A 54,851-nucleotide genomic window follows, 5' to 3' on the forward strand; every position below is an offset into this window, starting at 1 on the left:
GAGGCGCGGTTTTTTCGTCTACTACTGACTGGCCGATTTTCAACTCTTTATAAGGGAGTGCGTCGATGCTGAGTCAGTGGGTCCTGGCCGCTATCCATCTATTCGCGTTTGCCTTGGCTTTCTGGGCGGCGCTGACGCGCGGCACAGCTTTCCGAAAGCTCGCGGCGGGTACGGGAGAGGTCAAGCGCGTTCTGCTCGCGGATAACCTTTGGGGGCTTTCAGCTTTGACGCTGCTTATCACCGGAGCGATGCGTGCATTTGGTGGTTACGAGAAAGGCTCTGACTATTACCTGCATCAGCCGCTGTTTCATCTGAAGATGACGCTGTTCTTGCTGATCCTGCTGATGGAGCTTGCACCGATGATCACGCTGATCAAATGGCGCATCGCATCCTCGCGCGGTGTGGCGCTTGATAGCGGACGTGCGAAGTTGTACGCGCGAATCAGTCATGTTGAAGCGCTGCTGCTGATCCTGATGATGGTCGCGGCGACAGGCATGGCGCGTGGCGTGATATTCGCTTAGAAGGCGAAATTCTCCGTGCTCTATCGGAAACGTCCGACAGCCAGCTCCAGGAGTGAAAGGTAATATCGGCGCAAGAAAGGGGGGAGGGGCAAGTGAAAGGAGTCAGCATGCTTCAGGCGCCGTGCCCAGCGGGGTGAAATGCGGATGGCTAAACGGCGCGTGAATCTTTAGCCAGTCTTGCGCGACGGCAATAGGACTGGCTACGTAATGCAAAGTGGCTCAGGGCGTTTGCGGCTTGTCCGGAGCGGTCAGGCCGGCCTGGATGCGTTGGTAAATTTCTTCACGGTGCACTGCCACGTTTTTCGGAGCGTTGATACCGATGCGGACTTGTTGGCCGCTGACTCCGAGGATGGTGATCGTGATGTCATCACCAATGTTTATGCTTTCACCGACTTTGCGGGTGAGTATCAGCATGGTCTTCTCCTTGATTGCTTTGTAGGGCACCTGATTCAGACAGTGCAGAGGTCGGTGGTATCTATAGATTAGTGCGAAGTCTCACGGTTTGGGTGCCTCTTTCTGACGCGCAGAAGCGGCATTAATTCCCAGGGCGTAACTATACAGAGGCTGCAATCATCATTCTCGTTGTTTTGTGCCCATTTTGCGGGGCTCGCGAAGTATTTTTGAATGATAAGATCGCCGCTTTACGAATTCCGAGGGAAGCGTTGTGCGCAAATTGGTTTGGCTGGTAGCGGCACTGGCATTGGCAGGCTGCGGTGAAGGCAAGAATGTAGATGCGCCGAAGCCTGAGACGAAGGTCGCGGCAGCGCCGGCGGCCGCCGCGCCACAGTGGGATCTGGAAGTGCGTGGCGAGACTCCTCAGGCCGTCAGTGACCTGAGCGGCTGGTTGATCGAGCACGCTTTCGTTCCGACGGTCGTCAAGGACGGCAGCGGTAAAACACGAATTCTGATCGGTCCGTTCAATTCCCAGGCTGACGCCGAGGCGCGCAAGGTGCAGGTGGATGCGGCGTTGGTAAAAGCCAAAAAACAAAATATCGAGTCGGTGGTGATCGAGCATCCGCTAACGCCATAAGCGAAGCGCCTTCAAAACACGCTGAACAGACATTAAAAAGGCCTCGAGCATAACGCTTGAGGCCTTTTTATTTCCGCTGCAATCAGCCGCAGGCTTGCAGGTTTACCGAGCCGACAAACTCGTTGCCGCGCCCCATCACGCATGCCACGCTCTGGTTGCGCTGACGTTCCCAGTCCTGCACTGGATAGGTCTTGTCCCACGCTTCGTACAACTGCCGATCCTGCTTGGACAGACGCAGTCCGTATTGTTTGCTCATATAAAAATACGTGCGGGCGATCATGCCGCGAATCGAAGGGCGGGGCATGACCTTCTTCGCCTTGAAGTCGACCTGCGTCAGGCAGGAGCCATATTGGCCGGACTGCACCGGCAACCAGCCGTAGCTGAAGTTGCTGCGGTCACCGTTGACCTCTCCAATGCTCGGCACCAGATTGTGCAAATCAGCTTCGGCCTTTTGATAAACCGGATCGTAACGCGTGCAATTCTTGCGTCCGCCTTGCTGCCAGCACTGTCGCTGATGGCCGATCTGCCAGGCCGGCACGATGTGCTCCCATTCGATTCTCGATGCACGCTTGGCGTTCTTGCGCGGCACATAGCCGCAAGCCTTCAGGTCGACCTTGTTGCCGGTGTACTTGCAGCCGCAGTAAAACTCGGTGGATTGCGGCGCATAAAGTTTCCACGCGGCTTTCTTGGCTTCGGAAAATGTACGTGGGGCGCCAGCCTGGGCGCCCATGGCGAAAAACAACAACAGCAAAGCAACACAGCGGACACTCATTGCGTCAATCTTCCTTCGGCACAACCCAAAAAATCTGCACGCCACCGTCATCGCGATAAGCGAGGGTAACGTTGTCGTTCTCGTCGATTTCCTCGAGCAAGCGCTCCCAGTCGTCCATCGGCTCATCCGGCAGACGGAAAATCAGTGCGGCTTTGGCTTTTTGTGCGGTGGGGGAATTGATGATTTTCTGAACGCGCATACCCATGCGTTCGTAAGCGTCAGGAGCAGCAGGAGAGGTGGCCACGAGGTTATCCTTATTAAGCTGTACGTGCATACAGTATTTAACTGTAGGCGATTTCGCAACTGCTTAAAATTCAAGAAAATCCTCTGACAGCGGGTTTCCGGTTTTGGTGTAGGGCTTGTCGAGATTTTTGTGGGAAAAGTATTGGAAGGGTGTAAGCGGGGCATCACCTGCCAAGCTGGCAGGTGATGCGCAATTGCCCGATCGAGAAGTGATCAGGCGAAGGACGATCAGTATTCCCAGAACATCCGTTGCAGCTCTTTACTGTCGTTGGTCTTGGTCAGCGCGACCATCGCCAGGATGCGGGCTTTTTGCGGATTCAGATCGTGAGCGACAACCCAGTCGTATTTGTCGTCAGGCTGTTCGGCGTTACGCAGGACAAAGCCGCCGGCGTTGACGTGGGACGAGCGAATGATCTGCACGCCATCCTTGCGCAGGGCTTGCAGGGATGGAACCACACGAGAGGATACCGAACCGTTGCCAGTGCCGGCGTGGATGATGGCTTTGGCGCCGGCTTGCGCCAGTGCCTTGTAGGCGGTATCGCTGACGTTGCCGTAGGAGTAGGCAATTTCTACGTCAGGCAGGCTCTTGATGTTTTTGATGTCGAATTCCGAATCCATGGTGTGACGCTTGGCCGGCAGGCGGAACCAGTAGGATTTGCCTTCGACCACCATGCCCAGCGGGCCCCAGGCACTTTTGAATGCTTCGGTCTTGATGTTGATCATTTTGCTGACGTCGCGACCGGACTGGATCTCGTCGTTCATGGTCACCAGCACGCCTTTGCCGCGCGCTTCTTTGCTGCTCGCCACGGCGACGGCGTTATACAGGTTGAGCATGCCGTCTGCCGACATGGCAGTGCCCGGACGCATCGAACCGACGACGATGATCGGCTTGTCGGTTTTCTCGACCAGGTTCAGGAAGTACGCGGTTTCTTCGAGGGTGTCGGTGCCGTGGGTGATAACGATGCCGTCGACGTCCTTGCTGTCAGCCAGTTCGGAAACGCGACGACCCAATTGCAGCAGGTTGTCATTGGTGATGCTTTCCGAAGCGATCTGCATGACTTGTTCGCCACGCACGTTAGCCAGTTTGCTCAGCTCGGGAATGCCGGCTATCAGTTGCTCGATACCGACTTTCGCTGCCTGGTAAGTGGCACTGTTGGCGGCACTGGCGCCAGCGCCGGCGATGGTACCGCCGGTGGCGAGAACAACGACGTTGGCCAGTTTGGTCTGGGTTTCGACTTCTTTTGCCTGAAGGGCAGTAGGCAGGAGCAGGAGGAGGGCCAATGCGCCCGGAATCAAGGTATTGAAAGCAGATTTCATTATTTTTCTCTCTAGTCGTGAGACGGTGCTGATGCAGGTTCATCTAGATGCGCCCCAAGCCGATCTGAATGCTTGAGGTGCAAGGACGGGAGCAGGATTCATACCATGCGTAATGTGCTGGCGGAAAATGTTTAACCCGATGATTTAAATCAATATTTGTCGGTGGCTGGAGCATCGTTGAGGACCCATCCATCCGGGATTCCGAACGACAGCGGGATTCTTGTTCGGCTCGCCGATAGGCAATCTCTGAAAAGCCAGGCGGGAGACAAATCCCTGCTAAAGAAATGTGCTCCCAGGCCGATGCGTCCTCAAGGAAACCAAATCTTAGGAGTTCACATGTCACTGACGGTCGGTTTTGCCAATCCCGCTGCAGTCACCATCGGCGGTAAAACTGCAGCCACGATCAACACCCTGAACGACGCGACCAATGAGGCTTCGGCGCAGGCGCTGGGTACCGAGAAGACTGAGAAGAATCAGGTCAGAACCGGTGGTGGTCCTGTGCAGGAAAACAGTGAAACCGAGGCCGACAGTAATCTCAGCATTACCGTCAAGACACTGCTCAAGCGGATGAAGGAGTTGCAAAAACAACTTCAGGAGCAGCAGCAGCAACTGGCTGCGGCTCAGGCCGCAAGCTATCCGACTCCCGAAGCGAAATCCCAGGCAGTGATGTCGATTCAGGGCCAGATCGCGCAAACCAGCGCCGCACTGGCAGAGGTGGCGGGTGCGTTGGTCAAGGAGATGTCGAAAAGCGCTCCCAGCGGCGGCTTGGTCAATACGACTGCCTGAAGCGCCAAATTGCCAATTCGGCGATTCGGCCTACAACAAAAGACGATTTCTGATTGTTGACAAATGCCGGCGGGATTCTCATAGTTCGATCTACGCAAACGTTTGCGCGGCTTAGAAGGGTATTTTCTCCCGGAGCCGTGACGTAGCTTACGTCAGCGCAAACGTTGCTCACAATAATCATAAGATCGGAGTGAACCCATGAAGCTGCCCTTCGCCGCACGTCTTCTTGCTGTCGCTATGCTGGCTACCACAGCCGCCGCACTACCTGTCTCCTCGGCGTTCGCCGAATCTGCAGAAAAGCCCAAAGTCGCCCTGGTCATGAAATCCTTGGCCAACGAATTCTTCCTGACCATGGAAGACGGCGCCAAGGCCTACCAGAAAGAACACTCCGCCGATTTCGATCTGATCTCCAACGGTATCAAAGACGAAACCGACACCGCCGGCCAGACTCGCATCGTCGAACAGATGATCCTGGCCAAGGTGAATGCACTGGTGATCGCGCCGTCTGACTCCAAGGCCATGGTGCCGGTTATCAAGAAGGCCGTAGACGCCGGTATCACGGTGATCAACATCGACAACCAGCTCGATCCCGCCGTAATCAAAAGCAAAAACATCAACGTGCCTTTCGTAGGTCCGGACAACCGCAAGGGTGCACGTCTGGTTGGCGAATATTTGGCCACGCAACTGAAGGCGGGCGACGAGGTCGGTATCATCGAAGGCGTGTCTACCACCACCAACGCGCAGGCACGTACGGCCGGCTTCAAGGACGCGATGGAGGCCGCGCAGATCAAAGTGGTCTCGCTGCAATCCGGTGATTGGGAAATCGACAAGGGCAACAAGGTTGCCGCTTCGATCCTCAGTGAATACCCGGATGTCAAAGCACTGCTGGCCGGTAACGACAGCATGGCGGTTGGCGCCGTTTCCGCAGTCCGTGCCGCTGGCAAGGCAGGGCAGGTGAAGGTTGTCGGTTATGACAACATCAATGCGATCAAGCCAATGCTCAAGGACGGTCGTGTGCTGGCGACGGCTGACCAGTTTGCAGCCAAGCAGGCCGTGTTCGGCATCGAAACCGCACTGAAGATCATCAAGGGCGAGAAAGTCGACAGCGCTGCCAGCGGCGTGATCGAAACACCGGTCGAGCTGGTCACCCAGTAAGTCATCTGGCGACACAACGGCGCTCGTCCGTCCGGGCGAGCGCATGGAGATTTCTATGTCAGTTTCCGCCCCGAACGCTGTCCTCTCGGTCAGCGGTATCGGCAAGACCTATGCGCAACCGGTGCTCACCGGCATCGATCTGACGCTGATGCGCGGTGAAGTACTGGCGCTGACCGGCGAAAATGGTGCCGGCAAAAGTACCCTGTCGAAGATCATTGGTGGTCTGGTCACACCGACCACCGGCCAGATGCAATTCCACGGCAAGGACTATCGTCCGGGCAGCCGTACCCAGGCTGAAGAGCTTGGCGTGCGCATGGTCATGCAAGAACTCAATCTGTTGCCGACGCTGTCGGTGGCGGAAAACCTCTTTCTGGATAATCTGCCGAGCAGCGCTGGCTGGATCAGCCGCAAGCAGTTGCGCAAGGCGGCGATCGAAGCCATGGCGCAAGTCGGCCTCGATGCGATCGACCCGGACACACTGGTTGGCGAGTTGGGTATCGGTCATCAACAGATGGTCGAAATCGCGCGCAACCTGATTGGCGATTGCCACGTGCTGATCCTCGATGAGCCGACCGCGATGCTCACGGCGCGCGAAGTCGAAATGCTCTTCGAGCAGATCACCCAATTGCAGGCTCGCGGCGTTTCCATCATCTATATCTCTCATCGTCTCGAAGAACTGGCGCGGGTGGCGCAGCGTATTGCTGTGCTGCGTGACGGCAATCTGGTCTGCGTCGAGCCGATGGCCAACTACAACAGCGAGCAACTGGTCACCTTGATGGTCGGTCGCGAACTGGGCGAACACATCGACATGGGGCCGCGCAAGATCGGCGCTCCGGCGTTGACGGTCAAAGGCCTGACGCGTTCGGACAAAGTCCGCGACGTCTCTTTCGAGGTGCGTGCCGGGGAGATCTTCGGCATTTCCGGATTGATCGGGGCAGGGCGCACGGAATTGCTGCGGCTGATATTCGGTGCCGATGCTGCCGACAGCGGCACCATCGCGCTCGGCTCGCCGGCCAAAGTCGTGAGTGTTCGCTCGCCAGTCGATGCCGTGCGCAACGGCATTGCGCTGATCACCGAGGATCGCAAGGGCGAAGGGCTGCTGCTCAGTCAGTCGATCAGCGCCAACATCGCCTTGGGCAACATGCCGGAAATCTCCAGTGGTGGTTTCGTCAACAACGGCGACGAAATCTCACTGGCGCAGCGTCAGATCGAAGCCATGCGTATCCGTAGTTCTAGCCCGACGCAGCTGGTCTCGGAACTGTCCGGCGGCAATCAGCAGAAGGTCGTGATCGGCCGCTGGCTGGAGCGCGACTGTTCGGTGCTGCTGTTCGACGAGCCGACTCGCGGGATTGATGTCGGCGCCAAGTTCGACATTTACGGTTTGCTCGGCGAGTTGACCCGCCAGGGCAAGGCATTGGTCGTGGTGTCCAGTGACTTGCGTGAGTTGATGCTGATCTGCGATCGAATCGGCGTGCTTTCGGCGGGACGTCTGATCGACACCTTCGAGCGCGACAGCTGGACCCAGGATGATTTGCTTGCCGCCGCTTTCGCCGGCTACCAGAAACGTGATGCGTTGCTCAATGAAGCAGCGCCTAGGGATCTCCCATGAAAACTGCATCTTCTGCCAGTAAACGTAATGGCAATTTCTTCGGCCTGGGTACTTATCTGGGCCTGGCCGGTGCCTTGCTGGCGATGATTGCGCTGTTCTCGGTCCTGAGCAGCCATTTCCTCTCGTACAACACCTTCAGCACCCTGGCCAACCAGATTCCCGACCTGATGGTGCTGGCGGTGGGCATGACCTTTGTGCTGATCATCGGCGGCATCGATTTGTCCGTCGGCTCGGTCCTCGCGCTGGCCGCATCGACGGTCAGCGTTGCGATTCTCGGCTGGGGCTGGAGCGTTTTGCCAGCGGCGCTGCTCGGCATGGCGGTGGCGGCTCTGGCCGGCACCATCACTGGCTCGATCACCGTGGCCTGGCGGATTCCGTCGTTCATCGTCTCCCTCGGCGTGCTGGAAATGGCCCGCGGTGTGGCGTATCAGATGACCGGGTCGCGCACTGCCTACATTGGCGATGCGTTCGCCTGGCTGTCGAATCCGATCGCGTTCGGCATTTCCCCGTCGTTCATCATCGCTTTGTTGGTGATCTTCATCGCGCAGGCAGTTTTGACCCGCACGGTTTTCGGCCGCTACCTGATCGGCATCGGCACCAACGAAGAAGCCGTGCGGCTGGCCGGGATCAATCCCAAGCCCTACAAGATTCTGGTGTTCAGCCTTATGGGGCTGCTGGCGGGCATTGCCGCTCTGTTTCAGATTTCGCGTCTGGAGGCGGCTGACCCGAACGCGGGTTCGGGCCTGGAACTGCAAGTGATCGCAGCGGTGGTAATCGGCGGCACCAGCCTGATGGGCGGGCGCGGTTCGGTGATCAGCACTTTCTTTGGTGTGTTGATCATTTCCGTACTCGCGGCCGGTCTCGCGCAGATTGGTGCGACGGAGCCGACCAAGCGCATCATCACCGGTGCGGTAATTGTTATCGCTGTGGTGCTCGACACCTATCGCAGTCAACGCGCCAGTCGTCGGGGCTGAACCATGGCAACGATCAAGGATGTAGCGGCGCTCGCGGGCATTTCCTACACGACCGTGTCGCACGTGGTGAACAACACCCGCCCGGTCAGTCAGGAAGTGCGGCGCAAAGTCGAGGCGGCGATCAAGAGCCTCGACTACGTGCCAAGTGCCGTGGCGCGCTCGCTGAAAGCCAAGACCACGGCGACCATCGGCCTGCTGGTGCCTAACAGCCTCAACCCGTACTTCGCTGAATTGGCGCGCGGAATCGAGGATTACTGCGAGCGCAACGGCTATTGCGTGATCCTCTGTAACTCCGACGACAACCCGGACAAGCAGCGCAGCTATTTGCGTGTGTTGCTGGAAAAGCGCATCGACGGTTTGATCGTCGCCTCCGCCGGCGGTGACAGTGGTCTGGCGCAAGGACTGGCGGGCGTGAAGACCCCGATGGTCATCGTCGACCGGGGCCTGGAAGGTGTAAATGCCGATCTGGTGCGCATCGACCACGAATACGGCGCTTATCTGGCAACCTGTCACCTGCTCGAGTTGGGGCATCGCGACATCGCTACAATCGGCGGTCCGGCCAGTACCAGCGTGGCGCAAATGCGTCAGGCCGGTTACTGCCGAGCGCTGCAAGAGGCGGGAATCGAGGTGCGCGAAGAGCGCATGCTGGAAAGCGACTTCACCAGCACCGGCGGTTACAACGCCGCTGCCCGGCTGCTTGAAAGCAATCCGCCCAGTGCGATTTTTGCCGGCAACGACATGATTGGCATCGGTGTGCTGCGTGCGGCGGCTGAACGTAATGTCCGGGTGCCGGCCGAGCTGTCGGTGATCGGCTTCGATGACATTCAGATGAGTCGTTACGTCTATCCGGCGCTGACCACGGTCGGCCAGTCGATCCTGCAACTGGGCGAGATGGCCGCCGAAGTGCTGTTGCGCAGAATTGCTGCGCCCGATTCGGGTACCGATCAACGCATCGTGACTCCGAGCATTGTCCTGCGCGAATCGACCGCGCCGCTGTCCGGCGTGTTCACCGAATATCGCTGAAACCGAATTGATGAGTAGTGATGTATGCCAGCAAATGTAGTGGTAATAGGCAGCCTGAACATGGACCTGGTCACCCGGGCGCCACGGCTGCCGCGCGGCGGTGAAACGCTGATTGGTCATTCCTTTGCCACGGTGTCTGGCGGCAAGGGCGCCAATCAGGCGGTTGCTGCTGCTCGTCTGGGCGCGCAGGTGGCGATGATCGGTTGCGTGGGAAATGACGACTACGGTGTGCGATTGCGCGATGCCTTGCTCGCCGAGCACATCGACTGCCAGGCTGTCAGCGTCGTAGAGGATTCCAGTGGCGTGGCGCTGATTGTGGTGGATGACAACAGCCAGAACGCCATTGTGATTGTCGCCGGTGCCAACGGCGCGATGATGCCTGCAGTGATCGACCGCTTTGACGCGGTTTTACAGGCCGCCGACGTGGTGATCTGTCAGCTCGAGATTCCCGATGCGACGGTCGGGCATGCGCTCAAGCGTGCACGTGAACTGGGCAAGACCGTCATCCTCAATCCGGCGCCGGCGAGCCGTCCTTTGCCGGCAGACTGGTTCGCGGCGATCGACTATCTGATTCCCAACGAGAGCGAAGCGGCCGCATTGAGCGGGCTCGCTGTCGACTCGTTGCAGTCGGCAGAAACGGCTGCCACTCAATTGATTGCCATGGGCGCCGGTAAAGTCATTGTCACGTTGGGCGCGCAGGGTTCGTTGTTCGCCAATGGCAAGGGCTTCGAACACTTCCCCGCGCCGACCGTGAAGGCGCTCGATACCACGGCCGCAGGCGACACCTTTGTCGGCGGTTTCGCCGCAGCGCTGGCCGATGGCAAATCCGAGGACGAGGCGATCCGCTACGGTCAGATCGCCGCTGCACTGTCGGTTACCCGCGCCGGTGCGCAACCGTCGATTCCAACCATGTCCGAAGTACAGGCGTTCAGACCCGCATGAAAAAGACTCCATTACTCAACGTCGCGCTGTCGCGACTGATCGCTTCGCTTGGCCACGGTGACATGGTCGTGATCGGCGACGCCGGTTTGCCCGTGCCGCCGGGTGTCGAGCTGATTGATCTGGCACTGACCCATGGCATCCCTGATTTCGTCAGCACGCTGAAAGTCGTGCTCAGCGAAATGCAGGTAGAAAGCCATGTGCTGGCCAGAGAGATCTTCGATAAGCAGCCCTCGGCGCTGGCTGATCTGGACGCGTTGAGCGAAGAGGGCGCGCTGGGTCGTAGGGATCTGCTCACTCACGAGCAGTTCAAGGTACTGAGCCGACAAGCCAGGGCGATCATTCGTACAGGAGAATGTCAGCCGTACTGCAACATCGTTCTGGTCGCCGGGGTTACATTCTGATTTCCGATTTCACCTGCACAAGGAATGCGCTATGCAACGCTACGCTGAAAAAATTCACCAACTGATCCGGAGTCTGCTGCTTTTGTCCGTGATAACTGCGACCGGCGCTCAGGCGGCGGAAAAGGTCGATCTGATCATCGATACCGATCCAGGCGCCGACGACGTGGTCGCTTTGCTCTTCGCGCTGGCGTCGCCGGATGAACTGAATATTCGCGCGCTGACTACCGTGGCCGGCAACGTGCGGCTGGACAAGACTTCGCGCAACGCGCGGCTGGCTCGCGAATGGGCAGGGCGCGAAGACGTGCCGGTTTACGCTGGCGCACCGAAGCCACTGATGCGCACGCCGATCTACGCCGAGAACATTCATGGCAAGGAAGGCTTGTCGGGCGTCACGGTTCACGAACCGAAGAAAGGCCTGGCGAAAGGAAATGCGGTCAATTATCTGATCGACACTCTTAAATCGGCCAAACCGCACAGCATCACCATCGCCATGCTCGGCCCGCAGACCAATCTGGCTCTGGCATTGATCCAGGAGCCGGAAATCGTTCAGGGCATCAAGGAAGTGGTGATCATGGGCGGGGCGCATTTCAACGGTGGCAACATCACCCCTGTGGCTGAATTCAACCTGTTCGCCGATCCGCAGGCTGCCGAGGTGGTGCTCAAGAGCGGGGTGAAACTCACCTATCTGCCGCTGGACGTGACCCACAAGATCTTGACCAGTGACGCGCGCCTGAAGCAGATCGCCGCGCTGAACAACAATGCGAGCAAGATCGTCGGCGACATTCTCAGCGAATACATCAAGGGCGATATGGAGCACTACGGCATTCCCGGCGGCCCGGTGCATGACGCCACCGTTGTGGCGTATCTGCTCAAGCCCGAGTTGTTTACCGGTCGGGCGGTCAACGTCGTGGTGGATAGCCGTGAAGGACCGACATTCGGCCAGACCATCGTTGACTGGTATGACGGCCTAAAAGCACCGAAGAATGCATTCTGGGTCGAAAATGGCGACGCCCAGGGATTCTTTGATCTGCTGACCGAGCGCCTGAAACGCCTGAAATAAGTCGTCGACCCGCAGGCAGTTTGCCTGCGGGTTTTCACTGCGGCTGTTCGGCCTGGCCGATCGGATAGCGTTCGAATACCTGATTGATAAAATGCTGCGCCGCTTCTATCCCCAACTCCTTGACCAGTAGATCGATGCCGATCAGCGCCAGTTCTTCCGTCGTGCCGGGGCTGTAAGAGCTGTGTCCTTCGGCCCATTTGGCGTTGATGGCGGCGTCGATGCTTATACTGGTCATGGGAGGCTCGAAAGGTCAGGATGTCTGTTTTTCGAGTTAACCATTTTGCGCGGCGTTTGGCACTGCGACTTAGGCATGAGCGGAGCGCTATGCGACACTGGGTCTTTTCCGGCTTACCAAGGACCCTGTTGTGCAGATCGATCTGAATAGCCCTGACGGCCTCACACTCGATGCAGTGCGCCAATTGCTCGCCTCGGCCAGTGACGACGTACACAACCAATTGCGCGTAACCAAAGACGGCATCGCCTATCTGTCAACCGTGACCGGTGGGCAGGATATCGACGGTCTGCTGTTTCGCCTGGAAACCTGGGCGAAGGGCTCCGGCTATGTGGGGAACGTCGCAGCCAGCGATGAAGTCTGGGTGATGCAGATTTTCAACGCGCTCAAGGACAACTGGCCGAATCCGCCGTATGACTACATCGACGTTTATTGAGGTCGTTAATATTCAGTCACGATTGTTTGATGAGTCGCCGCGCGCAGCTCAGGCACACTCGGCATTTTTCCGCTCGTGGGGCAGGGCATGGCTTGAGCCTTGAAACCAAACGCCGCATTGGCGGTCGCACGATCTCTGCTTAAACATTTGAAAACAAGGAGGCTTCATGCCTTTGAAGTTCGCGACACTGGGTGCACTTATGGCCGCTGCTCTGTTGGCTGGTTGCAGCACAACCTCCAGCGAGTCGGCAAAGGAACCCGTGGCTGCTGAATCGGGAAACAGCCGCTGCGAAGCATCGGCAGCGCAATTCGCCATCGGCAAGAAGGCATCCCCTGAATTGCTGGATCAGGCACGTGCCAAGGCTGGGGCGCAAAATGCGCGCTTTCTCAAGCCAAACGACATGATCACCCTGGAATACCGCTCCGATCGCCTGAACCTGAACACCGACAACAACCTGGTGGTTACCCGCGTCAATTGCGGCTGAACACTTTGTTCAAGACATAAAAAACCCCGTCACTTGGACGGGGTTTTTTTAGTGCGCCGAGAAATTACTCTGGGCGAACCTGTGCAGCTTGCATACCCTTTTGGCCTTTCTCAGCCACGAAAGAGACGGTCTGGCCTTCTTTCAGGCTTTTGAAACCGTCGGATTCGATAGCTTTGAAGTGTACGAACAGGTCGTCACCGCCACCTTGAGGAGTGATGAAGCCGAAGCCTTTTTCATCGTTGAACCATTTAACGGTGCCGGTTTGGCGATTAGACATGGTGTATCTCCAAGAAACATATATTTTCAGTAGTACTGTGCTGCTCAGGCCAACTGGGCACACCCGGGTATCATAGTCGAAATGTTCGCTTTGGGAGCCCCCCGGACGTGCTGTTTGCCAATCAGTCGTGTTTTCTTTACCACCCGTCTCTGCTGAAAGCCCCGGTTTGAAAGGCTTTCAGCGAAACGTAAAGACGATAAAAAAACCTGTAAAACCTGCATAAATCGTCTGTAAAGGCTCATTTCCAGCACTTTTTTCCGCCTTTCAGCCGATATTAATACCCGGTTTTCTTATTTTTTCGGGGCGGTATTTGCCTTGCATTTGGCGATCTGGCCAAGGGCTTTCTGTTGCAATTCAGGAGTCGCCTTGTTGTCCATCAGCGCCTGAATGTCGCTGGCCGGATAGGACTTGATGGCGTCAGCACCGCAAGCGCAGTGGGATTTCGCCGCTGCAGCACCGATTTGCTGGGTCGCAGCCTGAGTGCACTGGGCCATGTACTTTTCGCGCTCGCCTTTCGGCCAGTCGGCATGGGCGCTCAGTGGCAGCAGCAGGACGACGGGGGCGACGACGGCGAATAAGCTTTTCAGACGCATGCGAGGATGCTCCTTGTGGGTCAATGTCTTGTTATCTGAGGGCGCAAGGGCCGATCAAGTTCAGCACTCTGGCATAAAATCGGACATTTCGCCTTCTGCCAAATCAGGGCGTGAGCGACCGCTCATCTGTGCTAGCATGCCGGGCTCAAGCGTTCTCAGGCTTCGGATGACCTTCAGTCCCGAAGCGGTCGGCGTGCGAATTTTTCCGATTTGAATCCCAGTCACTCTGGTTCGGTTTTCCGGTTGGCCGCAAGGCTCCTGCCGCTGTAAGGCAGGCGTTCGTCATTGAATGGCCTGGATCGGATCTTGTACTGGCTCATCCCAACCCACGTGACCTTTGGTAGGGGTCACCACTAGGAGAGGAGGCGCCATGCCAACTATTACTCTTCCCGACGGCAGTCAACGTTCATTCGATCACCCGGTTTCCGTAGCCGAGGTCGCCGCATCCATTGGTGCAGGCCTGGCCAAAGCCACGCTCGCCGGCAAGGTCAATGGCCAACTGGTCGACGCCAGCGACATCATCAGCAGCGACGCGACCCTGCAAATCATTACGCCAAAGGATGAAGAGGGGCTGGAGATCATTCGCCACTCTTGCGCGCACCTGGTTGGCCACGCGGTCAAACAGCTGTACCCGACCGCGAAGATGGTCATCGGCCCGGTCATCGACGAAGGCTTCTATTACGACATCGCCTACGAGCGTCCTTTCACGCCGGAAGACATGGCGGCTATCGAACAGCGCATGCAGCAACTGATCGAGAAAGATTACGACGTCATCAAGAAAGTCACTCCGCGCGCTGAAGTGATCGAAGTGTTCAAGGCTCGTGGCGAAGATTACAAGCTGCGTCTGGTCGAAGACATGCCGAACGAGCAGGCCATGGGTCTGTACTATCACGAAGAATACGTCGACATGTGCCGTGGTCCGCACGTGCCGAACACGCGTTTCCTGAAATCCTTCAAGCTGACCAAGCTGTCGGGCGCCTACTGGCGTGGCGACGCCAAGAACGAGCAGTTGCAGCGCGTTTACGGCACTGCCTGGGCCGACAAGAAGCAACTGGCGGCATACATCCAGCGCATCGAAGAAGCCGAGAAGCGCGATCACCGCAAGATCGGCAAGCGCCTGGGCCTGTTCCACACTCAGGAAGAGTCGCCGGGCATGGTGTTCTGGCACCCGAATGGCTGGACTCTGTATCAGGTGCTCGAGCAGTACATGCGCAAGATCCAGCGCGACAACGGCTACCTTGAGATCAAGACTCCTCAAGTCGTCGACCGCAGCCTGTGGGAGAAATCCGGACACTGGGCCAACTACGCCGACAACATGTTCACCACTCAGTCGGAAAACCGCGACTACGCCATCAAGCCGATGAACTGCCCATGCCACGTGCAGGTGTTCAATCAGGGCCTGAAAAGCTACCGTGAGTTGCCAATGCGTCTGGCCGAGTTCGGCGCCTGCCACCGTAACGAACCGTCGGGTGCGTTGCACGGCATCATGCGCGTGCGAGCGTTCACCCAGGACGACGCGCACATTTTCTGCACCGAAGAGCAGATGCAGGCCGAGTCCGCTGCGTTCATCAAGCTGACCATGGACGTCTATCGCGATTTCGGCTTTACCGAAGTCGAGATGAAACTGTCCACTCGTCCGGAAAAACGCGTCGGCTCCGATGAGCTGTGGGATCGCGCTGAAGCAGCATTGGCTGCAGCCCTTGATTCTGCTGGCCTGCCGTACGATCTGCAGCCAGGCGAGGGTGCTTTCTACGGGCCGAAGATCGAGTTCTCGCTGAAAGATTGTCTCGGTCGCGTCTGGCAGTGTGGTACCTTGCAGCTCGATTTTAACCTGCCTGTCCGTTTGGGCGCTGAATACGTCTCTGAAGACAACAGCCGCAAACACCCGGTGATGTTGCACCGCGCGATCCTCGGTTCGTTTGAGCGTTTCGTCGGGATTCTGATCGAGCACTACGAAGGTGCCTTCCCTGCGTGGCTCGCGCCAACCCAGGCGGTGATCATGAATATCACTGATAAACAGGCAGATTTTGTTGCAGAGGTTGAAAAAACTCTCAACGAAAGCGGATTTCGTGCCAAGTCCGACTTGAGAAATGAAAAGATCGGCTTTAAAATCCGCGAGCATACTTTGCTCAAGGTTCCCTATCTTTTGGTTATCGGAGATAAGGAAGTCGAGATGCAGACTGTCGCTGTGCGTACTCGTGAAGGTGCTGACCTGGGCTCGATGCCCGTCGCCCAGTTCGCTGAGTTTCTCGCGCAAGCGGTTTCCCGGCGTGGTCGCCCAGATTCGGAGTAATTATTATTAAGCGTGAAATGAGACAAGATAAACGAGCTGCACCGAAAGCCCCGATCAACGAGAATATCTCGGCACGCGAGGTTCGGTTAATTGGCGCTGATGGCGAGCAGATTGGCATCGTCTCGATTGATGAAGCGCTTCGTATCGCTGAAGAAGCAAAGCTTGATCTGGTGGAAATCTCCGCCGATGCAGTCCCGCCTGTTTGCCGGGTGATGGACTACGGCAAGTCGATCTTCGAGAAGAAGAAGCAGATTGCCGCGGCGAAGAAAAACCAGAAGCAGATTCAGGTTAAAGAAATCAAGTTTCGTCCAGGGACGGAGGAAGGGGATTACCAGGTAAAACTGCGCAACCTGGTACGTTTCCTGAGTGACGGGGACAGGGCCAAGGTATCCTTGCGATTCCGCGGCCGTGAGATGGCCCACCAGGAGCTGGGGATGGAACTCCTCAAGCGGGTTGAACAAGACCTGCTCGAGTACGGTTCGGTCGAACAGCATCCTAAGATGGAAGGACGCCAGCTGATCATGGTCATCGCCCCGAAAAAGAAGAAGTAATCAACAGGGCACGGCAGGCCTTCTGATTATGTTTATCAACTGAATGCGGAGTATCCGAACATGCCAAAAATGAAAACCAAAAGTGGTGCTGCCAAGCGGTTTCTGAAAACTGCTAACGGCATCAAGCACAAGCACGCTTTCAAGAGCCACATCCTGACTAAAATGTCGACCAAGCGTAAGCGTCAACTGCGCGGTAGCAGCTTGCTGCATCCGTCTGACGTGGCAAAAGTCGAGCGCATGCTGCGCCTTCGTTAATTTAGTCAAGAATAGAGGAAGTAACTCATGGCTCGTGTAAAGCGTGGCGTCATTGCCCGTAAGCGTCACAAAAAAATTCTGAAACTTGCTAAAGGCTACTACGGCGCACGCTCCCGCGTATTCCGTGTTGCCAAGCAAGCGGTAATCAAGGCAGGCCAATACGCCTACCGTGACCGTCGTCAGAAAAAACGTCAGTTCCGCGCTCTGTGGATCGCTCGTATCAACGCTGGTGCTCGTGTTAACGGTCTGTCCTACAGCCGTTTCATCGCTGGCCTGAAAAAAGCGTCCATCGAGATCGACCGTAAGGTTCTGGCTGATCTGGCAGTGAACGAAAAAGCGGCGTTTGCTGCGATTGTCGAGAAAGCTAAAGCCACCTTGGCTTAAGTACCCCCGACAGTCACCCGGCCTCACCTCTGTGGGGCCAGGTGTTAAACGTCATAAATAGGGGAAGAGCCTTCAAGCTCTTCCCCTATTTTGTATCTGGAGTCTGTACATGGAAAACCTGGATGCGCTGGTCTCTCAAGCACTAGAGGCTGTGCAAAGCGCTGAAGATATCAATGCCCTGGAGCAAATCCGGGTTCAATACCTTGGCAAGAAGGGCGAATTGACTCAGGTGATGAAGACCCTGGGGAATCTGCCGGCCGAAGAGCGTCCGCAAGTCGGTGCGCTGATCAACGTTGCCAAGGAACGTGTTACAGGCGTTCTCAATGCGCGCATGGCATTGTTTGAAGAAGCCGAGCTGGCTGCCAAACTGTCTGCCGAATCCATCGACGTGACGTTGCCGGGCCGTGGCCAGACCTCCGGCGGTCTGCATCCGGTCACCCGGACTCTGGAGCGCGTTGAGCAGTTCTTCACCCGCATTGGCTACGGCATTGCCGAAGGCCCAGAGGTCGAAGACGACTACCACAACTTTGAAGCGCTCAACATCCCAGGCCATCACCCGGCCCGGTCGATGCATGACACCTTCTATTTCAATGCCAACATGTTGCTGCGCACCCACACCTCGCCGGTACAGGTCCGCACCATGGAATCGAAGCAGCCGCCGATCCGCATCGTCTGCCCAGGCCGCGTGTATCGCAGCGACTCCGATATCACCCACTCGCCGATGTTCCACCAGGTCGAAGGCCTGCTGGTCGATCGCGATATCAATTTTGCCGATCTCAAAGGCACCATCGAAGAATTCCTGCGGGTGTTCTTCGAGAAAGAACTGGCCGTGCGTTTCCGTCCTTCGTACTTCCCGTTCACCGAGCCATCCGCCGAAGTCGATATGGAATGCGTGATGTGCAGCGGCAAAGGCTGCCGCGTCTGCAAGCAGACCGGCTGGCTGGAAGTGATGGGCTGCGGCATGGTTCACCCGAACGTGCTGCGCATGTCCGGCATCGATCCGGAAGAGTTCTCCGGATTTGCCTTCGGCATGGGCGTCGAGCGTCTGGCCATGCTCCGTTACGGCGTGAACGACTTGCGTCTGTTCTTCGACAACGACTTGCGGTTCCTCGCGCAATTTCGCTAGTCGTAACGAATTCTTAGGAGAGCAGGATGAAATTCAGTGAACAATGGCTGCGTGGCTGGGTCAGCCCGCAGGTAGATCGCGACGAGCTGGTTGCCCGTCTGTCGATGGCCGGTCTTGAGGTCGATAGCGTTACGCCGGCCGCCGGCGTATTCAGTGGTGTGGTGGTGGGTGAGGTGCTGAGCACCGAGCAGCATCCGGACGCCGACAAGTTGCGCGTATGCCAGGTCAGCAATGGCGCGGAAACCTTCCAGGTCGTGTGCGGAGCGCCAAACGTGCGCCCGGGCCTGAAGATTCCGTTCGCCATGATTGGCGCAGAGCTGCCGGGCGACTTCAAGATCAAGAAGGCCAAGCTGCGTGGCGTCGAGTCCAACGGCATGCTGTGCTCGCAGGCAGAGCTGCAGGTCGGTGAGGGCAACGACGGTCTGATGGAGCTGCCGGCCGATGCGCCGGTGGGCGAAGATTTCCGTGTGTATCTGGATCTGGAAGACGCCAGCATCGAGGTTGACCTGACCCCGAACCGTGGCGACTGCCTGTCCCTGGCCGGTCTGGCCCGTGAAGTCGGCGCGCTGTACGCCGTGCCGGTAACCCGTCCTGTGGTGACTGCGGTTGCAGCGGTACACGACGAAGTCCGTTCGGTCGAGGTGCTGGCCCCAGCTGCCTGCCCACGTTACCTGGGTCGGGTCATCCGTAACGTCGACCTGTCGAAGCCAACTCCGCTGTGGATGGTTGAACGTCTGCGTCGCGCTGACGTGCGCAGCATCGACGCTGCGGTCGACATCACCAACTACGTGATGCTTGAGCTCGGCCAACCGCTGCACGCTTTCGATCTCGCCGAAATCAATGGCGGCGTTCGTGTGCGCATGGCTGAAGAGGGCGAGAAGCTGGTTCTGCTCGACGGTCAGGAAGTCAGCCTGCGTAGCGATACGCTGGTCATCGCTGATCACACTCGTGCACTGGCGATCGCTGGCGTCATGGGTGGCGAGCACAGCGGTGTTTCCGCGACCACCCGTGATGTGTTCCTCGAATCTGCGTTCTTTGATCAGATTGCGGTTGCCGGCAAGGCACGTTCTTACGGCTTGCATACCGATGCTTCGCATCGCTACGAGCGTGGCGTTGACTGGCAGCTGGCCCGTGAAGCCATGGAGCGCGCCACTGGCCTGCTGCTGGAAATCACTGGCGGCGAAGCTGGTCCGATCATCGAGACCGTCAGCGAGCAACATCTGCCATCGATTGCACCGATCACTCTGCGTGCGCAGCGCATCACCCAGATGCTTGGCATGGAAATGGATTCGGCACAGGTCGAGCGTCTGCTCAGTGCATTGGGCCTGAGCATTACCGCTGATGGCGAAGGCCAATGGCGAGTTGAAGTGCCAAGCCACCGCTTCGATATCAGCCTGGAAGTCGACCTGATCGAAGAGCTGGCTCGCCTGTACGGTTACAACCGTTTGCCGGTTCGCTACCCGCAAGCGCGTCTGGCGCCGCAAGCCAAGGCCGAAGCGCGTAGTGATCTGCCTGAGCTGCGTCGTCTGCTGGTTGCTCGTGGTTATCAGGAAGCGATCACTTACAGCTTCATCGATCCGCGTCAGTTCGAACTGTTCAATCCAGGTGTCGAGCCGCTGTTGCTGGCCAACCCTATCTCCAATGACATGGCGGCCATGCGTTCGTCGCTGTGGCCAGGACTGGTCAAGGCGTTGCAGCACAACCTCAACCGTCAGCAGGATCGCGTGCGTCTGTTCGAGAGCGGCCTGCGCTTCGTTGGTCAGCTTGAGGGCTTGAAGCAAGAGCCTATGCTGTCCGGGGTTGTTTGCGGGAGTCGCTTGCCGGAAGGCTGGGCGCAGGGTCGGGATACCGTCGACTTCTTCGACGTAAAGGCTGACGTGGAAGCGGTACTGGGTTTCGCTGGTGCCTTGGATTCGTTCACCTTTGCTCCAGGCAAACACCCGGCGCTGCATCCGGGGCAGACCGCGCGCATCGAGCGTGAAGGTCGCGAAGTAGGCTTCATTGGTGCGATCCACCCAGAATTGTCGAAAGCCTTGGGGCTGGATCGTCCGGTGTTCGTCTTCGAACTGGTTCTGGCGGAAGTGGCGCTCGGTAAAATGCCGAAATTCCACGAGTTGTCGCGCTTTCCTGAAGTGCGTCGTGACCTTGCGCTGATCGCGCACAAAGACGTCGCGGCCTCGGCTGTACTGGACGTAATCCGTGAAAATGCAGGCGAATGGCTCACAGAGCTCAGGCTGTTTGACGTGTATCAGGGTAAAGGTATTGATCCTGATAGAAAAAGCCTTGCAGTTGGCTTGACCTGGCAGCATCCATCGCGCACTCTTAATGACGATGAGGTGAATTCGACGACGCAAAATATCCTCACCTCGCTCGAACAAAGGTTGAACGCCACGTTAAGGAAGTGACGTATGGGGGCTTTGACGAAAGCTGAGATGGCGGAACGTCTGTATGAAGAGCTGGGCCTGAACAAGCGGGAAGCCAAGGAATTGGTAGAACTGTTTTTCGAGGAAATCAGGCACGCTCTTGAAGACAACGAGCAGGTCAAATTGTCCGGTTTCGGCAATTTCGACCTTCGGGACAAACGCCAGCGGCCTGGCCGCAACCCGAAAACGGGGGAAGAAATCCCGATCACGGCTCGCCGTGTGGTCACCTTTCGTCCAGGGCAGAAGTTGAAGGCCCGAGTTGAGGCTTATGCTGGAACCAAGTCATAACGACGAACTACCCGTCATCCCGGGCAAACGCTACTTCACCATTGGTGAAGTCAGCGAGCTGTGTGCCGTAAAGCCACACGTGCTGCGCTACTGGGAGCAGGAGTTTCCTCAGCTCAACCCCGTCAAACGCCGCGGGAATCGCCGGTATTATCAGCGCCAGGACGTGCTGATGATCCGGCAGATCCGCGCGCTCCTTTACGATCAGGGTTTCACCATCGGCGGCGCACGTCTGCGTCTGTCCGGCGACGAAGCCAAAGACGATACCACCCAGTACAAACAGATGATTCGTCAGATGATTGCCGAATTGGAAGATGTCCTGGTGGTGCTCAAGAAATAAAAAGCGGCGTTTGAATACTTCCAGTTTTCAAACGCTTGCGATATATTCTTGAGCGCTCTTCGAGGTGAAGAGCGAGATGCAACATCAGTCGGGGCGTAGCGCAGTCCGGTAGCGCACTAGCATGGGGTGCTAGGGGTCGAGTGTTCGAATCACTCCGTCCCGACCATATTTTTCAATGACTTAGGCCAATGTTCACAGCATTGGCCTTTTTCATGTGTTTGAGATGCGCGGGGCTGCTCGATCACGCCTGCGACTCGCACTACCAAGTGTTTGGGTTGGTCAGAATGTCCGCTCGTCGAGCAAATAGCACTCTCTGTGCGCCGATCTCCTCTCACTTATTAAGCGCAGCCCCTGCGCCACTGATGGGAGAGAATGATGATCGACGACAACAATGGCCCTGAAGCGTCATATCCGGGACCAAGTGAGCAAAACCCTGACACTGGCGAGGGCCATGATTCCGGCTTGGAGCAAGCTGATTCTGAGCCAAAGCAGGGTACCGACGAACGACCAGAGGACTGGAATCCGCCACCCGGCAATCCTGGTTCAGATCAAGATGCCCAGACCGGTCGCGATAACGGCGGCGCAAAATAGGCGCATCGAATTATTTCGTGTACGAGACCCGGCCATCGCGCCGGGTTTTTTATTGCCACCGAATCCTCTCCCAACGTAGCCGAGATTTATGTGGGGACGGTTATCTGGGTTTTAAGGGCGAAGCCGAGCGGCGCCGGCACCTGAATGATCGATCCAGGCGCCGGCAACAAGCGTGTTTACTCGACTATGCAGATCCAGCGGTGGTTGTATCGGTACGGCGCGCGAGTGAAATGAACATCTGAAACCATCTTCATGCCGCGCTCTTGAAGCGCTTCGGTCAGTTGTACGAGTGTCTCTGCCTGGATAGTCATTGCTGTCACCTCGTCAGATTTACTGCGTTCATAATTCTTGACCGAGAGATCAGGCGGCTAATTCATTTTTTCTACAGTAGTCATTAGCGCCGCATAAGCAGGAATACAGCGTTACTTCGCGCCAACTACCTCACCCCATTCAAGCCCGAACCGCCCCAGATACTTCCTCAAGCGATCGGCATCATTGGGTTGCGCCTTGGCCTGCCGGGAAACCCCGAATAACTGTCGGCCGGCATCCGACAGGCTGTCCGCCTTCTGGCACACCTCAATGACAGCCTTCAACTGCAAGCGATCGAACAAGTCCATGCTCTCGCCATCTCCTGGCAACTCAGTCGATAGCGCAGAGGGATGCGCCAAGCCCCACGCATATCGCAATCGTTCGATCTCATCATCGACCTGCGCTTCATCGATGCGCCCGCTGTCGGCCAAAGTCGCCATCCGCGTAATCGATGCGGACAGCTCGCGAAAGTTGCCCAGCCAGGCTGCTGCAGGTGAGCTGGCGAAGGCCAGGTAGCGTCGGCGTGCTTCCAGATTGAAGCGCACCCGCTCACCCTGTTCGCGAGCATGGCGTTCCAGTTCGAAGTCGATGTTCGGCTCGATGTCTTCGCGGCGCCCGGCGAGGCCTGGCAGGTCGAACGTCCATAGATTGATCCGAGCGTACAGGTCCTCGCGAAACGCGCCTTCGGCGACCCGGCTGCGCAGGTCGCGGTGGGTGCCAGCAATGATCAAAAAATCACTCTCGACTTCCTTGTCCGAGCCCAGCGGGAAGAAGCGTTTCTCTTCGATTGCTTTTAACAGCATCGCTTGTTCGTCTGCGCCGAGCTCACCGATTTCATCGAGAAACAACATGCCACCATCGGCGGCGCGCAGCAGGCCATCGCGAGCGTTTTGCGCGCCGGTGAAGGCGCCTTTGACGTGGCCGAACAAGGCCGACATCGCGCCGTCGCCACGCAAAGTGGCGCAGTTGACTTCGACAAAGCGTCCCTGCATCTGATGGCGATTGCGTTTAAGTTCGTAGATGCGCCGCGCCAGGAAGGATTTGCCGGCGCCGGTCGGGCCGATCAGCAGCATGGGGGCTTTGGAGCGCAGCGCAACGCGCTCGATCTGCTCAATGGAGCGGTTGAAGGCCGGGTTGCGCGTGGCGATGCCGGACTTGAGAAATTCCAGGCCTTCGAGACGTTTGCTGGCGAAGCGTGAAGCAATCCGATCATAGCGCGACAGATCGAGATCGATCAGCGCATGAGTGCCGCAGGCGGGTTCGTTATCGTTTTTGCGCTTGGCGGGGGAGGTCTGGATCAGCCGGGCCGGCAGGTAACGCGCCTCGGTGAGCAGGAACCAGCAGATCTGTGCGACGTGGGTGCCGGTGGTGATGTGGACGAGGTAATCCTCGTGCTCGGTGTCAAAATTGTACGCAGTGGTGAAGTCGTGCAGGGCGCCGTACACCTCCTCGAAATCCCAAGGGTTGCGCAGCGACATTGGATGCAGGCGCACTTCGGTGCTTGGAGAAATCTGCTGGATGTCCGCTCGGACGCGCTCGGCGAGGCTGACGTCGCGCGCGTCGAGGCCGTGAATCAATTCAAGCCGATGGATAGGGAGACCTGTTTGTTGGCACAGACCTACGCTTGGTCGCCAATAATTCCAGCGGCTGGCACCTTTGCCGACACGATCCAGGGTGGCTCCGATAAATCCGATGGCGACCGTGTGTTTGCTGGGCATGCTTATCTCATAAGATAAATGACGATATGCAATGATAATTTTGCTGGGCTGATTTGTCTTCCATAGATTACCGAGACTCGTCGCATCAGAGAATAAAGGGTAATAAAATCAAAAACATAGCAGAAACAACCATGGCCGCATCCAAAGCTGGCACAGCGGCTGCAATGCTGATGGAAACGAACATGGACACTAAGATATGAAAGACCAAACCTACCAGCTTCTCGAAGTCGCCAACGGCAAACCCATCAAACTCTGGACCGAAGGTGTCCCGGTTGAAAACGAAGCCCGCGCACAGTTGATGAACACGGCAAAAATGCCGTTCATCTTCAAGCATCTGGCGGTGATGCCCGATGTGCACTTGGGCAAGGGCTCGACAATTGGCAGTGTGATTCCAACGGTCGGCGCGATCATTCCCGCAGCGGTGGGCGTCGACATCGGTTGCGGCATGATCGCTGCGCGTACGTCGTTGACGGCTGCAGATCTGCCAGACAACCTGCATGGATTGCGTACTGCAATCGAACAAGCGGTGCCGCACGGCCGCAGTTCGAATCGTTCGCGGCGAGACAAAGGCGCCTGGGACGAGGTTCCGCAGCAAGCCGATCAGGCCTGGGCGGGGTTGCAGCCGCGCTTCAAATTGATCACCGACAAGTATCCGAAACTGGCCAATACCAACAACCGGGCGCACTTGGGGACGCTCGGCAGTGGCAATCACTTCGTCGAAGTGTGCCTGGATGAAGCCAACCGGGTGTGGTTCATGTTGCACAGTGGTTCGCGTGGCGTCGGCAACGCTATCGGCAACCTGTTCATCCAGATGGCCCAAGCCGATATGCGCCAGCACATTGCCAACCTGCCGGACCGTGACCTGGCCTATTTCGAAGAGGGCAGTCAGCATTTTGATGATTACGTGGAGGCGGTTGGCTGGGCGCAGGACTTCGCCAGACAGAACCGTGAACTGATGATGCGCGCAGTGATTCAGGCCACGCGGCAGATCATCCACAAGCCTTTCGAGGTCGCGCTCGAAGCGGTCAATTGCCATCACAACTACGTGCAGAAGGAACGGCATTACGGTGAAGACGTGCTGATTACCCGCAAAGGCGCCGTGTCAGCGAAGAAGGGCGAGCTGGGGATTATTCCAGGCTCGATGGGCGCCAAGAGCTTCATCGTTCGCGGTCTGGGCAATGAAGAGTCATTCAGTTCCTGCAGCCATGGCGCTGGGCGCACCATGAGCCGCACGAAGGCCAAGAATACCTTCACCGTCGCCGATCAGATTCGCGCCACGGCCCACGTGGAATGCCGCAAGGACGAAGCGGTGATTGACGAAATTCCGATGGCCTACAAGGACATCGACAAAGTCATGCACGCCCAGCGTGAGCTGGTGGAAGTGCTGCACACCCTGCGTCAGGTGGTGTGCGTCAAAGGTTAAGCAATCGGTACTGGCGCGAACGCCTTTGGGCCGCGTCGTCCGGCACGGCAGCGTTTCATCGCGGCTGAGCCTGAGCGAGAAGTACCGACACTATTGAAAACTCAGGAAGATTCACGACGGCTAAATGGTACCTCCGAGACACCGTCGGGCTGAACGCGTAAGGGATTGGCAATGAAAGACATAATTGAACTGGACGGCGCCATTGGTGGTGGCCAGGTGTTGCGCAGTGCGCTGAGCCTGTCGATGGTGACAGGCCGGGCGTTTCGTATTAAACAGATCCGCGCCAGACGCAGCCGTCCAGGACTGCTGCGTCAACATCTGACAGCCGTGATGGCGGCGGCCGAGGTTTGTGGTGCAGAGATATCTGGTGCGCATCTGGGGTCGCGAGCCCTGAGCTTCGAACCGGGCGAGATTAGCGGAGGCAACTTTCAGTTCGCTATTGGCACGGCGGGCAGTTGCACGCTGGTGCTACAGACGCTGTTGCCAGCCTTGTTGCAGGCGCCGCAGGCCAGTCGAGTGACAATCTCCGGTGGCACCCACAATCCGCTGGCACCGCCGGCGGATTTCCTCTCGCGCAGTTGGCTACCGCTGCTGCGGCGCATGGGCGGCGATGTCGAGCTGGAGTTGCTGCGTCATGGTTTCGTACCGGCTGGCGGTGGCGAGATTGCCGTGACGGTGCAGCCGTCGCGCCTGACGCGACTGGATGTGTGTGAGCGCGGCGAGGCGATTTCACGGCAGGCTCTGGCGCTGACTGCCGGACTTGCGCCTACCGTCGCTCAGCGAGAACTGAGCCAAGTGGCCAAGCGGTTGAACTGGCTTGCGGAGGCGCTGCAAGCGGTGACGCTTGATCCGGCGCGCGGCCCGGGCAATGTATTATTGCTGGAGTACGTTTTCGAACACGTCACTGAAGTGTTCAGCGCATTTGGCCAAGTGTCGTTACGCGCTGAGAAAGTAGCGGATGCCGCGATCAATCAGGCTGCTGACTGGCTGCGTAGTGGTGCTGCGGTGGCTGAGCATCTGGCCGATCAGTTGCTGTTGCCGATGGCGCTGGCCGGTGGTGGATCGTTCACCACGCCGCGCATGACTGATCATTTGCGCAGCAACATTGAAGTCATCCAGCTGTTTTTGCCCGTCCGTATCGATTGCCAGGAGGAGGGCAGTGATCGCTTGCGGATAGCAGTTTCACAAACTCATTAGTAGCGACCTGCGATCCCGAAGGCAGTCGCAAAACTTCACTGAGAGCGCCACTAGCCTTCAGCCATTAGCACATCCGACCTAATTGCCCCTGTTCCGGCTCGACCTTAAAGTCCTGTCGCTTGGCAGCTGACTGTCAAATTTTTCCGGTACAAAATCAAAAAGGTCGATCTGCAATGAACTCATCAAGGACTATTCCGGTTCTCGCTTTAATCGCAACACTGGTCCTCGCGGTCACTGGATGCCAGACCGTAAAGCCCGGGGAGAGTGATCTCAAGAATCGCGCACAGACCACCATCGGCAAACCCGTGATCAAGGTTTCCAACATCCGCAGTGACTTCAATACAACTTTCTATACCGCTCAAACCGAAAGCGGTGAGTATATGTGCGAGCTGCCGAGCGGCCCGATGGTAGCTCTGGGTTCCATGGGCATGGGACTGGGCGCTCAGTGCACCAAGCAATGACGAACCAGTCTCTTTGCCGCTAAAAAAGGCCAATGTCGATGACATTGGCCTTTTCTCTTTAACGAATACTCGGCGCAGATCAGTTGGTTTTCGAGTTCAACTTGCGCAGTTCTTCATAGGTTGCCGATTGCACGAACCAGAAGCCGGAGACGATGCACCAGCCCAGGGTACCGCCTACGAACATACCGAAACCCGAGAGAAAGCTCTGGCTCATCATGAAGAGCGAAACGATCAGGATGACCGCCAGTGCGATGTAGAGAACGATGTTGTTGACGCCGATGACGAAATCTTTCATTTGCATTCCTTGGATGTATTTTCCTCTGGCCGCCCTCTATGGCGGCCAGTGCGCGCATCATATTGATATCACCCGGTGTTGCGCTAGTTTCGCTGTCGGATTTTCGTTACTAAAAGCGAATCCACCTTTACTGAGCGGGTTTTTTATCCAGGTCTTTGGAATCGCTCGACGTCGCGGCATCCTTCTCTGTCTCATGCGGCTCTGATCCCGCGTTGGCGCCTGAGGACTCTTCGCCTTTCTTGTTCGCCTTCTCGTCATGGTCGCGAGAGCTTTCTGCATGATTGACGCCGGGCAGGGCCGTGGCAGGGGTGGCTGCGCCCGCCGTGGATTCGGCTGCCGAAACGTGAATAGGGCCGATCAGGCACAGGCTGAAAAACCACAAGGCGAAAATTTTCTTGTTCATCACGTGGGCCTTCTGCGCGGTGGGATGTACAGCGTTGGATAGGCCTGTCTGGCGAAGGTGCGCGGTACTGGACGAACGGCGAATTTCACCCTGATGAGAAAAATCCTGAGAGCAGGCAAATTGCTGGCCCCCAGAGACATTTCGCCCCGGCAAAATCGCCTTTTTTCAAAAGGTTAGGTTGGCTTATGCGGACGATTGTCATCACCGTTGCGATGCTTTCCCTGGCTTTGATCGCCTCGGGAGTGCAGGCAAAAGAGTTAAGCAAGGGCCATCGCTTTGCCTGCACTTGGGGCTCGGATATCGCTGCCGGGGCGCAGCGATCAAAATTGTCAGGAGTTTCACTGTATGGCGCGCGCAAGCAATTGCAGGTTCGCCGGTTCCAGCAGCCTTGGATGCGCATGACCGCGATGGGGATTACCGAGCAGACCTACAACAGCAGTTCCAAGCTCAAACCGGCAGCGGTCAAGCAGACCTATTATGAGCAATGCGTACGCCATGAGTTGGCTCGGCGCTGATGCCTCTTTATCCAGCACTGGTAACACAGCTTAGGAATCGCCAGAACCCTTGGCGACTGCTGGCCCGGCCACCCGCGGCAACGGCTTGCTCTGCATCAACGCATCCAGAGCCTTGCGATACCCCTGACCGCCAAGCGCCATGCTGTTGTTGTGCGTTGCTCCGGGCACCAGCAACAGGCGCTTGGGCTGCTCAGCGGCATTGAACAGCTGCTCGCTGAAGCGCGGCGGCACGAAGGCATCAGCCAGGCCATGCACCACCAAAAGCGGCATATGAATGTCGGCGATCTTGTCGATGGAATCGAATTTCTGCGAGAGCAACCAGCGCACTGGGAGCGAGGTGTTGGCCACGGCGGCAGCGACATCAGCCAGGGAAGTGAAGGTTGATTCGATGACCAGACCGCGTACCGGCAGAGGTGTGTGGTTGCGCGCCGCGTTCTGTCCCAGTTCGGCCGCCAGATCAATCGCCACCGCGCCACCGAGAGAGTGGCCGTAGATCAGGCGCTTGTTCGGGTCCGGTTGCAGCAACTGGAAGCGCTCCCAGGCCACGCGGGCATCCTCATAAACGCTGCTTTCGGATGGTAAATCACCCTTGCTTTGGCCGAACCCTCGATAATCGATGGCCAGCACTGAATAACCCGCCGCTCGCAGTTGTTCGATGCGAAACAGTTGCCCGGTGAGGTTCCAGCGCACGCCATGCAAGTAAAGGATTGCCGGGGCATTGGCACGTTCCGCCGGCCACCACCAGGCATGGATGTTCTGCCCGGCCTTGAAACTCTTCGGTTGCAGATCGAGTTCCTGAACGCTGCCGGGCAGTCCGCGATACCAGCCGGCAGTGCCCGGCTCAATGCGAAAAAGCAGTTTGCGCTCGGTGTGTTCCAGCACCGCACAACTCGTCGGCACGCCAATGATCAGCGCGGCCATCATGGCGAATGCCAAGCGGCGGCGTCGCAGACGAGTCAGCAAGGACAGGAACATTAATCGTTTCACCACGGCGCAGACAAAGAACGCTTTTTACCAGATGCCTCGGTCTGCGCGTGATTATTTTCGACCACCGTGCATGTGCAACGATTACAAGATGCTGCAATCACTCACGCCACTTGCAGGACGATCTTGCCGATATGATCGCCGCCCTCCATGCGGGCATGGGCCTGAGCCGCGTCAGCCAGCGGGTAAACCTTGTCGATGATCGGCAGGCAGCGCCCGGCGCTGAGGGCAGGCCAAACGTGTTCTTGCAGTTGACCGGCGATGGCGGCTTTCTCCGCAGCGGTACGCGCGCGCAGCAGCGAACCGGTGACCACCGCGCGTTTGCCGAGGATCGCCAGCAGATCGATGTCGTTGGCGCGGGCGCCGCCGAGGAAACCGAGCATCACCAGTCGGCCGTCCATCGCCAGTGCGCTGATGTTGCCGTTCAGATACGAGCCACCCATGATGTCGAGAATTACGTTCACGCCTTGATCTGCGGTCTTCTCGGCAATGACTTTGGCAAAATCTTCTTCCCGATAGTTGATCGGCTGCCCGCCAAGTTTACTGATTGCGGCGCATTTTTCAGGACTGCCGGCGGTGGCGAACGCCTCAATACCGAATTCACGACAGAGCATCAGCGCGGTGGTACCGATGCCGCTGGTGCCGCCGTGAATCAGCACGCGCTGGCCGGCCTTGGCACCGCCGAGGCCGAACAGGTTGGCCCAGACGGTGAAAAACGTTTCCGGAATCGCGGCGGCCTGGACCCAATCGACTCCATCCGGCACAGGCAAAGTCTGGCCGGCTGGCACCGCGCAATACTCGGCGTATCCGCCGCCATTGGTCAGCGCGCAGACCCGATCGCCGACCGCGAAACGCGTTACTCCAGCGCCAACCGCGACCACTTCGCCAGCCACCTCAAGTCCGGGAATCGGGTCCATCCCGGGTTTCATCGGATATTTGCCGGCGCGCTGCAAGGCATCCGGACGATTGATGCCGGCAGCGTGAACGCGGATAAGCACTTGGCCTTCGGCAACGGTCGGCAGAGGCACGCGCCTGGCTTGCAATACTTCAGGGCCGCCGGGTTCGGTGATTTCAATACGGGTCATTTCGTTGGGCAGTGACATTGTCGATTCCTGTGAAAAAGGTCGTGTAGATGGGAACGCTGGCAGCGCGCAATGATTCCCTTCAGTTCGCCGCGCAACGGGGTTCAGTTGTAGAGGGCAGCCAGCGCATGGCTTGCTCCAGCAGTAGAGCGACGACGATTGCGCCAGCGGCGATCACAAACAGCAGCGTGTGCTGGCCGCCCGAGGCATTGAACAATGCCGAATAGGCAAACCCGGCCAGCGCCTGAAAGGTTGCGAATGACACAGTGGCACGGCTCCAGGCGATCTGCTGACGGTGATGCGACGGCACCAGTTCATGCACCCGGGCCAAGGCCAGCGGCACGATGCCCGGCGGGAAAGAGCCGAGAATCACCGCCAGTAAAGCCAGCGCCAGAAATGAATGGGAGACGGCAAGCAAACCGAGGGCGATGGCTTGCACTACCAACACCAGTCGAATACCAGTACGGGCGCCAAGCTGGTCAGCCAGAAACCCGTAAGTCACCGGTCCGACAATCGCCCCCAGGCCATACATGACCCAGACCATTGCGCCGATATGCGCCCCGGCACCCAATCCACGCGCTACGTAATCCACCAGAAACACCATGGCAGGCACCAGCCCGGCGGCCATGAACGCGTATTGAGCGAATAACAGGTAAACGCCCGACGGTGTTGGCTCATCAGCCGACGTTGCGTGCGCAGCCACGGCATGCGTGGTATCCGCAGGCCAGCCGAACCAGCTCACCGCGGTCAGCAACAACGCCAGCGCGCCCAGTCCCAGCCATGTTGCCTGCAAGCCAAGAGTCAGCAGTGGCGGCACGATGGTGCCGGAGCCGGCAATCCCCAGGCCGATGCCAAGGAAGATTGCGCCACTGGCCAAGCCTCTGCGAGCAGCCGGAACGTGAGGCAGCACGGTTGCCGCCACCAGCACCATGATCGCGCCACCAGCAATCCCGGAGAGCAAACGCCAGCCGAAGAACCAGCTCACCGACAGCGGATAAGCACAGGCAAAAAATGCTCCCGTGACCGCGAGCATCATCAGGCGCAAGGCGTTGCGGTTGCCTGTTCGGTGAGCCATGGGCCGACCGAGCAGGGCGCCGATCAAGTAGCCGACCAGATTGGCCGCGCCGAGGTAGACGACATCATTGGCGGAAAACCACTGCGCCTGAATCAGCGAAGGGATCAGCGGCGTGTAGGCGAAACGCGCCAGGCCAATGCTGACCAGGCTGGCGCAAAGCCCGGCGAAGATCGGCAGCCAGATGCCGGTAGAGTTTGCAGTACGCATGATCGCGATCTCACAAGAGGTGTATGGCGCTCAGCTTATCGGCTATCTTTGCTGCGCATACGCAGCGATTAAGCGGCAGAGTGATGCAAAAATGCTTCAAAGAGGATCCGTATGAATTGGGATGATGCGCGAGTATTTCTGGCGGTCTGTCGCGAGTCGACATTGCGCGGGGCTGCGCGTGTTCTGGGCGTCGACCAGGCCACGGTCGGACGGCGCATTACTGCGCTGGAGAAGGCATTGAGCGCGACGCTGTTCCTGCGTACCTCCGACGGTTATGCGCTGACCGCCGTTGGTGAAGCGGCGCGTAAAAGTGTGGAAAAAATGGAGCATTCGGCGCTGGAACTGGAGCGACACATCCACGGGCTGGATGACCGTCTGACCGGTAACGTACGGGTCAGCACCACCGACTCGATGGCCATTGACTTCATCATTCCGGCGATGGCGCGCCTTCATGATCAACATCCAGATGTGCAGATCCAGCTGGATGCGTCGACGCAAATCCTCAGTCTGGCCAAGCGCGAGGCCGATATCGCGGTGCGCAATACCCGGCCGGATAACCCTGATCTGATCGCTCGACGGATCGCCCGTTGGCCTGTAGGACTTTTCGCTGCGCAGGCCTATGTCGATCGCCATGGAGAACCGCAGCCCGGCAGCGCGTTCGAGGGCCATGATCTGGTGGTCTATCAGCCGTACTTACAGAGCAAAAAAGACCTTACGCTGGTCTCTGAACCGTTGACCCGCGGACGCATCGTCACCACGCTCAGCTCCAGCCTTCTGGTGCGCCGCTCTATTGCCGCTGGCCTCGGGGTAGGCGAGATACCTGTTTACATGGGCGAACGCGACGGCCTGGTCAGACTCTGGCCGGAGCGGACCCGGCCGCAGCCGTATGAAGTCTGGCTGGTCACCCACGCCGACTTGCGCCACACCGCGCGGGTACGGGCCGTAATCGAGCAGATCGTGGAGGCGTTTGCGCTGGAAAACGAATAAGTGGTTCAGGGTTTTGCCCGAGGCTACAACTGCTGACGAAACAGCCTACGTCCGAGACAGAATGGGCCGGCTTGTTGTAGTCCGTGATGAGTTCTATTGTCACTACAGCTCGATGCAGACCTCAGTGACGCATCGAAACGGAGAGCCAGGGAAGGCCGCGTAGCCGCAGAAAGGTGTCGAATTGAAAATCAGGGAAGTGAATCAATATGCAGTCACGGACAGATCGGACGCGGGGCGGGACAGGCAAATCATGAGCAGCATAAGTCGCGAAGAATTCGATGCCAGGATAGAAACCATCGAGACCAGGATGGATGGCCGCGTGGCAGAAATGCGCGCCGACATTCGCGGGTTCCTGGCTGCTCAGGCAGAGCGGGACAAGGTCTATCTTGAACGGGACAAGGCACTACAGGAACGGGACAAGCGTTATGACCTGATGTGGATGGGCGTGCAGAAAATTGCCGACGAATCGCGGGAAGCGATCAGGCAGGCATCGACGGTAAAGGCCAATTACTGGGCTGCCACCACTGTGCATTTTCTCGGCGTGGCTTCCTTGCTGGTTGGCGCACATTTCGCCAATCAGGCGGCGGTGTTGACCACGATCCAAACCACGCTGGCAGCGATTCAGATTGGCAAAGAGGTATCGTCACCCAAACCGGTCGTACAACCCTCAACAGTGCCGCCGCAATAAAAAACGGCCTTCAGTGGAAGGCCGTTCTGCATCGAGCCAGATCATGGCATTTCCGGCAACTCCTGAGGGCGCAAGTCGAACACCAGCACTTCGGAATCGATACCGTTGCTCAAAGTGAGCAGCTGTTCTTCACGAACCCGCACGCCGTCGCCTTCCTGCAAGGCTTGGCCATTGAGTTCGACACTGCCACGCGCAACGTGCACGTAGGCGTAACGATTGGCCGGCAATTTCAGCGTGGCACTTTCCTTGCCGTCGAATAACCCGGCGTAGACCCGCGCATCCTGACGGACTTTCAGAGAACCGTTGCTACCGTCCGGCGAGATGATCAGTTGGAGGCGCCCGCGTTTTTTCTGCGCGCTGAAATGTTCCTGTTGATAGCGCGGTTTAGCGCCGCTGACGTCCGGCACGATCCAGATTTGCAGAAAGTGCACGGGCTTGGTGGCCGAGTGGTTGAACTCACTGTGCGCCACGCCGCTGCCGGCACTCATCAATTGCACGTCGCCCGGACGGATCACCGAGCCAGTGCCCAGGGTGTCCTTGTGTTCCAGCGCGCCTTCGAGCACATAGGAAAAGATCTCCATGTCGCGGTGCGGGTGCTGGCCAAAACCTTTGCCTGCCGCGACGCGGTCATCGTTGATCACCAGCAGATCGGAGAAACCCTGTTCACGCGGATTGCGGTAGCTGGCGAAAGAAAAGGTGTGAAACGACTTCAACCAGCCGTGATTGGCGAGGCCGCGATCGGAGGCTTTGCGAAGAGTCAGCATGATGAAATCTCCTGGTTGGACGTGAATTCGTCCGAGTGAGGAGAAGGTTACTGGTTACCTTGGGAGGCAATAAGTAGATGGAAATTGAAAGACTGTCCGGCTCAGGTTGACAGTTTTGCGTTATGGTTCACGTATTCGATTACGCTCATCACGACTCAGTTGGCCATAATGCCCCGGCTGTAACGTGCGTCTTGACCCTTGAATATGTGTGATGCCTCCCATGAAAACCGTGGCAATGGTGCTGTTCCCCGACTTTCTGATGCTCGACATGGCCGGGCCGCTGGAAGTGTTTTCAGTCGCCAACCGTTATCTGAAACCTGATTTGCACTATCAACTGACGACACTAGGGACGGAGCGCGGCTTGCTCAAGGCTTCCAATGGTGTGCAGGTTCAGGCTGATCTGCACATCGACGAGGCGGCCGAGTGCTATGACCTGTTATTGGTGCCCGGCGGCCCCGGCGCCTATAACCAGAGATTTCCCGAGCTGTTTGGCTGGTTGAAAAAAGCCGTGCCGTGCGCGGAGCGTTACGGTTCGATTTGTACCGGCGCATTCATCCTCGGCCATGCCTGCCTCCTTGATGGTTATCGCGTCACCACGCACTGGAACTACACCGAGCGCCTGATCAAGGCTTTCCCGAAAACCACGGTGACCACCGACCAGATCTACGTTGAGGATCGCAATCTCATCACTTCGGGGGGCGTGACCGCTGGCATCGATCTGGCGCTGGCGGTGGTGGCCAGGGATCACGGCAAGAAAATCGCCCAGGACGTCGCCAAGGTGTTGTTGGTGGTCATGAAGCGCCAGGGCGGGCAAGCGCAGTTCAGCCCGTTGATGGCGGCAGTCTCACCGCAAGAAACGCCCATCACCCGCGCGCAGAATTACGTACTTGAACACTTGGATGAGCCCTTCACAGTGGAGCGCATGGCCGGATTGGCCAATATGAGCGCACGGCACTTTGCTCGCCTGTTTGCTCGTGACATCAACATGACGCCGATGGAGTTTCTGCAGAATGCCCGCATTGACTGCGCGCGAAACCTGTTGGAAACCAGCGATCTGCCACTGAAAACCATCGCCTACAAAAGTGGTTTCGGCAGTGTCCGGCACATGCGCTCGCTGTTCGCCGAGAAGCTCGGTCTTACGCCGTTACAATACCGCGAACAGTTCAGCTAGAGCGGTTCTGTCCGTCAGACGCAGCCGGATGTCCGTGCTGCGTCGGCTCCGGCGGTTGTATCGTCACGCAACAGTGCCAAGATGTTTGGCATGAATAATCACAACGACACAAGCCAAGGTTCGGTGCTGCGTTTTGGCCCCTACGCCTTTCATGTGCGCCAGCGTCTGGTTCTTGAAGGCGAGCAGCCGCTACGCATGGGCGGGCGCGCCATGGACATTCTTCAGGTGCTGCTCGAACACGCGGGCGAGGTAGTCAGCAAAGAGCAGTTGATTGCTCGTGTGTGGCCGACATCGATCGTCGAAGAGATCAACCTGCGGGTGCACATCGCGGCGTTGCGCCGCGCACTGGGCGACGGCACCAACGGCCAGCGTTACATCATTCACGTGGCGCAGTGCGGCTACAGTTTTGTCGCCCCGGTGGAGCAGGGCACAAGTGATGCGCTGCACATGCCCGCTGCCGCCCTCACGCCACTGCACAATCTTCCGGCACGACTGACGCCAGTCAGTGGGCGCGACGCCCTGATCGGTAGTCTGGTTCGACAAATGCCGGTGTGCCGCTTGATGACCATTACCGGTGCGCCGGGTGTTGGCAAAACCACTGTGGCACTGCGCGTGGCGGAGTTGCTGCTGCAATACTTTCGTGATGGCGCCTGGTGGGTCGACCTTGCCAGGCTCGAAGATGACAAACCCTTGCTCGACCACCTGTTGCACGCCCTGAATACAGACTTTGTCAGACTGACGGGCCGGCACGCATTGTTGGTGCTGGATAACTGCGATCACCAGCGCGACAGTTGCGCGGTTCTGGTAGAGACCCTGTTGCATGCCGCGCCTCGCCTGTCGATTCTGGTCACCGGCCGCGAAGCCTTGCACATTCCACAGGAAGCCGTTCATTACGTGCCGCTGCTGGCGATTCCCAAGCGCTCGACATTGAACACCGTCGAAGAAGCCATGGGCTATCCGGCGGTGCAGTTATTCGTCAATCGCGCGCGAGCGCGGCAGCAGGGCTTCAGTTTGCGCCAACAGGATTTGCCGGGTGTGCGCGAAATCTGCCGCCAACTGGACGGTCTGCCGCTGGCGATCGAGCTCGCCGCTGCGCAGATCGACGCGCTGGGCTTGATCGGTTTACAGGCACAGGTTGAAAACGGTCTGCAGTTGCTTGGCCAAGGACGGCGCACCGCGGAGCCGCGCCATCAGTCGATGGCCGCTGCGATCGATTGGAGCTTCCAGTACCTGACGGAAATGGAACAGCGTGTGCTGCTGCGGCTGTCGGTGTTCAGCACGGGCTTTACCCTGGAGGCGGCACTGAGCGTGATCAGCAGCGTGGATCTGGCGGGATCCAGGTTGAGCGCGTTTATCGAAGGGTTGGCGCGCAAGTCGTTGCTCATTCAAGAGCCCAACCGGGCGACGGCGCGCTATTGGATGCTCAACACCGTGCGCCGCTATGCTCGTGACCGCTTTGAGCGCAGCGACGACAGGCTCGAACTGCAACAGCGTCATGCGCGCTATCTCAGCAGAGCGCGCAACGCTTCAGGCCGGGCACTGCTCGCGCAGGCTGTCGAGTAGCAGGCGGACCTTGCGCAAGTCCGGTGTGGCGTAGCCTTCGGTGAAGCGCTGGTAGAGAGGGCTGAGCAAATCCCATGCTTCGCGATGGCGGGACTGGCGTTGCCATAACTGCGCAAGGTCCGTGGCGCTGCGCAGTTCCCAAGCGAGGGCGCCCTGGCTTCTGGCGATGGCCAGAGCTTGTTGCAGGGTTTGTTCGGCTTCTCGGGTTTCAGCGGTGTCTGAGCCGGCCGATTCGCGAGCAGGCTCGCTCCCACAGGATGAACCCTTCAACAATGCCGCCGCCCGCGCCCGCAATATCTCCGCTGCACTCCATCCCGCATCGCCATTGCGCGCGCGCTCCACCAGTGCCTCATCGACAAAACGCTCATCCAGCGTAACCATCACTTCCCGAATCAGACCGCTGCTCTGTGCTGGTACGGGCACGGCATTATCCGGATCGATCACCTGCGCATACTGCCGCGCCCAATTATTGAACAGCAGCACCGAATGCTTCTGCGACTGCTCCAGCAACAATTGCAGGAGCGCGCGGGCGTTAGCGGCGTCACCGTTGTAATGGGCGATCAGACAACTGGCCAGCGCCAGGGTGTAACAGATCGATGTGCCATGGTCGATCTGCACGGCAATATCCAGCGCCTGCCGTGCCGCGCGCCATGCCTGTTCTGGCAGACCCTGCAACCACAGCACGCGAGCCAGCACCGTCAGCGAAGCGACGCTTTGGTCGTACTGCACGCCAAAGCCATGGGTGAAACGATTGAGATGGCCGCTGTGGGCCATGCGTTGCAGCACCTGCTCGGCATGTACGCGGGCCTGCGGTTGGTCGCCGGCATAATGCAGGGCCAGCACCCGCAAGCGATGCGTGCTCAGCGACAGCAATGGCTCGCCGTGCACGCCGATGCGATCAAATTGCTCACTCTGCGCCAGCGCCATGCGGTAATGCCCGCAACTCAGATTGACCGCCATATGCCCCGATATCGCCCGCAGTTGCCCGGCCAAGTCACCGTGTTCTTCGGCTAAGCGGCACGCGTCGATGAAGGCCTGGATGGTTTGTGGCGTGCCGCCCCAGGTGTGGTAGCTGGCGCTGCCGAGCGCCAGTTTCAAGGCGATTTGCAGGCGAGGGCAGGGCGGCAGGAGCGAGCCTGCTGGCGAAGCCTCCAGCAGACTCAGTGCCCGGCGCACATAGCGGCTGTAATCGCGCAGCAACGACAGCTCCTGCCACAACGGTGCCGACGCGGCTGCCAGTTGCACACCCAGCTCATCCGGGCCCGGCCCGTCGAGGCTCCAGTCCAGCGCCGCGCGCAAATCCTCCAGCCCCCTGGCATAGCGCTCCATCCACAATACAGTCGGAGTATTGTCCCAATCCGCCTGCGCCTGCTGCATCAGTGTCAGGCAGCGCTGGGCGTGGCGTTGGCGGGTTGCGCTGAGCTCGTCGGCCTGCTCGAGTTTTTCCAGTGCGTAGTGGCGCGTGGTGTCGAGCAAGCGATAGAAAACATCTTCGTCGCCCACTTCGACGCTCAGCAGGGATTTCGCCACCAGTTGCGTGACAGCGGTGAACACCGCGCCGGGATCGATCTGTTGGCCGATGACCACCGCTGCCGCCGAGGCGAGGGTGAAGCTGCCGCGAAATATTCCCAGTCGCCGCAGACAGGTTTGTTCGCAGGCGTTGAGCAGGTTGAAGCTCCAGTCCATCGTTGCGCGCAGGGTCAGGTGGCGCTCGGCGCTGCTGTGGTCTCCGGCCGACAATGGCGGCAACCCCTCGCGCAATTGCTTGAGCAATCCGTCCATGCCCAATTCGCTGACCTGCGCGGCGGCCAGTTCCAGCGCCAGCGGAATGCCGTCCAGGCGCAGGCAGATTTCGATCGCCTGCGGTAGCTCGGCGCGACTCAGTTGAAAGCTTTCCCGCGCCGCGGTCGCGCGCTCGACAAACAATTGCAGCGCAGCAAAGCCCAGCGCCTCGGCCGGCTCCATCGGCGTCGACATGGACGGGCATTCGAGCGATTCCAGACGCTGCACGAATTCGCCCTCCGCGCGCAGGCTCTCGCGGCTGGTGGCGAGGATATGCACCTTTGGCGCTCCCCGCAGAATCTGCTCGCTGAGCGACGCGACCGCATCGATCAAGTGCTCGCAGTTGTCGATCACCAACAACATTTGCCGTTCTCGCAGGCCGTCGACCAGACCAGCCAGCGCATCGCCTTCTGGCGCGGACAGATCAAGCAGCGTCGCCAGATGCGAGCCGATCAGTGCGGGATCGGCGATGGGCGCCAAGTCCACCAGGCGGATGCCGTCGCGATACTGGTCGAGCAATTGTTCGGCGACGCGCAGGGCGACGGTGGTCTTGCCAATGCCGCCGGGGCCGACCAGAGTGATGCAGCGTCGGCGCGGCAGTTGCGTAATCAAGTGATCGATCAGGGGTTGGCGACCAATCATCCGCGTACGACGCAGCGGCAGGTTGTGCCGGGGCGCGGCGACCGCAGGCGTTGCTTCGATGCTGTCGAGCACGAACGGTGCGACAAAGCTGTAGCCGCGCTGCGCCACGGTGACGATGTAGCGCTGGCCGTTCTGCCCATCGCCAAGCGCTTTGCGCAGGGCCGCCATGTGCACGCGCAAGTTGATGTCTTCGACGACGCTGTCTGGCCAGACCCCGGCCATCAATTGCTGTTTGCTCACCACTTCACCGGCATGGGCCAGCAAAATCAGGAGGATGTCCATCGCCCGCCGTCCCAGGCGCAAAGGCTGTTGGCCTTCAAGTAGCAATCGTTGCCCGGGATGAATCCGATAGGGGCCAAACGCAATGGCCTGATTCGGGGAAAAGCTCAACAGCGCGCTCCTGCGGTGATGCGGCGGACAGGGCGAATCAGTCCCTGGCGCATGCGCAGGCCGTCTGATCCGGGGTGTCCGGGCATAATCCTCAGGTTTGAGCATCAGTGCAACGGGTGGCGTAACGGCAGCAGTCAAAACATCGCAGGCTGCGCTGCGGTGTTTTTCGGTCTGCCCATGACTCGACAGCGCCAGGCGAAGGGATTGATGCCCTCGCTGCGGGTGAACATGTGGCAGAAGTGCGCCTGATCGCAGAAGCCGCATTCCAGGCTGATCTGCGTCAGGCTGAGGTCGGTGTGCTGGATCAGCAACTTGGCCCGAGCCAGGCGCTGGGCGCGGATCCAGTCCTGTGGCGACAGGCCGGTGCTGCACTTGAATGCGCGGGAGAAATGACTGCGTGACAGTGCACATGCCCGGGCCAGCTCAGCTACTTCGAGGCTTTCGCCCAAGCGATCGAGGATCAACTGTTTGATCTGGCGTTCGCGCTGCGGACTGAGTCCGCCAGTCGTGTTTTTACGCGGTTCGCTGGCAGGGGCGAGGGCGACGGATTGCTGTAGATAAGCCATGGCCAAGGTCCGTGTCGGTGGGGAAGGCACGGTCGGCGCATTCCCTCAGGTCAAAAAAGCAACGCTGCGCAGAGGGCTTCATTGTTGGGCGATGCCTTGAGACTGACGAGTTAATCGTTGTTAATTTCCTCGCTCAGGCTGGAACTCAGCACATCCTTGCAAGTCAGCGCCCGGCGCTTTGCGCGACGATGTCGACAAAGCACGGCCGCCGTTGGCCAGGTTCAAAGGGGAATGCAATGAAAGGTTTGGTGAAAGCAGCAACGGCCTTGGCGGTCATGCTGGCAATGTCCGGCGCGATGGCGCAGGCACCACAGGTGGGCACTCAGGCGCCGGGTTATTTCCGCTTGGCGGTGGGCGATTACGAAGTCACCGCGTTGTTCGACGGTTACAACGATTTGTCGCCGAAGTTGTTGCAGGGCATGAGCCAGAGTCAGATTCGCGCACTGCTTGCGCGCCGTTCGATTGAAACCCCGGGCGTGCAGACGGCGTTCAATGCCTTTCTGGTCAACACCGGCAAACAACTGATTTTGGTCGACACGGGCGCAGGACAGTGCATCGGCGCCACCGCAGGCCAACTCTCGGCCAACATGCAGGCCGCCGGTTACAAGCCTGAACAGGTCGACACGATTCTGCTGACGCACCTGCACCTCGATCACGTCTGTGGTCTGGTCGATGCAGAGAACAAGCCGCTGTTCGCCAATGCCACCGTCTATGCGGCCAAGGCCGAGGCCGATTACTGGCTTGATCCGGGAGCACTGGCCAAGGCTCCGGCCGGCGCCAAAGAGTTTTTCAAGATAGCCCAGGACTCTACGACGCCCTATGTTGCCGCTGGCCGCTTCAAGACGTTCGCCGCCGGGCAGTCACCACTGCCGGGACTGGTCGAAGCAACCCTGGAAGCCGGCCACACGCCGGGCAGCACCACATATCGCTTCAATTCGCAGCAGCAGAGCATCGTGTTCATGGGCGATCTGGTGCATAACCTGGCGGTGCAGTTTTTGCACCCGGAAGTGTCGATCGGTTTCGACGTCAACAGTCAGCAAGCGATCAGCAGTCGTCAGGCAGTGTTCAGTGCTGCGGCAGCGAGCAAGACCTGGGTGACGGCAGCGCATCTGCCGTTCCCGGGCATCGGCCACATCACCGCCGAGGGCAAACATTTCCAATGGGTGCCGGTGGAGTACGGCCCCTACAAACGCGCGGCGAAAGTGCCATTGATCGAGTAAAGTGCCCAACGCCTGTGGCAAAAAGCGTCTGACACCGATAAGGAAACCACACCCATGAACCGTAACGATCTGCGCCGCGTCGACATGAACCTGCTGGTGATTTTCGAAGCGCTGATGTTCGAAAAGAATCTGACCCGTGTGGCGGAAAAACTGTTCATGGGCCAGCCGGCGGTCAGTGCTGCACTGGGGCGCTTGCGTGATCTGTTCGACGATCCGTTGCTGCTGCGCAACGGTCGCGGCATGGAGCCGACAGCGCGGGCGCTGGCGATCCTCAAGGAATTGCAACCGGCAATGGACGTGATTTCCGGCGCGGTCAGCCGCGCCAAGGAATTCGAACCGGCCAGCAGTTGCGACGTGTTTCGCATCGGTCTGTCGGACGATGCCGAGTTCGGTCTGTTTCCGCCGCTGTTGCGCCAGCTTCAGCAGGAGGCGCCGGGGATTGTCGTGGTGGTACGCCGCGCCAACTACCTGTTGATGCCGGCGCTGTTGGCCTCTGGAGAAATCTCCGTGGGCGTCAGCTACACCACGGATCTGCCGGCCAATGCCAAGCGCAAGAAGCTGCGTGATATTCCCTGCAAAGTGCTGCGCGGCGACGACCGTCCGGGGCCGCTGACGCTGGACGAATATTGCGAACGTCCGCATGCAATGGTGTCGTTCTCCGGTGATCTGAGCGGCAATATCGATCTGGATCTGGCCAAGATCGGCCGTTGCCGCCGAGTCGTTCTCGGCGTACCGCAGTTCAGCGGCTTGCGCGCCTTGCTCGCCGGTACCGAGATGATCGCCACGGTGCCGGATTACGCCGCCTGTGCCCTTGTTGAAGGCTGCGCCCTGCGTGCCGAAGATCCGCCATTCCCGATCGATGCCGCGCAATTGTCCATGGCGTGGAGCGGGGTGCACGACAACGACCCGGCAGAGAAATGGCTGCGCTCGCGGATCAGCCAGTTCATGGCGGCGCCGCTGGATATTCCTGCGATATAAATCCTTGCGCCGATCTCAGATGCTGATCATTCCCACGCGCAGCAAAGGAATGCCTCAACGGACGCTCCGCGTTCGGCGTTGGATGGGACGCGGAGCGTCCCGAGCTGCATTCCCACGCAGAGCGTGGGAACGATCAAGCACAGGGAATTCCGTGGTCTGAAAAGCAACTAAGCACACCCATCCAATTTCTTCCGCCCCGGCCTTGGCATGATTCCCGTCAATGACATTCAAAGGGTCGGGTCATGATTGCTACGAGGGATGAACAGGCGCGCGACATCGGGTTGCTGTTCCTGCGGGTCAGCGGCGGGTTGTTTCTGTTGTGGGTGCACGGCTTGCCCAAGCTGCTGGACTTCACCGCGCAGTTGCAACTGATCGAAGACCCGTTCCATCTCGGCGCCCACCTGACCCTGATCCTGGCGATCTTCGCCGAAGTCCTCTGCCCGTTGCTGATCGTCGCCGGTGTGCTGGCGCGTTTGGCCTGCTTGCCTATTCTCTTTGTACTGCTCGTGGCGCTGCTGGTCGTGCATCCGCAATGGAGTGTGGCTGAGGGGCAGTTTGGCTGGTTGCTGTTGATTCTTTTCACCACCGTATTGATCGCCGGGCCCGGACGGCTGGCGATTCCTGTTCGTTTGCCCGGAGTGCTGCGTTATGCCTGAAGTCCTCAATTCACAAGCACCGGGGGCCGATGAGACCGTCACGTTGATCATCAAACACTCGGTCAAGGCCGGTTTCGAATCGGCCTATGAAGCATGGCTGCGCAACATCGTGCGTGTTGCCGGGCAGCGGGAAGGGCATTTGGGTGTGGACGTGGTGCGCGGCAAGCGCGGGCGTCTGGATTTCTACACGTGCGTATTGCGCTTCAGCTCCACCGAAGCGATGCAGGGCTGGCTGGAATCCTCCGAGCGTCAGGCGCTGGTGGCTGAAGCCGCACCGATGCTGGCCGACGGCGATCAGACCGAAGTCGCGCCGGTCAATGAATTCTGGTTCACACCGCTGGCCGAAGCCGGCTCGCCACCGCCGCGCTGGAAGCAGGCTGTCGTCACCCTGTTAGTGATTCTGCCGCACACCCTGCTGGTGCCGCTGATCTGGGGGCCGTTGCTGGCGCTGCATCCGCTTCTGTCCAACTACGTGGTCGCCACGTTCCTGATCACCCTGACCATCGTCCTCTCGGTGGTCTACGTGGTGATGCCGCCGGTCACCCGTTTGTTCACCCCGTGGCTGGAAGCCAGTCAGGCCCATGAACACCTCGATTCCCAAGAAACCTCGCCGCGTTGAGCGGGGTTTGCTTCTTTTCACTTTCGCTTGAGGAACTGCGATGAGCGCCGATCTGATTTTATTCAATGGCCAGTTTCATACCGTAGACCGGGAAAAACCACTGGCCAGTGCGGTGGCGATCAAGGACGGTCGCTTCGTTGCCGTCGGTAACGATGCCGAGGCCATGGCCCTCAAAGGCAGCGCCACACAAGTGGTCGACATGAAGGGCCGCTGCGTCATCCCTGGCCTCAACGACTCGCACTTGCACCTGATTCGCGGCGGTCTGAACTACAACCTCGAACTGCGCTGGGAAGGCGTGCCATCGCTCGCCGACGCGCTGCGCATGCTCAAGGACCAGGCTGATCGCACGCCAACCCCGCAATGGGTGCGCGTAGTCGGTGGCTGGAACGAATTCCAGTTCGCCGAAAAACGCATGCCGACCCTGGAAGAAATCAACCAGGCCGCGCCGGATACTCCGGTGTTCATCCTGCACCTCTACGACCGTGCGCTGCTCAACCGCGCCGCCCTGCGCGTGGCCGGTTACACCCGCGACACGCCGAACCCGCCGGGCGGCGAGATCGTGCGCGACAGCAACGGCAACCCGACCGGCATGCTGGTCGCGCGGCCGAACGCGATGATTCTCTACTCCACACTGGCCAAGGGGCCGAAGCTGCCACTGGAATACCAGGTCAACTCGACCCGCCAGTTCATGCGTGAACTCAATCGTCTCGGCCTGACCAGTGCGATCGACGCCGGTGGTGGTTTCCAGAACTATCCGGACGATTACCAGGTGATCGAGCAACTGGCCAAAGACGATCAGTTGACCGTACGCATCGCCTACAACCTGTTCACCCAGAAGCCGAAAGAAGAGCTGACCGATTTTCAGAACTGGACCGGCAGCGTCAAGTTGCATCAGGGCGACGACTACCTGCGCCACAACGGCGCCGGCGAAATGCTGGTGTTCTCCGCCGCCGACTTCGAAGACTTCCTCGAACCGCGCCCGGACCTGCCGCAGACCATGGAACAGGAACTGGAACCGGTGGTGCGCCACCTCGTTGAGCAGCGCTGGCCGTTCCGTCTGCACGCCACGTACAACGAATCGATCAGCCGTATGCTCGATGTGTTCGAGAAGGTCAACCGCGACATTCCGTTCAACGGTCTACCGTGGTTCTTCGACCACGCTGAAACCATCACTCCGCAAAACATCGAGCGCGTGAAAGCGCTGGGCGGCGGCATCGCGATTCAGGATCGCATGGCGTTCCAGGGTGAATACTTCGTCGATCGCTACGGCAAACAAGCCGCCGAAGCCACGCCACCGATCAAGCGCATGCTCGCCGAAGGTGTACCGGTCGGCGCTGGTACCGACGCCACGCGCGTGTCCAGCTACAACCCGTGGACCTCGCTGTACTGGATGGTCAGCGGCCGCACCGTTGGCGGTCTGGCCCTCTACGAAGAAGGCTTGCCACGCAGCACCGCGCTGGAACTGTTCACCCACGGCAGCGCCTGGTTCTCCTCGGAGCAGGGCAAAAAAGGCCAGATCCGTGTCGGCCAACTGGCAGACCTCGCTGCACTGAGCGCGGACTTCTTCAGCGTTGAAGAAGAAGCGATCAAGTGGATCGAGTCGGTGATGACCGTGGTCGGCGGCAAGATTGTCTACGCCGCCGGCGACTTCGAAGACCTCGGCCCGCGCTCGATTCCGGTGCTGCCGGACTGGTCGCCGGTAGTCAAAGTCCCGGGCCACTGGCGCCCGAACTCGCCGTTGCAAGCGCAGGTTCACCAGTGCAGCGGGCCATGCGCCGTGCACACCCATAGCCATGAAAAAGCGCGGATGTCGAATGCGCCGGTCAGCGATTTCGCCGGTTTCTGGGGCGCGTTCGGCTGTTCCTGCTTCGCGTTCTGAGTTTGAAAAAAGCGCCGGTCATCAGGGCCGGCGCTTCCCGTAACAACCATCCATCCAGGAGTTTTGCCATGAGCGTTCCTTACAAGCGTCTGAACAAAGATGATGCCGTCGTCCTGCTGGTCGATCACCAGACCGGTCTGATCTCGCTGGTGCAGGATTTCTCGCCAAACGAGTTCAAGAACAACGTTCTGGCACTGGGCGACATCGCCAAGTTCTTCAAGCTGCCGACCATTCTGACCACCAGCTTCGACGCAGGCCCCAACGGCCCGATCGTGCCGGAACTGCTCGAGCAATTCCCTGACGCGCCTTTCATCCAGCGTCCAGGCCAGATCAACGCCTGGGACAACGAAGACTTCGTCAAAGCGATCAAGGCCACCGGCCGCAAGCAACTGATCATCGCCGGTGTCGTGACCGACGTTTGCGTAGCTTTCCCGACCCTGTCGGCGATCGCTGAAGGCTTCGAAGTGTTCGTCGTCACCGACTCGTCGGGTACCTTCAACACCACCGTGCAACAAGCAGCGTGGGCGCGGATGTCGGCCGCCGGTGCACACCTGATGAACTGGTTCGCTGTGGCCTGCGAGCTGCAGGGCGACTGGCGCAACGACATGGAAGGCCTGGCGCATCTGCTGTCCGAGCGTCTGCCTAACTATCGCAACCTGATCAACAGCTACACCAAGTTCACTGCCAAGTAATCTGGTCGAAAGTCAAAAGCCCCTCACCCTAGCCCTCTCCCGGAGGGAGAGGGGACTGACCGCGTTGTTTGCTAGAGTTGCATCGACCTGCAATACCGAGCCGAGCTCCGCTCTTGAAACGCATGGAGATCGGCTCCCTTTCACCCTCGCCCCCTTAGGGGGAGAGGGCTGGGGTGAGGGGGTGAGCTTTTGATCTTCAAAGTTTCAGATCAGCGTTTTTGCAACCAACCCAAGAAACCACCTTTTTTCACCGCCACCGGTTTGGCCATCAACGCGAGGCGACTGTTCTGCTGACGCACCGCCTGCAACTTGTTCAAGGCCCGGCCGACTTCGCTGCGCTTGTCCATGCACTCACGGGTCAACTGTTTGTCGAGACGATAAATGATGCTCGACGTCAGTGCTGTGAACGTCGCCTGCGACGGTGTATCGGCAAGAATGCTCTGTTCGCCCATGACCTCGCTCGGCCCCATGCGCCCGGCCTCGGTCTGGCCATTGCCGTCCGGCACCGTCGCGCTGACCACGCCCGTGGCGATCACGAACAGACTGTCCGGCACCTCGTCCAGATCCAGCACCACCTGACCCGCCGTGTACTGCTGCGCGACCATCGACTCAGCGAGGCGATCGCGCTCTTCACTGCTCAGCGAACGGAAAATCTTCACCTCATCCAGCAATGCACGAGCACGGCTCGACGGTTCGATCACGCCGTCGGGATGCCGGGAAATACCCGCCGCTTCGAGATGGCGGTGGGCGAGGTCGAACAGTTGATTGCGCACTTCGCTCTTCTTGCCCAGCTCGGCGATGAAACCGCTGGCAACGTATTCCGACATGGTTTCGCCGGCCTCTTTGAGCACGGCTTTCGGCGCCGGGCTGAGCAGCAGAGAACTGCTGCCCTGCAAGGTGCGATCAAGGGCATCCAATACCCGCCGCGGACGAATGTGGTTCGGCACCTTGATACTGATCGAGACGCCGTGCATGTTGTTCGGCCGGCTGAGGTTGACGATCTTTGCCTTGGCCGCCACCGAGTTCGGTACGACGGCCATGGTGCCGGCGCTGGTCAGCAGGTGCGTGGCGCGCCAGTCGATATCGAAGACCTTGCCTTCGACGCCGTCGATCATCACCAGATCGTCCACTTGATACGGCTTGGTGGTGTTGAGGACGATGCCGGAAAACACGTCGGCGAGGGTGCTTTGCAGCGCCAGACCGACCACGATGGCGACTACCCCGGAAGTGGCCAGCAGACCTTTGACCGGCAGCTCCAGCACGTAACCGGCTGCCGCAACAATGGCGACCAGAAACACCAGCGCGCCGATGACATCCTGCAGCAAGCGTCCGCTGTGACCGATGCGGCGCATCAGCGCCAGGCCGATCACTTCGGTCAGCACCCGTGCTGCGTACAACCACCAGAGAATCCCCAGCGCGGTCGCCCCCAGTTGTGCCACGCGATCATCAGCGAACAGCGGAGCCTGCAACGGGCTGACACCGGCATTGATCACCAGCGCGCTGAACGCCAGAAACAGCGCCAGACGCACGCCGACTCGCGGCGCGCGGTGGCTGAAGGGCGAGAAGTGGCAGAGTGCGGCGTCGAGCAGGAGCAGGACGGCGCTCCAGGACAGCAGGTGGGCGTAGAAAAGAGTCATGACCGGTACTCCGCGACGCTGGTGAGAAAAAAGATCGCAGCCTGCGGCAGTTCCTACAGGGAATCGTATTCCAGGGTAGGCGCTGCCGCAGGTTGCGATCTTTTGCTTTTATGGATTCAAATGAGTCTTCAGTTCAGCCGCCGCCTGACGCACCGCCGCTTTCACCTCCGGAATCTGGCTCAGCGGATTGAGCAGACCAAAGTCATGAATCATCCCGTTGTAACGCACCGAGGTCACCGGCACGCCGGCCGCATCCAGATGCCGCGCATAACCTTCACCTTCATCACGCAGCACGTCGAACTCGGCGGTCTGCACCAGCGCAGCGGGCAGGCCCTTGAGCTGTTCGCTGCTGGCGTTGAGCGGCGAGGCATGGATCTGCGCACGCTCGGCCGGGTTGGTGGTGTAGTTGTCCCAGAACCACTGCATCATGCCCTTGGTGAGGAAATGGCCCTCGGCAAATTGCTGGTACGAACCGTCGTCGAACTGCGCATTGGTCACCGGCCACATCAACAGCTGGAAGCGCAGGGCAGGGGTTTTCTGCTCCTTGGCCATCAACGCCACGACCGCCGCCATGTTGCCGCCGACGCTGTTGCCGGCCACCGCCAGACGCTTGCCATCGACACCGATGTCCTTGCCGTGCTCGGCCACCCATTTCGTCGCAGCGTAAGCCTGATTGATCGCCGTCGGGTACTGCGCTTCCGGCGATGGCGTGTAATCGACATACACCGCAACGGCGCCAGAGCCGACCACCAGATCACGAATCAGGCGCTGGTGCGTCGGGAAGTCACCCAGTACCCAGCCGCCACCGTGGAAGAACATGAACGCCGGCAACTCGCCTTTCACCTTGGCCGGGCGCACCACTTTCAGGTTGAGGGTCTGGCCATCGACCTTGATCGCCTTGTCGCTGACTTCCACACCGGACAGATCAACCTTCACCGAAGCCTGCGCACCGGTCAGCACCGCACGGGCGTCTTTCGGGCTCAGTTGCTCCAGCGGACGACCGCCGCCAGCGGCGAGGGCATCGAGGAACGCTTGGGTGTTGTGTTCGACGCCAGGGCTGCCAGCGGCGAAAGCGCTGCTGACGGAGAGGGCGAGGAGCGACGCGGCGAGGGTTTTCTTGACGATGTTCATGGTGGAAATCCTTTTGAATGATTTTGATTTTCTGATCGTTCCCACGCTCTGCGTGGGAATGCAGCCGGGGACGCTCCGCGTCCCAACGATCAGATGGCTGCCTTCGGCAGCTCTTTGTGTTCAGGGTTGTTTTCAAACCGTGAGCACAGATTAATGGGCTGCTGAAAAGCGAAAAAGCGGCTATAAAGCGTTTAACTGTCCACCAGAGAGTGACAATGAACCCGTTCGAAGACATGCGTATTTTTTGCCAGGTCATGGACTCCGGCAGCTTCACCGCTGCGGCCGATCAGTTGGGGCTGTCCAAGCAGTTCGTCAGCCGCCGTTTGATGCAACTGGAAGAGCGCCTCGGTGTGCGCTTGTTGAACCGCTCGACCCGCCGCCTCGACGTCACCCCCCTGGGGCAGAGCTATTACGAATCGGCGTTGCGTTTGCTCGGAGAAGTCGAGCAGGTCGAGCAGGGCATCGCCGGCGAAACCGCCGAGCCGCGCGGCACGATTCGCCTCAGCGCGCCGCTGTCGTTCGCGGTGGCGCATCTGGGTTGTCTGCTGCCGTTGTTCCTGCAGCGTTATCGCGAAGTCACCGTCGAGGTCGATTTAAGCGATCGCCCGGTCGACCTGCTCGGCGAAGGTTACGACCTGGCCCTGCGCATCGGCGTGCTGGAAGACTCGACACTGATCGCCCGGCGCATCGCCAGCATCGAACGGGTCTACTGTGCCAGCCCGGCCTACCTCGCCGAACGCGGCACACCACTCAGACCCGAAGACCTGCACAGCCACGATTGCCTGCCTTACGGCCACGGTCGCTCGGTGCAATGGCGCTTCAACGAAGCTCCGGGCAAACCGCTGCTGATCAACGTCACCGGGCGCATGCGCGTCAACAACGGCGAACTGCTGCGGGACGCCGCGGTGCAGGGGATGGGAATTACTTATCTGCCGACCTTCATCGTCGGCGCGGCGCTGAAGGACGGGCGGCTGGTGCCAGTGCTGGATGATTTACGCCCGGAGCCACTGACCCTGTCGGCGGTTTATCCGCAGCATCGCCAGGCTTCGCGGCCGGTGCAGGCGCTGGTGGAGTTTTTGCGTGAGCGGCTTAACCAGAGTCATGTGAATCTTTGATTTTATTTACCGTCGAGTATCGCGTTCTGTCGGGCCAAATAGCGGTGCATGGGCAGTTATGATTAACTTTGATTCAATTTGTATCAAAGCTGAGCGAACACAAGGGGGCAGGATTACTCTGATCAACGGTGAACCCCCGCTGCCCGCAATCTCAAGGAGTCAACTGACATGGCCGCGCCAATGAAAACCCGATCCGTGACTGCCCATGTACCCGTGCAATTGGCCGAAAAGGTCGATCTGATGGCTGAGCGTCTGGAACGCTCGCGTAACTGGATTGTGAAACAGGCCCTGAGCGCCTGGATTGATCAAGAGGAAGAGCGCAGCCGTTTGACGCGCGAAGCCTTGGCTGATGTGGACGCCGGGCGCGTTATCGATCATCAATCAGTGCAGGCATGGGCGGACAGCTTGAGTTCCGATACGCCTCTCAAGGCTCCACTTTGATATGGAGTTGAAGTGGACCAGCAAAGGGCTTTCCGACCTGACCAGGCTTTATGAGTTTTTGGCAGCAGTTAATCAACCTGCCGCTGCGCGCACTGTGCAACAGCTGACCGCCGCTCCGATAATGCTGCTAGCCAATCCGCGCTTGGGTGAACGTCTGGAAGAATTTGAACCGCGAGATGTTCGAAGGGTTCTGGTCGGGCACTACGAAATGCGCTACGAAATTGTCGATTCGACTATCTACCTGCTGCGCCTTTGGCACACTCGCGAAGAACGATAATTCATCGCCAGAATCGCGCTTACAACATCGCAACAACCCCAACTCCGGGTCTGTTCTAGACTCACGCCGCTCAATCACGAGCATCACCCGGAGCAGCGCCATGGAAGTGCCCACCCCCAAAACCGCCATCGAAAGCAATCGACAGGCGTGGAACGATTCCGCCCGTCATCATCAGGACTCACCGGACTGGCAGGCATTGCTCAGCGATGTCGCGCAGGCAGAGTTTTGCTGCCTTGATGACACTTTGCGCGGCTTGCTGGACGTCGACGGCAAAGACGTGATTCAACTGGGCTGCAATAACGGTCGGGAAAGCCTGTCGCTGTTTGCGCTGGGTGCGCGCAGTGTCGTCGGCGTCGATCAATCGGCAGCGTTTCTTGAGCAGGCCCGCGAGCTCAACAGCCGCTCGCCGCATACTGCCGAATTCGTCGAGAGCGACATCCACCATCTGCCCGCATCGCTGCATAACCGCTTCGACGTAGCCCTGATCACCATCGGGGTACTCAACTGGATGCCTGACATCGGCGAATTCTTCCGTCATGTCGCGCAGGTGCTCAAGCCGGGCGGCAAACTGGTGATCTACGAAACCCATCCGTTTCTGGAGATGGTTGATCCGCAGGCTGAAGATCCCTACCGCCTCGCCAGCTCGTATTTCCGTGTCGAGCCGTTTGTGCAGCAAGAGCCGATCGTTTACGTAGGTAAAGTCGAGCAGCCGGCGGCAAAGTCGTACTGGTTCGTGCATACGCTGGGCGCGATCTTCAGCGGCGCCATTGGAGCGGGGCTGAGCATTGTGGATTTTCAGGAATATGCGCATTCGAATCGGGAAGAGGTGTATGACTGCTACCTGAACCAGCAGGCGCAGCTGCCGATGTGCTTTAGCCTGGTGGCGAGCAAGGCCTGAGAACCTTTTTTGCGACGGCTGGCCTCTTCGCGAGCAGGCTCGCTCCCACATTGGTTTCGCGTACGGCGACTATCCAGTGTAGGAGCGAGGCTGCTCGCGATGGCGGCCTTGCGACCGCTACAAAATTCAGGTAACGGCGCGATTGAGTACGTGCCCCGGCTGCGCATAAAGATCAATGCCCAACGCATGAATCACCTTCAACACTGTGTCAAAGCGCGGCTTCGCTCCGGGAGCAAAAGCCTTGTACAAACTTTCACGACCCATGCCTGAATCCTTGGCGATCTGCGTCATTCCTCGCGCCTTTAACACGTAGCCGATTGCGCGAAGGAATTCTTCGCTGTCTCCGTCTGCAAGCACCTGTGACAGATACTCACTGATGGCTTCATCACTGTCGAGCAGCGCGACCATGTCGAAATTCGTCAAAGTCTGGCTCATGGTTAAACCTCCTTTGCCATTTTTTGTGCGCGTCGGATGTCTGCGCTTTGTGAGGATTTGTCGCGCCCGATGTCGTGCTTGACTCTATCCAAGTGGATAAAGATAAACAGTCGGCCAAGTCTTTTCCGAATGTTGGAAGTGTCGTCACAGTTTGTAGGCAACCAGCCAATCGCTTGTGAGAGCTGCGGGTGCAGCTACTGGCCTCATCGCGAGCAGGCTCGCTCCCACAGGGAATTGCATTCCAATGTCGGAGCGAGCCTGCTCGCGATGGCGGCCTTGCTACCGCCACATTTCACAAGACCGGATCAAGCCTGCGCCGCGGCACTCACCACCGGCCGGCCCGGTTTGCGCAGCGGATCCAGGCGTGACCCTTCATAGCGGGTTTCGCGGAAGAATTTCCAGCGGCCGAACAGGCAGTAGACGTGGGTCACCCGGCCCTGTTCCTGATAACCCATGCGGATATGCAGTTTCAGCGCCGGGATGTTATGGGTTTCACAGACGTCGACCACCTTGGTGCAACCCTGCGCCGCCATCGCTTGCCACAGTGCGACCTGCACGTCCACCGACAGACTGCTGCCAAAGTAGGCGCGGATCATTTCGCCGCCGAATTCGAAGAACTCGCCGGGTTTGACCGGGAAAGTGCAGCCGTAATAGTGGCGGTCGTGGTAGTCGCGAATGCTGCCCCAGATAAAGCCCACGGCGTGGCCATCGGCGTCCAGGTACATGTGCCCGGTGTGGCCTTCGGCAGCCAGTTCCGCCATGGTGCCGACACGGTCGCCGAAGTGTTTGCTGAACGCCACGGCATTCTGCGCGGTGATGTCGACTTTGCGCAGACCTTCATACGGGCGCAGTTTGTGCGGCGGCACCGGGCTGACCAGGTCGCGCTCCATCCACAGCAGTTCCCAGTGGAAGAACACGTAGCGTTTCCACAACGTCCCGACGGTGCGGCTCAGGCCTTTGTGTCTGATGCGATCTTGCACTTTGGTGATGATGCTCATGATGCCCCTCCAGGGTCTTGGCCCGGATGTTGTGGTGAGTGTCGTTACAGCGGTGATTCATTCGAGCGCCGTGGCACCCTGTGTTTCTTCTCGGCTGAGGTCGGCATACGAGACTCGCGCGACGCCCCTCAAACCCTGTTCGAGTACCTCGCTCAACGACTCGCCGGAGTCGAGATAGGCATCACCGAAATCGACGCCGAGGCGGGTCGGGTGGGCGACGATTTCCAGCACGCCGTCGCTGGGGACGCTGGCATTGCGCACGTCGACCGGGGTGCAGACGTAGTCGGCGGTGACCCGCGCCAGGCTCTGCAAACGGCCATTGAGCAAACCCTTGAATAGGCGCTTGGGCAGCGTGAGGTTGAGCCCGAGGTTGCGCGCCAGCCGGATCGGTACGCCTTGCTCGGCGGCAAACTTCGCGACGATTTCGCCGATCGGCCAGATGTTGTGTACGTGCTGGTGCGAGTCGATATGGCTCGGGCGCATGTCGTGATCAACGCAGCGTTGCCATTGCGCCTGCAACTCGGCGCGCACCGCGTCACGGTCTGCGCGGCCCAGCCACAGGCTGTGGCGGGGCAGGTTGAGGTCGAACACGCCGTTGCCATCGCAGAAGGTCCGCCGCCCCAGGATCGCCTGGCTCAGCGGGCGTCCGTAGGTCAGGTTGAAGTGCAGGCCGATCCGCCCTTGCAGCGCCGGATGGCGAGCCATGGTGCAGGCGGCTTCAAACGCCGGCATGTTGGCCATGGACGTGGCTGAGCTGATCAGGCCGGCCTGGAAGGCAGCGAAGATCACTGCGTTTTCGTTGGCGCTGAGACCGAAGTCATCAGCGTTGACTATGACTTGGCGAGGCATGGCCGCCCTCCGGAGTGATTGCGACAGGTTGCACCAGCGCTGCAGGTTTTTTGTTTGCACGGCGGGCCCGCCACTGTTGCACGGCGGGCTTGCAGCGATACCAGATGCGCAGCGCCAGACCCAATGCCAGCCCACTTGGGCGCCACGAATAGAAACTCCAGCGCCAGTGTTCCAGCTGCCCGGTCATGCGTTCGTGCAGTTGATGGCTGGAGTTTTCCAGGCTGACCCGCGAGGCATCGATCCAGTGCCAGTGCTCATCCAGGCCCCAGCGAATCCATTCCTCCAGCAACACCCGGCCACTGCCAAGGTCGGCGTATTGCGGCAGGAAGGCGAGGTTGTAATCGTAGAGCCGGCCCTGTTCGAGCAGGCCGAGGCGATAGCTGATGCAGCGGCCGTTCAGCTCGAGCATCACCACGCGCACCAGGCCTTGGCCGGCGAGGGCGGTGAAGGCGCGTTCGATCCATTGGCGGCTGCGCGCTGTGGCGAAAATACCGACGCCTTCATCGCCTTTCCAGCTCACCGCCTCGACTTCGCTGATGGTCTGCAACAAGGCAGCCATGCTCAGCGCATCTGGAGTGATCCGGCGGATCTGCGCACCGCACGCGGCGATCCGTTTGCGAGCCCGGCGCAGTTTGTAGCGCGGGTCGCCGGAGACTTCCTGATGGTCGGCTTCGCTGATCAGATGCACCGGCACCCGGCAG

61 protein-coding genes and 1 tRNA gene (1 of these 62 running past the window's edge) are annotated in these 54,851 nt (G+C 59.0%); 40 read left to right on the forward strand and 22 right to left on the reverse strand.

Features of this window, described 5'->3' with window-relative positions; genetic code table 11:
- Positions 1–65 precede the first annotated feature (65 nt).
- The gene (locus F8N49_RS01365) at positions 66–521 is read left to right on the forward strand and encodes a DUF2214 family protein (RefSeq protein ID WP_071171726.1); all 456 of its coding nucleotides are present in this window, start codon (positions 66–68) and stop codon (positions 519–521) included.
- A gap of 219 nt (positions 522–740) precedes the next feature.
- Here F8N49_RS01365 and csrA read toward each other — a convergent pair whose 3' ends face one another.
- Positions 741–935 (reverse strand): carbon storage regulator CsrA, encoded by a 195-nt coding sequence (gene csrA / locus F8N49_RS01370; protein ID WP_003179932.1) that lies wholly within the window; start codon positions 933–935, stop codon positions 741–743.
- 250 nt (positions 936–1,185) lie between these two features.
- Here csrA and F8N49_RS01375 point away from each other — a divergent pair, with 250 nt between their 5' ends.
- Positions 1,186–1,551 (forward strand): SPOR domain-containing protein, encoded by a 366-nt coding sequence (locus F8N49_RS01375; RefSeq protein WP_024012401.1) that lies wholly within the window; start codon positions 1,186–1,188, stop codon positions 1,549–1,551.
- An 82-nt stretch (positions 1,552–1,633) separates the two neighbouring features.
- Here the strand turns inward: F8N49_RS01375 and F8N49_RS01380 are convergent, their stop codons facing one another.
- The 3 genes from F8N49_RS01380 to F8N49_RS01390 form a co-directional block, all read right to left on the reverse strand.
- A complete protein-coding gene (locus F8N49_RS01380; protein ID WP_071171727.1) occupies positions 1,634–2,323 on the reverse strand; it encodes an endonuclease in 690 nt (229 codons plus the stop codon).
- Between the two features lie 4 nt (positions 2,324–2,327).
- A complete protein-coding gene (locus F8N49_RS01385; RefSeq protein ID WP_016774035.1) occupies positions 2,328–2,597 on the reverse strand; it encodes a DUF1654 domain-containing protein in 270 nt (89 codons plus the stop codon).
- A 197-nt stretch (positions 2,598–2,794) separates the two neighbouring features.
- Entirely contained in the window at positions 2,795–3,883 is a 1,089-nt protein-coding gene (locus tag F8N49_RS01390; RefSeq protein WP_122747214.1) for an asparaginase, read from the reverse strand.
- A 336-nt stretch (positions 3,884–4,219) separates the two neighbouring features.
- Here F8N49_RS01390 and F8N49_RS01395 point away from each other — a divergent pair, with 336 nt between their 5' ends.
- The 8 genes from F8N49_RS01395 to F8N49_RS01430 all read left to right on the forward strand — a co-directional run bounded on the left by F8N49_RS01395 (position 4,220) and on the right by F8N49_RS01430 (position 11,833).
- Positions 4,220–4,669, forward strand: coding sequence for a hypothetical protein (locus F8N49_RS01395; RefSeq protein WP_016774037.1), 450 nt, complete (start codon positions 4,220–4,222; stop codon positions 4,667–4,669).
- Between the two features lie 198 nt (positions 4,670–4,867).
- Entirely contained in the window at positions 4,868–5,824 is a 957-nt protein-coding gene (locus F8N49_RS01400; RefSeq protein WP_151550658.1) for a sugar ABC transporter substrate-binding protein, read from the forward strand.
- 55 nt (positions 5,825–5,879) lie between these two features.
- A complete protein-coding gene (locus F8N49_RS01405) occupies positions 5,880–7,433 on the forward strand; it encodes a sugar ABC transporter ATP-binding protein (protein WP_151550659.1) in 1,554 nt (517 codons plus the stop codon).
- Positions 7,430–8,407 carry an ABC transporter permease gene (locus tag F8N49_RS01410; protein ID WP_039762079.1) on the forward strand — a complete coding sequence of 326 codons (978 nt, stop codon included), beginning with the start codon at positions 7,430–7,432 and terminating at the stop codon, positions 8,405–8,407. Before F8N49_RS01405 ends, F8N49_RS01410 begins: the two co-directional genes overlap by 4 nt.
- 3 nt (positions 8,408–8,410) lie before the next feature.
- Positions 8,411–9,430, forward strand: a complete 1,020-nt coding sequence (locus F8N49_RS01415) for a LacI family DNA-binding transcriptional regulator (RefSeq protein ID WP_151550660.1) — start codon at positions 8,411–8,413, stop codon at positions 9,428–9,430.
- 24 nt (positions 9,431–9,454) lie between these two features.
- Positions 9,455–10,372 carry a ribokinase gene (rbsK, locus tag F8N49_RS01420; RefSeq protein ID WP_071171732.1) on the forward strand — a complete coding sequence of 306 codons (918 nt, stop codon included), beginning with the start codon at positions 9,455–9,457 and terminating at the stop codon, positions 10,370–10,372.
- Positions 10,369–10,773 carry a D-ribose pyranase gene (gene rbsD / locus F8N49_RS01425; RefSeq protein ID WP_122747217.1) on the forward strand — a complete coding sequence of 135 codons (405 nt, stop codon included), beginning with the start codon at positions 10,369–10,371 and terminating at the stop codon, positions 10,771–10,773. The genes rbsK and rbsD overlap by 4 nt, the downstream gene beginning before the upstream one ends.
- A gap of 31 nt (positions 10,774–10,804) precedes the next feature.
- Positions 10,805–11,833, forward strand: a complete 1,029-nt coding sequence (locus tag F8N49_RS01430) for a nucleoside hydrolase (RefSeq protein WP_071171734.1) — start codon at positions 10,805–10,807, stop codon at positions 11,831–11,833.
- A 34-nt stretch (positions 11,834–11,867) separates the two neighbouring features.
- Here F8N49_RS01430 and F8N49_RS01435 read toward each other — a convergent pair whose 3' ends face one another.
- Positions 11,868–12,068, reverse strand: a complete 201-nt coding sequence (locus F8N49_RS01435; protein ID WP_071171735.1) for a hypothetical protein — start codon at positions 12,066–12,068, stop codon at positions 11,868–11,870.
- A 130-nt stretch (positions 12,069–12,198) separates the two neighbouring features.
- Here F8N49_RS01435 and F8N49_RS01440 point away from each other — a divergent pair, with 130 nt between their 5' ends.
- Together F8N49_RS01440 and F8N49_RS01445 are read left to right on the forward strand one after the other, a co-directional pair.
- Positions 12,199–12,501 carry a hypothetical protein gene (locus F8N49_RS01440; RefSeq protein ID WP_016774046.1) on the forward strand — a complete coding sequence of 101 codons (303 nt, stop codon included), beginning with the start codon at positions 12,199–12,201 and terminating at the stop codon, positions 12,499–12,501.
- A 166-nt stretch (positions 12,502–12,667) separates the two neighbouring features.
- Positions 12,668–12,985 (forward strand): I78 family peptidase inhibitor, encoded by a 318-nt coding sequence (locus F8N49_RS01445; protein ID WP_016774047.1) that lies wholly within the window; start codon positions 12,668–12,670, stop codon positions 12,983–12,985.
- Positions 12,986–13,049: 64 nt separating this feature from the next.
- On the opposite strand, the gene F8N49_RS01450 is transcribed toward F8N49_RS01445, so the two are convergent.
- Positions 13,050–13,262: a cold-shock protein gene (locus F8N49_RS01450; protein ID WP_003179963.1), complete on the reverse strand. Its 213-nt coding sequence runs from the start codon at positions 13,260–13,262 to the stop codon at positions 13,050–13,052.
- 290 nt (positions 13,263–13,552) lie between these two features.
- A complete protein-coding gene (locus tag F8N49_RS01455; RefSeq protein WP_016774048.1) occupies positions 13,553–13,855 on the reverse strand; it encodes a hypothetical protein in 303 nt (100 codons plus the stop codon).
- 370 nt (positions 13,856–14,225) lie between these two features.
- Here F8N49_RS01455 and thrS point away from each other — a divergent pair, with 370 nt between their 5' ends.
- The 10 genes from thrS (at position 14,226) to F8N49_RS01505 (ending at position 22,103) form a co-directional block, all read left to right on the forward strand.
- Positions 14,226–16,148 (forward strand): threonine--tRNA ligase, encoded by a 1,923-nt coding sequence (gene thrS, locus F8N49_RS01460; protein WP_024012407.1) that lies wholly within the window; start codon positions 14,226–14,228, stop codon positions 16,146–16,148.
- A complete protein-coding gene (gene infC, locus F8N49_RS01465) occupies positions 16,148–16,699 on the forward strand; it encodes a translation initiation factor IF-3 (protein WP_169432615.1) in 552 nt (183 codons plus the stop codon). Before thrS ends, infC begins: the two co-directional genes overlap by 1 nt.
- A 60-nt stretch (positions 16,700–16,759) precedes the next feature.
- On the forward strand, positions 16,760–16,954 hold the full coding sequence (gene rpmI, locus F8N49_RS01470) for a 50S ribosomal protein L35 (protein WP_002553160.1): 195 nt from the start codon (positions 16,760–16,762) through the stop codon (positions 16,952–16,954).
- Positions 16,955–16,981: 27 nt separating this feature from the next.
- Positions 16,982–17,338 (forward strand): 50S ribosomal protein L20, encoded by a 357-nt coding sequence (gene rplT / locus F8N49_RS01475; RefSeq protein ID WP_002553161.1) that lies wholly within the window; start codon positions 16,982–16,984, stop codon positions 17,336–17,338.
- 109 nt (positions 17,339–17,447) lie between these two features.
- Positions 17,448–18,464 (forward strand): phenylalanine--tRNA ligase subunit alpha, encoded by a 1,017-nt coding sequence (gene pheS, locus F8N49_RS01480; protein ID WP_003226365.1) that lies wholly within the window; start codon positions 17,448–17,450, stop codon positions 18,462–18,464.
- 26 nt (positions 18,465–18,490) lie between these two features.
- Positions 18,491–20,869, forward strand: a complete 2,379-nt coding sequence (pheT, locus tag F8N49_RS01485; RefSeq protein WP_151550661.1) for a phenylalanine--tRNA ligase subunit beta — start codon at positions 18,491–18,493, stop codon at positions 20,867–20,869.
- A 3-nt stretch (positions 20,870–20,872) separates the two neighbouring features.
- Positions 20,873–21,175, forward strand: a complete 303-nt coding sequence (ihfA, locus tag F8N49_RS01490) for an integration host factor subunit alpha (protein ID WP_002553164.1) — start codon at positions 20,873–20,875, stop codon at positions 21,173–21,175.
- Positions 21,156–21,512 (forward strand): MerR family transcriptional regulator, encoded by a 357-nt coding sequence (locus F8N49_RS01495; protein ID WP_003179985.1) that lies wholly within the window; start codon positions 21,156–21,158, stop codon positions 21,510–21,512. The genes ihfA and F8N49_RS01495 overlap by 20 nt, the downstream gene beginning before the upstream one ends.
- Before the next feature lie 89 nt (positions 21,513–21,601).
- Positions 21,602–21,678: transfer RNA gene (locus tag F8N49_RS01500), tRNA-Pro, on the forward strand.
- A 209-nt stretch (positions 21,679–21,887) separates the two neighbouring features.
- The gene (locus F8N49_RS01505; protein WP_136493979.1) at positions 21,888–22,103 is read left to right on the forward strand and encodes a hypothetical protein; all 216 of its coding nucleotides are present in this window, start codon (positions 21,888–21,890) and stop codon (positions 22,101–22,103) included.
- 422 nt (positions 22,104–22,525) lie between these two features.
- Here the strand turns inward: F8N49_RS01505 and rtcR are convergent, their stop codons facing one another.
- Complete coding sequence (rtcR, locus tag F8N49_RS01510) at positions 22,526–24,130, reverse strand: RNA repair transcriptional activator RtcR (protein ID WP_136493980.1); 1,605 nt, start codon at positions 24,128–24,130, stop codon at positions 22,526–22,528.
- A gap of 196 nt (positions 24,131–24,326) precedes the next feature.
- Between rtcR and F8N49_RS01515 the strand changes: the two genes are divergently transcribed.
- From F8N49_RS01515 to F8N49_RS01530, 3 genes are all read left to right on the forward strand, one after another.
- Entirely contained in the window at positions 24,327–25,553 is a 1,227-nt protein-coding gene (locus F8N49_RS01515; protein ID WP_130929166.1) for an RtcB family protein, read from the forward strand.
- Positions 25,554–25,724: 171 nt separating this feature from the next.
- Positions 25,725–26,750, forward strand: a complete 1,026-nt coding sequence (gene rtcA / locus F8N49_RS01525; protein ID WP_151550662.1) for an RNA 3'-terminal phosphate cyclase — start codon at positions 25,725–25,727, stop codon at positions 26,748–26,750.
- Between the two features lie 173 nt (positions 26,751–26,923).
- Positions 26,924–27,211, forward strand: coding sequence for a hypothetical protein (locus F8N49_RS01530; protein ID WP_122707059.1), 288 nt, complete (start codon positions 26,924–26,926; stop codon positions 27,209–27,211).
- A 79-nt stretch (positions 27,212–27,290) separates the two neighbouring features.
- Here the strand turns inward: F8N49_RS01530 and F8N49_RS01535 are convergent, their stop codons facing one another.
- Both F8N49_RS01535 and F8N49_RS01540 read right to left on the reverse strand, forming a co-directional pair.
- On the reverse strand, positions 27,291–27,506 hold the full coding sequence (locus tag F8N49_RS01535) for a hypothetical protein (protein WP_151550663.1): 216 nt from the start codon (positions 27,504–27,506) through the stop codon (positions 27,291–27,293).
- A 127-nt stretch (positions 27,507–27,633) separates the two neighbouring features.
- Positions 27,634–27,909 (reverse strand): hypothetical protein, encoded by a 276-nt coding sequence (locus F8N49_RS01540; protein WP_151550664.1) that lies wholly within the window; start codon positions 27,907–27,909, stop codon positions 27,634–27,636.
- A gap of 185 nt (positions 27,910–28,094) precedes the next feature.
- Between F8N49_RS01540 and F8N49_RS01545 the strand changes: the two genes are divergently transcribed.
- Positions 28,095–28,424, forward strand: a complete 330-nt coding sequence (locus F8N49_RS01545) for a hypothetical protein (protein ID WP_024012417.1) — start codon at positions 28,095–28,097, stop codon at positions 28,422–28,424.
- Positions 28,425–28,454: 30 nt separating this feature from the next.
- On the opposite strand, the gene F8N49_RS01550 is transcribed toward F8N49_RS01545, so the two are convergent.
- The 3 genes from F8N49_RS01550 to F8N49_RS01560 form a co-directional block, all read right to left on the reverse strand.
- Positions 28,455–29,399, reverse strand: a complete 945-nt coding sequence (locus F8N49_RS01550) for an alpha/beta hydrolase (RefSeq protein ID WP_016774066.1) — start codon at positions 29,397–29,399, stop codon at positions 28,455–28,457.
- Between the two features lie 113 nt (positions 29,400–29,512).
- On the reverse strand, positions 29,513–30,511 hold the full coding sequence (locus F8N49_RS01555) for an NAD(P)H-quinone oxidoreductase (RefSeq protein ID WP_151550665.1): 999 nt from the start codon (positions 30,509–30,511) through the stop codon (positions 29,513–29,515).
- A 61-nt stretch (positions 30,512–30,572) separates the two neighbouring features.
- Entirely contained in the window at positions 30,573–31,772 is a 1,200-nt protein-coding gene (locus F8N49_RS01560; RefSeq protein ID WP_122751111.1) for a YbfB/YjiJ family MFS transporter, read from the reverse strand.
- 111 nt (positions 31,773–31,883) lie between these two features.
- Here F8N49_RS01560 and F8N49_RS01565 point away from each other — a divergent pair, with 111 nt between their 5' ends.
- Both F8N49_RS01565 and F8N49_RS01570 read left to right on the forward strand, forming a co-directional pair.
- Complete coding sequence (locus tag F8N49_RS01565; protein WP_073474263.1) at positions 31,884–32,759, forward strand: LysR family transcriptional regulator; 876 nt, start codon at positions 31,884–31,886, stop codon at positions 32,757–32,759.
- Between the two features lie 181 nt (positions 32,760–32,940).
- Positions 32,941–33,447, forward strand: a complete 507-nt coding sequence (locus F8N49_RS01570; protein WP_024012422.1) for a hypothetical protein — start codon at positions 32,941–32,943, stop codon at positions 33,445–33,447.
- 41 nt (positions 33,448–33,488) lie between these two features.
- On the opposite strand, the gene F8N49_RS01575 is transcribed toward F8N49_RS01570, so the two are convergent.
- A complete protein-coding gene (locus F8N49_RS01575; protein ID WP_122707070.1) occupies positions 33,489–34,211 on the reverse strand; it encodes a pirin family protein in 723 nt (240 codons plus the stop codon).
- Positions 34,212–34,431: 220 nt separating this feature from the next.
- Between F8N49_RS01575 and F8N49_RS01580 the strand changes: the two genes are divergently transcribed.
- Both F8N49_RS01580 and F8N49_RS01585 read left to right on the forward strand, forming a co-directional pair.
- Positions 34,432–35,382, forward strand: a complete 951-nt coding sequence (locus F8N49_RS01580) for a GlxA family transcriptional regulator (protein WP_073474265.1) — start codon at positions 34,432–34,434, stop codon at positions 35,380–35,382.
- A gap of 90 nt (positions 35,383–35,472) precedes the next feature.
- Positions 35,473–36,945: a winged helix-turn-helix domain-containing protein gene (locus F8N49_RS01585; RefSeq protein ID WP_151550666.1), complete on the forward strand. Its 1,473-nt coding sequence runs from the start codon at positions 35,473–35,475 to the stop codon at positions 36,943–36,945.
- Here F8N49_RS01585 and F8N49_RS01590 read toward each other — a convergent pair.
- Positions 36,910–39,759 (reverse strand): winged helix-turn-helix domain-containing protein, encoded by a 2,850-nt coding sequence (locus tag F8N49_RS01590; RefSeq protein ID WP_151550667.1) that lies wholly within the window; start codon positions 39,757–39,759, stop codon positions 36,910–36,912. The genes F8N49_RS01585 and F8N49_RS01590 overlap by 36 nt on opposite strands.
- A gap of 134 nt (positions 39,760–39,893) precedes the next feature.
- A complete protein-coding gene (locus tag F8N49_RS01595) occupies positions 39,894–40,325 on the reverse strand; it encodes a helix-turn-helix domain-containing protein (RefSeq protein ID WP_151550668.1) in 432 nt (143 codons plus the stop codon).
- A gap of 236 nt (positions 40,326–40,561) precedes the next feature.
- Here F8N49_RS01595 and F8N49_RS01600 point away from each other — a divergent pair, with 236 nt between their 5' ends.
- From F8N49_RS01600 to ycaC, 6 genes are all read left to right on the forward strand, one after another.
- Complete coding sequence (locus F8N49_RS01600; protein ID WP_151550669.1) at positions 40,562–41,545, forward strand: MBL fold metallo-hydrolase; 984 nt, start codon at positions 40,562–40,564, stop codon at positions 41,543–41,545.
- A 54-nt stretch (positions 41,546–41,599) separates the two neighbouring features.
- Entirely contained in the window at positions 41,600–42,523 is a 924-nt protein-coding gene (locus tag F8N49_RS01605) for a LysR family transcriptional regulator (RefSeq protein WP_122707082.1), read from the forward strand.
- A gap of 242 nt (positions 42,524–42,765) precedes the next feature.
- Positions 42,766–43,179, forward strand: coding sequence for a DoxX family protein (locus F8N49_RS01610; protein ID WP_024012430.1), 414 nt, complete (start codon positions 42,766–42,768; stop codon positions 43,177–43,179).
- Positions 43,172–43,798, forward strand: coding sequence for an antibiotic biosynthesis monooxygenase (locus F8N49_RS01615; protein WP_041478579.1), 627 nt, complete (start codon positions 43,172–43,174; stop codon positions 43,796–43,798). Before F8N49_RS01610 ends, F8N49_RS01615 begins: the two co-directional genes overlap by 8 nt.
- Positions 43,799–43,838: 40 nt before the next feature.
- Positions 43,839–45,677 carry an amidohydrolase gene (locus F8N49_RS01620; RefSeq protein ID WP_042609477.1) on the forward strand — a complete coding sequence of 613 codons (1,839 nt, stop codon included), beginning with the start codon at positions 43,839–43,841 and terminating at the stop codon, positions 45,675–45,677.
- Between the two features lie 68 nt (positions 45,678–45,745).
- Positions 45,746–46,369, forward strand: a complete 624-nt coding sequence (gene ycaC / locus F8N49_RS01625) for an isochorismate family cysteine hydrolase YcaC (protein ID WP_016774080.1) — start codon at positions 45,746–45,748, stop codon at positions 46,367–46,369.
- 209 nt (positions 46,370–46,578) lie between these two features.
- Here ycaC and F8N49_RS01630 read toward each other — a convergent pair whose 3' ends face one another.
- Both F8N49_RS01630 and F8N49_RS01635 read right to left on the reverse strand, forming a co-directional pair.
- Positions 46,579–48,006, reverse strand: coding sequence for a mechanosensitive ion channel family protein (locus F8N49_RS01630; RefSeq protein WP_151550670.1), 1,428 nt, complete (start codon positions 48,004–48,006; stop codon positions 46,579–46,581).
- Between the two features lie 108 nt (positions 48,007–48,114).
- Complete coding sequence (locus F8N49_RS01635) at positions 48,115–49,137, reverse strand: alpha/beta hydrolase (protein ID WP_073474278.1); 1,023 nt, start codon at positions 49,135–49,137, stop codon at positions 48,115–48,117.
- Positions 49,138–49,352: 215 nt separating this feature from the next.
- Here F8N49_RS01635 and F8N49_RS01640 point away from each other — a divergent pair, with 215 nt between their 5' ends.
- The 4 genes from F8N49_RS01640 (at position 49,353) to F8N49_RS01655 (ending at position 51,868) form a co-directional block, all read left to right on the forward strand.
- The gene (locus F8N49_RS01640; protein ID WP_130886907.1) at positions 49,353–50,252 is read left to right on the forward strand and encodes a LysR family transcriptional regulator; all 900 of its coding nucleotides are present in this window, start codon (positions 49,353–49,355) and stop codon (positions 50,250–50,252) included.
- Between the two features lie 168 nt (positions 50,253–50,420).
- On the forward strand, positions 50,421–50,693 hold the full coding sequence (locus F8N49_RS01645) for a CopG family ribbon-helix-helix protein (protein WP_041478584.1): 273 nt from the start codon (positions 50,421–50,423) through the stop codon (positions 50,691–50,693).
- 1 nt (position 50,694) lies between these two features.
- Positions 50,695–50,970, forward strand: a complete 276-nt coding sequence (locus F8N49_RS01650) for a type II toxin-antitoxin system RelE/ParE family toxin (RefSeq protein WP_071171757.1) — start codon at positions 50,695–50,697, stop codon at positions 50,968–50,970.
- Positions 50,971–51,070: 100 nt separating this feature from the next.
- Entirely contained in the window at positions 51,071–51,868 is a 798-nt protein-coding gene (locus tag F8N49_RS01655) for a class I SAM-dependent methyltransferase (protein ID WP_151550671.1), read from the forward strand.
- A 126-nt stretch (positions 51,869–51,994) separates the two neighbouring features.
- Here the strand turns inward: F8N49_RS01655 and F8N49_RS01660 are convergent, their stop codons facing one another.
- From F8N49_RS01660 to F8N49_RS01675, 4 genes are all read right to left on the reverse strand, one after another.
- A complete protein-coding gene (locus F8N49_RS01660) occupies positions 51,995–52,303 on the reverse strand; it encodes an addiction module antidote protein (RefSeq protein WP_071171759.1) in 309 nt (102 codons plus the stop codon).
- A gap of 305 nt (positions 52,304–52,608) precedes the next feature.
- Entirely contained in the window at positions 52,609–53,301 is a 693-nt protein-coding gene (locus F8N49_RS01665) for a GNAT family N-acetyltransferase (RefSeq protein ID WP_071171760.1), read from the reverse strand.
- Between the two features lie 57 nt (positions 53,302–53,358).
- Positions 53,359–54,150 (reverse strand): carbohydrate deacetylase, encoded by a 792-nt coding sequence (locus tag F8N49_RS01670; RefSeq protein ID WP_071171761.1) that lies wholly within the window; start codon positions 54,148–54,150, stop codon positions 53,359–53,361.
- Positions 54,122–54,851, reverse strand: partial view of a GNAT family N-acetyltransferase gene (locus F8N49_RS01675; RefSeq protein ID WP_122747231.1) — the 3' portion only. Its footprint extends 458 nt past the window's final position; 730 of the gene's 1,188 nt are visible here — the last part of the coding sequence; the start codon falls outside the window, past its right edge; the stop codon is at positions 54,122–54,124. Before F8N49_RS01675 ends, F8N49_RS01670 begins: the two co-directional genes overlap by 29 nt.

Source organism: Pseudomonas sp. GXM4 (assembly GCF_008923895.1).
In the GTDB taxonomy this organism is placed as follows: Bacteria; Pseudomonadota; Gammaproteobacteria; order Pseudomonadales; family Pseudomonadaceae; genus Aquipseudomonas; species Aquipseudomonas atacamensis.

Coding starts and splice junctions, on each gene's coding strand:
- csrA (WP_003179932.1), bottom strand. CDS start 935: ATGCTGATACTCACCCGCAAAGTCGGTGAAAGCATAAACATTGGTGAT.
- F8N49_RS01610 (WP_024012430.1), top strand. CDS start 42,766: ATGATTGCTACGAGGGATGAACAGGCGCGCGACATCGGGTTGCTGTTC.
- pheT (WP_151550661.1), top strand. CDS start 18,491: ATGAAATTCAGTGAACAATGGCTGCGTGGCTGGGTCAGCCCGCAGGTA.
- F8N49_RS01400 (WP_151550658.1), top strand. CDS start 4,868: ATGAAGCTGCCCTTCGCCGCACGTCTTCTTGCTGTCGCTATGCTGGCT.
- F8N49_RS01575 (WP_122707070.1), bottom strand. CDS start 34,211: ATGCTGACTCTTCGCAAAGCCTCCGATCGCGGCCTCGCCAATCACGGC.
- F8N49_RS01545 (WP_024012417.1), top strand. CDS start 28,095: ATGCGGACGATTGTCATCACCGTTGCGATGCTTTCCCTGGCTTTGATC.
- ycaC (WP_016774080.1), top strand. CDS start 45,746: ATGAGCGTTCCTTACAAGCGTCTGAACAAAGATGATGCCGTCGTCCTG.
- F8N49_RS01620 (WP_042609477.1), top strand. CDS start 43,839: ATGAGCGCCGATCTGATTTTATTCAATGGCCAGTTTCATACCGTAGAC.
- rtcR (WP_136493980.1), bottom strand. CDS start 24,130: ATGCCCAGCAAACACACGGTCGCCATCGGATTTATCGGAGCCACCCTG.
- F8N49_RS01495 (WP_003179985.1), top strand. CDS start 21,156: ATGCTGGAACCAAGTCATAACGACGAACTACCCGTCATCCCGGGCAAA.
- F8N49_RS01640 (WP_130886907.1), top strand. CDS start 49,353: ATGAACCCGTTCGAAGACATGCGTATTTTTTGCCAGGTCATGGACTCC.
- F8N49_RS01615 (WP_041478579.1), top strand. CDS start 43,172: ATGCCTGAAGTCCTCAATTCACAAGCACCGGGGGCCGATGAGACCGTC.
- F8N49_RS01635 (WP_073474278.1), bottom strand. CDS start 49,137: ATGAACATCGTCAAGAAAACCCTCGCCGCGTCGCTCCTCGCCCTCTCC.
- F8N49_RS01415 (WP_151550660.1), top strand. CDS start 8,411: ATGGCAACGATCAAGGATGTAGCGGCGCTCGCGGGCATTTCCTACACG.
- F8N49_RS01390 (WP_122747214.1), bottom strand. CDS start 3,883: ATGAAATCTGCTTTCAATACCTTGATTCCGGGCGCATTGGCCCTCCTC.
- F8N49_RS01405 (WP_151550659.1), top strand. CDS start 5,880: ATGTCAGTTTCCGCCCCGAACGCTGTCCTCTCGGTCAGCGGTATCGGC.
- F8N49_RS01660 (WP_071171759.1), bottom strand. CDS start 52,303: ATGAGCCAGACTTTGACGAATTTCGACATGGTCGCGCTGCTCGACAGT.
- pheS (WP_003226365.1), top strand. CDS start 17,448: ATGGAAAACCTGGATGCGCTGGTCTCTCAAGCACTAGAGGCTGTGCAA.
- F8N49_RS01605 (WP_122707082.1), top strand. CDS start 41,600: ATGAACCGTAACGATCTGCGCCGCGTCGACATGAACCTGCTGGTGATT.
- F8N49_RS01515 (WP_130929166.1), top strand. CDS start 24,327: ATGAAAGACCAAACCTACCAGCTTCTCGAAGTCGCCAACGGCAAACCC.
- F8N49_RS01595 (WP_151550668.1), bottom strand. CDS start 40,325: ATGGCTTATCTACAGCAATCCGTCGCCCTCGCCCCTGCCAGCGAACCG.
- F8N49_RS01435 (WP_071171735.1), bottom strand. CDS start 12,068: ATGACCAGTATAAGCATCGACGCCGCCATCAACGCCAAATGGGCCGAA.
- F8N49_RS01365 (WP_071171726.1), top strand. CDS start 66: ATGCTGAGTCAGTGGGTCCTGGCCGCTATCCATCTATTCGCGTTTGCC.
- F8N49_RS01555 (WP_151550665.1), bottom strand. CDS start 30,511: ATGTCACTGCCCAACGAAATGACCCGTATTGAAATCACCGAACCCGGC.
- F8N49_RS01665 (WP_071171760.1), bottom strand. CDS start 53,301: ATGAGCATCATCACCAAAGTGCAAGATCGCATCAGACACAAAGGCCTG.
- F8N49_RS01430 (WP_071171734.1), top strand. CDS start 10,805: ATGCAACGCTACGCTGAAAAAATTCACCAACTGATCCGGAGTCTGCTG.
- F8N49_RS01455 (WP_016774048.1), bottom strand. CDS start 13,855: ATGCGTCTGAAAAGCTTATTCGCCGTCGTCGCCCCCGTCGTCCTGCTG.
- rpmI (WP_002553160.1), top strand. CDS start 16,760: ATGCCAAAAATGAAAACCAAAAGTGGTGCTGCCAAGCGGTTTCTGAAA.
- F8N49_RS01410 (WP_039762079.1), top strand. CDS start 7,430: ATGAAAACTGCATCTTCTGCCAGTAAACGTAATGGCAATTTCTTCGGC.
- rplT (WP_002553161.1), top strand. CDS start 16,982: ATGGCTCGTGTAAAGCGTGGCGTCATTGCCCGTAAGCGTCACAAAAAA.
- F8N49_RS01560 (WP_122751111.1), bottom strand. CDS start 31,772: ATGCGTACTGCAAACTCTACCGGCATCTGGCTGCCGATCTTCGCCGGG.
- F8N49_RS01565 (WP_073474263.1), top strand. CDS start 31,884: ATGAATTGGGATGATGCGCGAGTATTTCTGGCGGTCTGTCGCGAGTCG.
- F8N49_RS01655 (WP_151550671.1), top strand. CDS start 51,071: ATGGAAGTGCCCACCCCCAAAACCGCCATCGAAAGCAATCGACAGGCG.
- thrS (WP_024012407.1), top strand. CDS start 14,226: ATGCCAACTATTACTCTTCCCGACGGCAGTCAACGTTCATTCGATCAC.
- F8N49_RS01645 (WP_041478584.1), top strand. CDS start 50,421: ATGGCCGCGCCAATGAAAACCCGATCCGTGACTGCCCATGTACCCGTG.
- rbsD (WP_122747217.1), top strand. CDS start 10,369: ATGAAAAAGACTCCATTACTCAACGTCGCGCTGTCGCGACTGATCGCT.
- F8N49_RS01600 (WP_151550669.1), top strand. CDS start 40,562: ATGAAAGGTTTGGTGAAAGCAGCAACGGCCTTGGCGGTCATGCTGGCA.
- ihfA (WP_002553164.1), top strand. CDS start 20,873: ATGGGGGCTTTGACGAAAGCTGAGATGGCGGAACGTCTGTATGAAGAG.
- F8N49_RS01380 (WP_071171727.1), bottom strand. CDS start 2,323: ATGAGTGTCCGCTGTGTTGCTTTGCTGTTGTTGTTTTTCGCCATGGGC.
- F8N49_RS01445 (WP_016774047.1), top strand. CDS start 12,668: ATGCCTTTGAAGTTCGCGACACTGGGTGCACTTATGGCCGCTGCTCTG.
- F8N49_RS01450 (WP_003179963.1), bottom strand. CDS start 13,262: ATGTCTAATCGCCAAACCGGCACCGTTAAATGGTTCAACGATGAAAAA.
- rbsK (WP_071171732.1), top strand. CDS start 9,455: ATGCCAGCAAATGTAGTGGTAATAGGCAGCCTGAACATGGACCTGGTC.
- rtcA (WP_151550662.1), top strand. CDS start 25,725: ATGAAAGACATAATTGAACTGGACGGCGCCATTGGTGGTGGCCAGGTG.
- F8N49_RS01535 (WP_151550663.1), bottom strand. CDS start 27,506: ATGAAAGATTTCGTCATCGGCGTCAACAACATCGTTCTCTACATCGCA.
- F8N49_RS01650 (WP_071171757.1), top strand. CDS start 50,695: ATGGAGTTGAAGTGGACCAGCAAAGGGCTTTCCGACCTGACCAGGCTT.
- F8N49_RS01505 (WP_136493979.1), top strand. CDS start 21,888: ATGATCGACGACAACAATGGCCCTGAAGCGTCATATCCGGGACCAAGT.
- F8N49_RS01540 (WP_151550664.1), bottom strand. CDS start 27,909: ATGAACAAGAAAATTTTCGCCTTGTGGTTTTTCAGCCTGTGCCTGATC.
- F8N49_RS01550 (WP_016774066.1), bottom strand. CDS start 29,399: ATGTTCCTGTCCTTGCTGACTCGTCTGCGACGCCGCCGCTTGGCATTC.
- F8N49_RS01670 (WP_071171761.1), bottom strand. CDS start 54,150: ATGCCTCGCCAAGTCATAGTCAACGCTGATGACTTCGGTCTCAGCGCC.
- F8N49_RS01395 (WP_016774037.1), top strand. CDS start 4,220: ATGTCACTGACGGTCGGTTTTGCCAATCCCGCTGCAGTCACCATCGGC.
- F8N49_RS01585 (WP_151550666.1), top strand. CDS start 35,473: ATGAATAATCACAACGACACAAGCCAAGGTTCGGTGCTGCGTTTTGGC.
- F8N49_RS01530 (WP_122707059.1), top strand. CDS start 26,924: ATGAACTCATCAAGGACTATTCCGGTTCTCGCTTTAATCGCAACACTG.
- F8N49_RS01580 (WP_073474265.1), top strand. CDS start 34,432: ATGAAAACCGTGGCAATGGTGCTGTTCCCCGACTTTCTGATGCTCGAC.
- F8N49_RS01630 (WP_151550670.1), bottom strand. CDS start 48,006: ATGACTCTTTTCTACGCCCACCTGCTGTCCTGGAGCGCCGTCCTGCTC.
- F8N49_RS01385 (WP_016774035.1), bottom strand. CDS start 2,597: ATGCACGTACAGCTTAATAAGGATAACCTCGTGGCCACCTCTCCTGCT.